Genomic DNA, 56,582 nt, shown 5'->3' with positions numbered 1-56,582 from the left:
CAGCTGCTGCGAGGCCGGGTCCTGCCAGTCCTGCAGGTCGGTGTCGGACTGCCAGCCGCCGCGGTTGGTCTTGACCACGCCGCTGGTGGTCTCGCGCCGGACGAGCACGACGTCGCGCAGGGCGAGGTTGAGCGCCTCGCTGCCCGGCCAGTCGAAATAGATGACGGGGGAGGGGAACAGCAGTTTCATTTCCGCCGCGTTGAGGTCGGCGGATTCTGGTTGGGATGGTTTCATGGCGATGTGGATGAGCTTGGACGATTCGTTGCCGGTCTGCGCCATGCCTGGATCGTCAGGTGGAGGTAAATATCAGATTTTAATGATATTAAAGGCGCATCCGCAGGATGCGGACAGCATAGGGGAGAAGCGCGGTGGGCTGCAAGCCATTGTTGACTCGCCATTGTGGTCTTGACGCCAAGTTGTTGATTTTGGCGATGTGGCTGCGAGCGGGCGTTTGCCCATCCAGGCGCCCCGGCTTGGTGGGGCTGCGTGCCGGTGGGCGCTAATCGCGGCCGTAGCCGCGATCCAGGCGCCAATCGGCGAGACTTACTGCTGCGGGCCGGCTTCCCGGTAGGTCTTCCGGGCGAGGCACAGGTCCTCCCAGGCGCGGGCCTTGTCCGGCTGGTTACGCAGCAGGTAGGCCGGGTGGTAGGTGATGACCAGCGGCACGCCATGGTAGGTGTGGACCTTGCCGCGCAGCGAGCCGATGCGTGCATCGCTCTTGAGCAGGCTTTGCGCGGCGAAGCGGCCGAGCGCGACGATGATTTTCGGCTGGATCAGCTCGATCTGGCGCAGCAGGAAAGGCTCGCACTGCTGCACCTCGTGGGGCGCCGGGTCCCGGTTTTGTGGCGGGCGGCATTTGAGCACATTGGCGATGAAGACATTGTCGCCGCGCTTGAGGCCGACGGCGTTCAACATATTGTCGAGCAGCTTGCCGGCCGGGCCGACGAATGGCTCTCCCTGCCTGTCCTCCTCGCCACCGGGGGCCTCGCCGACGATGAGCCAGTCGGCGCGGGCGTCGCCGACGCCGAACACGGTGTTGCGGCGGGTCTTGCACAGCGGGCATGCCTGGCAGCCGGCAACCTCGCCCTGCAACTGGTCCCAATCGAGGGTGTGGATGCGCTGGGTGCGGCCGTCCGCCGGGGGCGCGGGCTCGTCGGCCTGCTGCGGTGGCGGGGCTGAGGGCGGCGGGGCGTCGTCGAGCCAGGCTGGAGGTGCTGCCGGAGCGCGGCCAGGCGGTGCCGTTGGGCTGGAGACGGAAGGCGGCGCCGTGGTCTCGATCACGGCGGGGCTGGCCGATTCCGCCACGGGCGAGGCGTCTGCCGCCGTTTCAGTCATGCCGGTGCGCAAGCGCCACACCGGGCTCAGGCCGATTTCCCTGAGCAGCAGGTCGCGCCGGCTCATAGCGGCAGCTCCATCAGCACGGCGTGTTCGCGGCCACCGTGGACCGGATAGTAGTTCTTGCGCACGCCGCTGTTGTTGAAGCCGAGCGAATGGTAGAGCGTTTGTGCCACGAGGTTCGATTCACGCACTTCGAGCAGCATGATGCTGGCGCCGTGGGCGCGCGAGGTGTCGATGGCGAAGTCGAGCAGTTTTCGGCCCAGGCCCTTGCCCTGGCTCGATTTGGCGATGCTGATGTTGAGCAGGTGCGCCTCGTCGACGACCGGCATGATGATGCAGTAGCCGATCATCTCGTTTGCCGGGTTCCAGGCAGTCCAGCAGCTCTGCTCGCCGCGCAGCGAGTCGGCAAAGTTGCCGCGCGTCCACGGGTAGGGGTAGATCGCCTGTTCGATCGCCATCACGCGATCGAGGTCATCCTCGCTCATGCGGCGGAAGTCGAGCGTCATTTGCGCGGCTGCTCGTGAACGGTCAGCGCGACCTTGTCCCGCACATAGAGTAGCGTTGCGTCGCGTGCCGGCAGGCCGCGCCCAGCCTCGAATTCACGTGCGCCAAGCACCGCGATGGCGGCGGCCTCGGGGTGGCTGGCGGCGTTGCAGCTGGCCATCTGCCCCGCATAGCGCTCGGCCAGTGCGGGGAAGGCCGCGAAGCCGCTGCCGGTGCCGTGCCAGCCGTCTCCGGGCAGGGTGGGGGTGGCGTCAGGGTCGTACAGCCCTGGCTCGACGACGGTCCGCCAGCCTTGGTCCGCACGCTGGTAGGCGGCGAAATAGACCTGGTTCATGCGCGCATCGAGGCAGCTGATGACCCGCTCGTGGCCATCGCTTTCGGCCAGCGCAAGCAGGCTCGACACGCCGACGACGGGCAGCTCGTGTGCGAAGGCCAGGCCCTGCACGATACCGCAGCCGATGCGCAGGCCGGTGAAGGAGCCGGGGCCGTTGCCGAAGGCGATGCCGTCGAGATCGGCTAAGCCGATGCCGGCGGCGTCCAGCAGCTCGCGCAGCAAGGGCAGCGTCTGTTCGGAATGTTTCTGGCCCACCCGCAGGTCCCGGGTGGAGAGGTGTCCGTCAAGCCACAGGGCGAGGGACAAGAATTCGGTAGAGGTATCGAGGGCAAGCAGTTTCACCGCGCAATTGTACACCATGCGCCAGGGGCGGACGTAGCCGCAAGGGCGTGCGGCTGGCATTGCCGATGTCGATCACGTCGCATTCTCACATAGGTATTTTTGACATGCGGGTGCCGGCAAATAGGGCTACATTATGGCAGCCCCCTTGTTTTGCCCCTCAAGCCCGCCCCGGTTCTGCCATGATCCCTCAGCTACGTGCGTACTCCGCGCCACAGCTTGGTCGCGCAGCACGCTACAAGAATACTGGCCACGTTGTTCCCGACAGCACATCAGGCATGCTGCTGCTCGATGATGCGCAGCGGGTGATGGCGCGCGACGACGAGTTCTGCCGCCTGATGGGGCTCGCCGAGCATGAATTGCCGCTGACAACATCGCTGCCGCTGCTGGCCGAACGCAATTCGCTGCTGGCGGCGCTGGTCGAGGCCGTGGCGATGCTGCCGGTGGCGGGCGGTGCGCGCCGTGTCGGCGGCCTGACGATTGCCGTCAAGCCGATGCTCGACAATATGCGGCTGGTGTCGGTGGCGACCGATGCCGCCATCGAGCGCGAGATACCGCCGGCCAATGCCGTCGACGCCTGCATATCTGCCGCCGCCGTCGGGCCGTGGGAATTTGACCCGCATTCGTCGGCGATCCGCCGCCACGATCTGTGGTGGGACATGCTCGGCTACGAGCGCGACATGGGCTTCAGCTACGAATCCATGGTGCACCCGGACGATGCGAATCCGTGGCGCAATCGCCTGGTCGATTGCGTGCAGCGTGGCGAGTGCTTTGCCAGCGAGCTCCGCTTGCGTGCGGCCTGTGGCGGCTGGCGCTGGGTGTTGTCGCGCGGGCGCCGCCTGGTGCGGGATGGCAAGGTCTGCTGGGTCGGCGCCGATACCGACATCTCCGACCTCAAGGCCTGCTTTGCCCACCAGGGCCTGCTCGCGAGCGTGGTGGACGTGATCCCGCATGGCGTGATGATTTCCGATGCCGGCGGCCGCATCCAGTCGGTCAACGCGGCCTTCACCCAGATCACCGGCTATACGGCGGACGAGGCGGTCGACCGGCACATCGACATCCTCAACTCGGGCATTCATCACGCCGTGTTCTATCAGCATATCTGGTCCGCCGTGAGCCGGCGTGGCATGTGGGCGGGCGAGATCTGGAACCGCCGCAAGAACGGCGAGGTGTACCCGGAGTGGATGACGCTGATCTGCCTGCGCGACCGCCACGACGAGATCACCCATTATGCGACGGTGTTCGAAGACATCACCACGCGCAAGCGCGAAGAGGAGCGCATGGCGTGGCAGGCTTATCACGACCCGCTGACCGAGCTGCCCAACCGGCTGTTGTTTGGCGACCGCCTGGAGCAGACCATCGCCCAGGCGATGCGCACACGCGAGATGGTGGCCGTGCTGTTCGTCGACCTCGATGGTTTCAAGCCGGTCAACGACGAGAACGGCCACGATGTCGGCGATGCGCTGCTCAAGCTGTTCGCCCACCGGCTGACGGCCAGCGTGCGTACCGGTGACACCGTGGCGCGGCTTGCCGGCGACGAGTTCACGCTGATCGTGCCGCACATCACCAGCAAGGAAGACGTGGTACCGATTGCCCAGAAGGTGCTGACGGCGGCGGTGCAGCCTTTCCATATTGCAGGCAGCGAGATCCGTGTCGGCGCCAGCATCGGCATCAGCCTGTTCCCGCTGCACGGCGACGGTGCCCTGCAGCTGCTGAAGCGGGCTGATCAGGCCATGTACCGGGCCAAGCACGCCGGCCGCAGCAATTGGCAGTTTTTTGAATGACGCAATGACAAACGGCGGGAATCCCGCCGTTTGCCTTGTCGCTCAGTTGCGCTTGTCGTAACACTCGCGACATATCCAGTCGCGCAGCAGATACGTCTTCACCTGCTTGTAGGTCGTGCGGTTGCGGTAGATGATCTTCTTGCCGCACACCGAGCACTGGGTGCTTTCCCCGGTCGCCGTACAGTTCTGGCCGACCACCTTGTGGATGGCCTTGACGTCCATGCCATAGCTGTCGGCGAGCTGCTCGACCGAGAACTCGAAATTGGGCGGACTGCTGACCAGCCAGTATTTGCGGCACAAATCGGCAATGGCCGACTCGCGGCTGTGAATCCTGATGCGGATGTCCGCTCCGTTTGGCATTTCTTCCTCTCCTTCAAGTGATTGTTGTTGTTCGTCTTCCATTTTAGCACTCGCTTGCCGGAGTCAATAAAGATTTGAGTAGTGACTCTATTTTGCGTCGTTTTCCGGGTCGAATACAAGTATTACCGACTATAAGCGTGCTGCCCGCACGCAAATAATGACGGCATTGCTAGGGTTAACCCAGTCAGATAAATGCGAAATTCAGAATATAAGTAAAATCTTTTAAATTGTGATGGATCAGGCTTCGCGCAGGGCGTCGACGATTTTCATGCGCGCGGCGCGTGCCGCCGGCAGAAAGCCGCCGACGAGCCCCATGAACAGGGCAAACAGCAGCGACCTGAGCACGATCCCGGGGGTGAGCGTGAACGAGAATGCCAGTTCCGAGAAGGTCTGCCAGTTCATCGTGGAAATCGTCAGCAACTGCATGCCCGAGGCGCAGACGATGCCGATGACGCCGCCCAGGCCGGCCAGCGCCAGCGCTTCGATCAGGAAGGCCGCCAGCACGCTCGACCGGCCAAAGCCCAAGGCGCGCAACGTGCCGATCTCGCCGATGCGGTTGGAGACCGAGGCATACATCGTGATCATCGCGCCGATGATGGCGCCGAGCGAAAAGATGATCGACAGCGCCAGCCCAAGGTATTTGATGAACTTGGCCATCACCTCGGATTGATCGGCGTAGAACTGCGTCTCGCGCTTGGCCTCGACGGTGAGGCGCGGATCGCCCTCGATGGCGTTGACGAACGCCTCGAACTGCTGGCTGTCGGCGAGCTTGAACGTGAGCGCCGAGAACACCGGGCGGCGGAAGGCCTGCATCATCTGCTCGACATCGCCCCATATTTCGGAGTTGAAGCCGGTCTTGCCAGCATCGAACACCCCGACCACCCGCCACTCCCGCTGCCCGAAGCGTATCGTCTCGCCGATACCGCCGCCCTTGAAGCGCTCCGCGATGGCACGGCCGGCGACGATCTCGGCGCTGCCGGGCTTGAACATGCGCCCCGCGGCCAGCTTGACCTGGGGCCTGAGCGCCAGGCCGGTGAGCGAGGTGCCGCGGATCACCACGTTCGAGGGCTTGTCCGAATCGCGCTTGGGCAGCGTGATCAGCACCACCGACTCCTTCGACACCAGCTTGCGGCCATCGCCGCCATAGGCGATCTGCGGGCTCGATTCGATGATGCCGGCCTGCTTGCGGTCGATGGCGCTCTGCACCTCGGTTTGCGAGGACTTGCGGATGACCGTGACGTTATCCTCGCTGCCGGTCTGCACCAGGGTTTCCTTGAGGCCGGCTTCGAGCATCAGCACCGTGGCGTAGACGAACACCACCAGCGCCATGCCGCCGGCCGTGAGCGCCGTGGTGAGCTTGCGCGTCAGCAGGTTGCGGTAGATGTAGGGGAAAGGAATGCGCATGGGAGATCAGCCGATGTTGCGCAGCCCTTCGACGATCCTGACCCGGCTCGAGCGGATCGCCGGGATGACGGCGGCAGCAAGCCCCACCACCGCGGCGGACAACACCTGCAGCATGATCGTCTGCTGCGAGATGTTGAATATCGGGAACAGGTTGTCGAGCGCGCTGCCGAAAGCCCGCGCCACCGGGAATGTCAGCGCGATGCCGATGGCGCCGCCGATCGCCGCGAGCAGCATCGACTCGATGAAGATCAGCCTGCCCACCACGCCGGGGGCAAAGCCCAGCGCCTTGAGCGTGGCATATTCGGCGGTGCGTTCGCGCGCGGCCATGGCCATGGTGTTGGCCATCACCGCCATGATGATGAGGATCACCACATAGGCGACGATTTCGATCGCCACCACGATGGCCTCGGTCATCGCCACGAAGCCGAGCTGGAATGCCTTCTCGGTCTCGGTCAGCGTTTCGGCCAGCGAGTTGCGGAACTCGCGGTCGATGGTCTGCGACACCTGCGCCGCACCGGCCGGGTCGCTCAGGCCGATGATGAACACGCCGATGCGGTTGGCGCGGCCCGGGTAGAGCTGCTCCATGCGGTCATTGAGCAGTTGCCAGTGGAAAAAGAACACATTGGTGTCGGTGTTCTTGGTCTTGCCGTCGAAGATGGCGCGCACCACGAACTGATACGTGCCGGGGAAGATCGTCCCCTTGAGCGGCACCGTGTCGCCGACCTTCCAGCCATAACGGGTCGCCAGTTTGCGCCCCACGGCCGCGCCGCGCTTGTCGAGCAGGAAGGCCTTGTGCTCGGCCTCGTCGAACTGGTATTCGGGGTAGAGCGGCATGTAGCTCGCGGCGTCGACGGCAAATTGCGGGAAGAAATTGCGCTCATCGATGTACACGCCGCCGAACCAGTTTGCCCACGACAGCCCCTTGATGCCGTCCACCTGGCGGATTTTCTCCTTGTAGCTGATTGGCAGCGTGAACACCAGCGAGATCGAGTTGCGCGTTACCAGCCGCGATTCGGACGCCGCGTCGGCGCCGGCATACCAGGCATTGACGATGGTGCGCAGCAGGCCGAAGGCGAGAATCGCGATGACGATGCCGGTGATGGTCAGCGTGGCCCGCAGCCGGTGGCGGAAGCCGTTCTTGAGCGCCATCTTGAGGTAGAAATAGGGCATGGTCGCGTGCTGGGGGCGGCTAATGCACGTCGAGCGCCAACAGCTCGCCCTTTTCCAGGTGGCGGATGGCGTGGGCACGCTCGGCGGCGCGCTGGTCGTGGGTGACCATGATGATGGTCTTGCCGAGCTGGGTGTTGAGGCTGTCGAGCATGTCGAGGATTTCGCCGGCCGATTTGCGGTCGAGGTCGCCGGTGGGTTCGTCGGCGACGATCAGTGTGGGGTCGGTGACGATCGCGCGGGCGATCGCCACGCGCTGCTGCTGGCCGCCCGACAACTCGTTGGGGTAGTGCTTCATGCGGTCGGCGAGCCCGACCATGGCCAGCGCGGCCTCGGCGTGGCGGCGCCGCTCGCGGCTGCCGAGCCCGGTCAACATCAGCGGCAGCTCGACGTTTTCGAGCGCGGTGAGCACCGGCATCAGGTTGTAGAACTGGAAAATGAAACCGACGTTGGCCGCGCGCCAGGCGGCGAGCGCCGACTCGCCGAGCAGCGAGATGTCCTGCCCGCCGATCAGGATCTGGCCCGAGGTAGGCTTGTCGATGCCGGCGATCAGGTTGAGCAGCGTCGATTTGCCCGAGCCCGACGGCCCCATCAGGCCGAGGAAATCGCCCTCGGCGATGTCGAAGCTGATGTCGGTCAGCACCGGCACCTCCTGGCCGCCACGGACATAGCTTTTGGCGACATTCCTGAGCGAGACGGCGGCCGTCATCATTTCTGCTCGAGCTGGACTGTGGTGCCGTCCTTGAGTTTGTCGGTCGGGTTGTTGATCACCTTGTCGCCAACCTTGATGGCGCCGCGCAGCGTCTGCAGGTCGCCCAGCTTTTCGCCGAGCGTAATGTCGATGCGCCTGGCCTTGCCCTCGGCCATCAGCCACAGCACGGGCTTGCCGTCGACCCGGGCCACCGCGCTCGGCGCGACGGCGACCTTGGGCTGGCGCTCCTCGGGCTTCAGCTCGCGTTCGAGAAAGGCCACCTTGGCGCTCATCTCGGGCAGCACGCGCTCGTCCTTATCGACGAAGCGGATCTTGAACATGATCGTGGCCTTGGCCCGGTCGACCGATGGCACCTGGCTCGCCACCACGCCCTTGAGGCGCATGTCGGGCAGCGCGTCGAGCTGGATCTCGCAGGGCATGCCGATCTTCACCTTGCCCACGCTCGCCTCCGAGACATCGGCCTCGACCTCGAGCGTGCCCATGTCGGCCATCGTCACCACCGCGGCCTTGGCGTCGGCGCTCGACGAGAAGGGCGCCACCACGTCGCCGACGTTGGCGTTCTTGGTCAGCACCACGCCGTCGAAGGGGGCGCGGATCTCGGTGTTCTCGACCGCCACGCGCGTCGCCTGGGTGGCGGCCTGCGCGGCATTGATGGCCGAGCGCTGGGCCTCGACGGCCGCCTTGGCGCGATCGAGCCGCGCCTTGACCTGGTCGACCTCGGCGGTGGAGATAAAATTCTGTTTCTGCAGATCGAGCGAACGCTGCCAGGCGCGCGTGGCGTCCTGCAGCTCGGCCTGGGCCTGCAGCAGGTTGGCGCGGGCGACATCGACATTGGCCGCGGCCTGCGCGACATTGGCCTTGAGGTCGGCATTTTCGAGCCGCGCGATCAGCTCGCCGGCCTTGACCTTGCTGCCCTCGCGCACGCCGAGCCATTCGAGCCGGCCGGTGGCCTTGGAGGCGATCGATGCCTTGCGCTGCGCGACGACATAGCCGGTGGCGTTGATCACGGTCAGCGCCTGCGACGGGTAGGCATTCGTCACCGAGACGGTCTGCACGGTCTGCGGCCGTTGCGCGGCGGTGAGGACGAAGGCGCTGCCGGCCGCCACGGCCACGGCGAGGGCGGCCCATCTGCCGTAGCGGCGTTTTCTCTGCTGGGGGTGTGGGCTAGCGGTACGGTCGATCTTTAGGCTGGAGAGGTCGTTGTTCATGTGCCTGGCCTGGCGCGGATGCCGATGCGCCAGTATACCGGCGGGGCTCCGCATTGTCGTGCCCGGCGCCGCACCAGTGCTTGATCTACATTATATTTTCGATGGCGGGCGCGGGGTGAGGGTGGTGCTCGGCTGGCCGGATTTGGCCTCTGCCTAGGCGGCGCATGGGGCGTCTTTCCGCAGCGCCCTTCACGTCGGCAAATGGCTGCGCTGCATACTGGGCAGCCAGGCTGCGAGCCAGCACTGGCGTGCCGTTCCGGCCGGCTGGCAGGCCCGCCCGCACTGCCTTGCGGCTCAGCCCAGTACGCCGGCCTCGCCGAGCCGGGCGACATCGCTGCCGCTGTAGCCCAGCGCATGCAGGATGGCCTGCGTATCGCTGCCTACCGCGCCGCCGGCCTGCCGGTATTCGGCCTGCCAGCCGTCGATGCGGATCGGACAGGCCATCTGGCACTGGCTGCCACCCTCGGCGGTGGGCACGTCGACGACCCAGCCGCGCGCCATGGCCTGCGGCTGGCTTGCCGCCTGGCTGACGGCGAGCACTGGCTCGACACAGGCATCGCATTGCCGGAACACATCGAGCCAGTGTGCCAGCGGCTGTTGCCGGAAGGCCATGCGCAGCCGGGTTTTCAGGTTGGCCTGGATGGTCGGGTCCTGCGCCAGGCTCAGGCCGGCGATTTCCTGCGCATCGACGGCGGCGGCCAGCTGCGCCATGAACTGCGGCTCCAGGCTGCCGACCGACAGCCACTGGCCATCGGCCGTCTCGTAGTAATCGTAGAAACTGCCGCCGTTGAGCAGGCCCGCCTCCCAGCCCGGCTCGACGCCGCCGGCGAGCGCGGCCGCGCCGGACATCGCGTTCAGGCTGAAGGCGCAATCGGTCATGCTGATGTCGATATGGGCGCCTTCGCCGGTGGCCGCGCGCTGGGTGACGGCGGCGAGTATGCCGATCACCGCGTGCAGCGAGCCGCCCGCCACATCGGCCAGCTGCGGGCCCAGCGGCAAGGGGCCGCTACCCTGCCTGCCGGTGTAGCTGGCGAGGCCGGACAGCGCGAGATAGTTGATGTCGTGGCCGGCGCGGTCCCTGAGCGGGCCGGTCTGGCCGTAGCCGGTCACCGAGCAGTAGATCAGCCGCGGATTGATGGCCTTGAGCGCGGCAAAGCCCAGGCCCAGGCGATCCATCACGCCGGGGCGGAACTGCTCGATCACGATGTCGTAGTCGGCCACGAGCCGTTTGACGATGTCGAGCGCCTCGGGCTTTTTCAGGTCGAGCGCGAGCGAGCGCTTGTTGCGATTGAGGTAGCCGTGCGTCGTGGACTGGCCGTCGGCATAGGGCGGAAACAGGCGCGCGAGGTCGGGCCGCGTCGGCGACTCGATGCGGATCACGTCCGCGCCGAGGTCGGCAAGCAGCAGCGAGGCAAAGGGCCCGGGTAGCAGCGTGGTGAAGTCGAGAATCCTGAGGCTGGACAACGGTGCAGACATGGTGGCTCCGGTTGGGGCTGGCCGCGGCATCAGCCGGGGCGGTGGATGCGGGTCATTCCCACATCACGAGGTCGGGGTGTTCGATCAGCTTCTCGACGAGCGCCAGGTAGCGCTGCTCGACCACATGGCGCTTGAGCTTGAGCGTTGGCGTCAGCAGGCCGTTGTCGATAGTCCACGGCTCGCTGACGACCACCAGCTTGCCGACCTGCTCATGCTTCTCGAGCACCCGGTTAACGCGGTCGACGGTGGCGGCGAGGCTTGCCTGCAGCGCATCGCGCGCCGATTGCCGGGCCTGCTCGGACAGCACCGCCACGGCGATCGTGTGCGGCAGATCGCTGCCCATCAGGCAGATCTGCTCGATCGCCTGGTTTTCCAGCAGCTTGCCCTCGATATGCGTCGGCGAGACGAACTTGCCCTTGGCCGTCTTGAACTGCTCGCGCGCGCGGCCGGTGATGCGCACATAGCCGTCGCGGTTGATCTCGCCGAGATCGCCGGTACGGTAGAAGCCGTCGGGCGTGAGCACCTCGGCGGTCTTTTCAGGATCGCGGTAGTAGCCGTCCATCACCGCGGGGCAGCGCAGCAGCAGCTCGCCGTTGTCGGCGGTCTTCACCTCGAGGCCGGGCAGCGGCTTGCCCACATAGCCGATGCGGATGCCGTTGGGCGGGTTGATGACGCCGTAACAGAACAGCTCGGTCATCGCATAGCCTTCCTGGATGTTCACGCCGAGGCGTCGATACCACTGCTGCAGCGAAGGCGAGATGGCTGCCGCGCCGGAGATGATGATGCGCGCGCGCGACAGGCCGAGGCCGTGGCGGATCTTGCGCTTGATCAGGCCGGAGACGATCGGCAGCCGGAGCAGCAGGTCTAGCTTGCGTTGCGGCAACTTGGCCAGGATGCCTTGCTGGAACTTGGTCCACAGCCTTGGTACGGCAAAGAACAGGGTCGGCTGTACATGCTGCAGATCGGCGGCGAAGGTATCGAGCGATTCGGCGAAATACACCGGCACCCCGCCGTAGACGCTGATCATCTCCACCATGAAGCGTTCGGCCGCGTGCGACAGCGGCAGGTAGGAAAAGAAGCTGTCCTGAGGGTTCAGCTCGAAGGCCCGGCGGCCGGCGGCGGTGGCCGCCGCGATCTGGCGGTAGCGGTGAACCGCGCCCTTGGGGTGGCCGGTGGTACCCGAGGTGTAGATGAAGGTGGCCACGTCATCGAGCACGGGCGCGGTCTCCAGGGCCGCCGGCGGGTGGCGCGCCACCAGCTCGTCCCAGTCTTCGCCGCGCAGCTTGCCGGGGTAGGGGAAGGCGATGCGCGCGAGCGTCGCGGGCAGGGCGGCATCGACCTTGTCGGGCTCGTCGAGCTTGCCGACGAAGACGAGCTTGGCGTCGCAGTGTTCGAGCACATAGCCGATGCCTTCGGGCGACTGGTTCTGGAACAGCGGCACGCTGACGTAACCCGCCAGCATGATGGCGAAATCGGCCATGAACCAGTGCGCGCAGTTCTTCGACAGGATCGCGATGCGGCTGCCGGGGGCGTAGCCGCGCGCCTTCAGCGCGGTCGCCATGCGCCGTACTTCGTCGAGTGCCTGCGCCCAGCTCCAGCTGCGCCATTCGCGCTGGACGGGCTGGTGCAGGTAGATGTCGTTGGGGCGCGTGTGGGCCCAGTGGGCAAGCATGTCCACCGGGGTTTTCTGTTCCAGCGCTTGCATGGTCTCCTCCTTGTTGTTTTCGTGGTCGACGGAGCTGCCCTGCAAGCGGCTGTGGGCGCGGCGTTCAGCGTGGCTGCGCGCCGCGCGGCGATCAGTCCGCCAGGTTGGCGAACAGCGCCGTCGACAAATAGCGTTCGCCGAACGAGGGGATTACCACCACGATCAGCTTGCCTGCGTTCTCGGGGCGCTTGGCGACCTGCAACGCAGACCACACCGCGGCACCGGAACTGATGCCCACCAGCAGGCCCTCCTCGCGGGCCATGCGGCGGGCGAATTCAAATGCGTCGTCGTTCTTGACACGCACGATTTCGTCGTAGACGCCGGTATTCAGCACATCCGGGATGAAGCCGGCGCCGAGCCCCTGGATCGTGTGCGGCCCCTTAGGCGAGCCGGACAGCACGGCCGACGCATCGGGCTCGACCGCCACCACCTTGAACTCGGGCTTGCGTGCCTTGATCACCTCACCGACACCGGTGATGGTGCCGCCGGTGCCGATGCCCGCGACCAGGATGTCCACCTTGCCGTCGGTATCGTTCCAGATTTCCTCCGCCGTTGTCTTGCGGTGCACCTCGGGGTTGGCCGGGTTCTTGAACTGCTGCGGCATGAAATGGGTGGTCGGGTTGCTGGCGACGATCTCCTCCGCCTTGCGGATCGCGCCATTCATGCCGTCCGGGCCCGGTGTCAGCACCAGCTCGGCGCCATAGGCGCGCAGCAGCATGCGGCGTTCCTTCGACATCGTCTCGGGCATGGTCAGGATGCACTTGTAGCCCTTGGCCGCGCACACCATCGCCAGCGCGATGCCGGTGTTGCCCGAGGTCGGCTCGACGATCACCGTGTCCGCGTTGATCAGGCCGGCTTTTTCCGCCGCCTCGATCATCGCCGCGCCGATGCGGTCCTTCACGCTGTGCGCGGGGTTGAAGAACTCGAGCTTGGCAACGACGGTGGCAACGCAGCCTTCGGTAATGCGGTTGAGCTTGACGAGCGGGGTGTTGCCGATCAGGTCGGTCACATCATTGGCGATACGCATGGGGCTTCCTCTTCTTCGGTGGGTTGCGTGGATTCGATGCTGGGCGCGGCCGGCGCGCCCGTTTTAACCCACCAAGATTAGACGTTTTCACCTGGCTTGACGACAGCCCCGATAGAACCGTTCGCTACATGCATATGCCCGCACACGCGAGCCCCCGGCGCGGCATTGGCCGGCGTGGCCTGCGTGGTGACGGTGTGCCGCTGCCCTGGCCGGCACGCCCGGCGCCCCTTGCAGCCCGGCTGCGGGCCGCGCCAGGCTTGCCGTTCAGGCCAGGCCCTCGGCGCGGCCGATGATCTCCTTCATGATTTCCGAGGTGCCGGCGAAGATGCGCTGGATGCGCGCATTGGTGTACATGCGGCTGATCGGGTATTCGTCCATATAGCCCCAGCCGCCGTGCAGCTGCACGCACTGGTCGACTACGCGGCCGAGCATCTCGGTGGTCCACAGCTTGGCCTCGGCGGCGATGTCGTCGCCGAGCCGGCCGGCGTTGATGTCCATCACGCAGCGATCGACGAAGACCTGGCCGATGTCGATCTCGGTCTTCATCTCGGCCAGCTTGAAGCGGGTGTTCTGGAACTTGGCGATCTCGCGGCCGAAGGCCTTGCGGCCGAGCACGTATTCCTTGGTCAGGCCGTAGGCGGCGCGCGCGCCGGCGACGGCGGAGCAGGCCAGCGTCAGCCGCTCCTTGCCGAGCATCTGCATCAGGTAGTAGAAGCCGGCGCCGGGCTCGCCCAGCACATTGGCCTTGGGCACCTGCACGTCGTTGAAGAACAGCTCGGCGGTGTCCTGCGAGTGCATGCCCATCTTCTTCAGCCGGCGGCCGCGCTCGAAGCCCGGCATGCCGTCCTCGACGATCAGCAGCGTCATGCCGTGCGGATTGGCAGGGTCGGTCCTGGCGGCGACGATGCACAGGTCGCACAGGATGCCGTTCGAGATGAACACCTTGGAGCCGTTGAGCAGCCAGTGGTCACCACGGTCCTCGGCGCGGGTCTTCATGCCGGCCAGGTCGGAGCCGGCCTGCGGCTCGGTCATCGCGACGGCGAGGATCTTCTCGCCCGAGACGATGCCCGGCATCCAGCGGTCCTTCTGCTCGTCGTTGGCGAAGGCATCGAGGTAGGGCGCGCACAGCGAGGAATGCAGCGGGAACATCAGCCCGGCCTCGTTGATATAGGACAGCTCCTCGCAGATCACCTGGTCGTAGCGGAAGTCGCGGCAGCCCGCGCCACCGTACTTCTCGTCGGCGAACGGCACCAGGAAGCCCGCTTCGCCGGCGCGGCGCCAGGCATCGCGCGAGACGATGCCGTCGCGCTCCCATTGTTCCTGCTGCGGGATCACCTCGCGTTGCAGGAATTCGCGAAAGCTCTCGCGAAAGATGTTGTGTTCCTGTTCGAAATGCAGTCTTTCCATGGTCTTCTCCGTCCTTGGCGCCCATCTCTGCGGGCTCGTTAAGGTGGCCGGTTGCCGGCCGGCGGGTGTGGGGCCTGCTGGCGCAGGCGCTTGTCCGATGTTGTGGCGCCTAGCATAAAAATCCGCGCCGGCATGCTCAATGGCGGGAACGCTCAAGCGCGTTGACGCGTTTGGTCAGCCGGCGGCGGATGTATTTGGCAAGCCGGCCAGCGCTGGTTACGATGGCTGGCTATGGACGCACGCAAACATTCCATCCCGATCAACTTTGTTGTGGCCGCCCTGCGTGGCGTGCACGCCGCCGGCATCGACGCGCGGGCCATCCTCGAGCGCGCCAGCATCGCCCCCGAGCTGCTCGATGCCCCGTCGGCGCGGGTATCGACCGAGCAGTACACCGCGCTGGTGCAGGCCATCTGGTTCACGCTCAGCGACGAGTTCATGGGCTTTTGCCCGGCGCGGCCGTGCAAGCTCGGCACCTTTGCCATGATGTGCTACACGGTGATCCATTGCGGTACGCTGGAGCGCGCGCTCAAGCGCGGCACCCGCTTCTACGGCCTGCTCACCGATGCCTTCTCGGTCGAGTTCGAGCGCCACGAGCAATGCGCTACGCTGGTCTTCACCAACCATCAGCTCGACGACCCCGACCATTTCCTCACCGAGAGCTGGCTCGTGATCTGGCATGGCCTTGCCTGCTGGCTTGCCGGCCGGCGTATCCAGTTGATCGAGGCAACCTTCTCCTATGCCGAGCCGCCGCATGTCGATGAGTACCGGCGCATGTTCTACGCGCCGACCATGCGCTTTGGCGCTGCGCGGACCACGCTGAGCTTTCCCGCCAGTGCGCTCGACCTGCCCATCGTGCAGAACGAGGTCACGCTCAGGCAGTTTCTCAAGACCTCGCCCGCCGACCTGCTGGTGCGCCCCAAGAACGACGACAGCCTGACCGGGCAGATTCGGGCCATCCTGCGCAAGGCCTACGACTACCCCGAGTTCGAGCAGATCGCGCAGCGCCTCAACATGACGCCGCAGACCTTGCGCCGCCGGCTCAAGGACGAGGGCAGCTCCTACCAGCAGATCAAGGACAATCTGCGGCGCGACACCGCGATCTATTTCCTGTCGCGGCCTGAGCTGGGGCTCGATGAGATCGCGGCCCAGCTCGGCTTCTCCGAGCCGAGCGCGTTTCACCGCGCCTTCAAGAAATGGACCGGGGTGACACCCGGTGTATACCGGCAGGAAAGAATCAGCGGGTGAGGGAACCCGAATAGGTCTGTGCGTGTCAGGCTATTGATGATTCTATGTCGATAGCTATTGCTGCCCGCCGGTGAGCCTGCCGTCGCTGGGCACGGCAAGCTGTCGCCGGCGCCGACAGCGGTAATCGGGCCCGCCTGTTTTTCCCCGGCGGCGCCGTGAGTGCGCGACGGCTGCTTGCCGTTCGGCCTTTGCTACTAACACTGAATATTCCACCCATCGTCAACCCGCTTTCCGAGATCACCGGATGGAACACAATATCTCCCTCATCACCACGCTGGCCGCCGGCTTCGGCATCGCGCTGATCCTCGGTTTCCTGGCCGAGCGGATCAGGATGCCGGCGCTGGTCGGCTACCTGCTGGCCGGCATCATCATCGGGCCGGGTACGCCGGGCTTCGTGGCCGATGTGCATCTGGCCTCGCAGCTGTCGGAGATCGGCGTGATGCTGCTGATGTTCGGTGTCGGCCTGCATTTCTCGCTCGACGACCTGATGGCAGTCAAGCGCATCGCGGTGCCCGGGGCCGTCGTGCAGATGGGGCTCGCTACAGCGCTGGGCATGGGTATCGCATGGTGGTGGGGCTGGAGCTGGGGCAGCGGCCTGATCTTTGGCCTGTCCCTGTCCTGCGCCAGCACGGTCGTCCTACTCAAGGCGCTGGAGGCGCGCGGCGTGCTCGATAGCATGAACGGCCGCATCGCCGTGGGCTGGCTGGTGGTCGAAGACCTCGCCACGGTGCTGGTGCTGGTGCTGCTGCCGCCGCTGGCGGGTATCCTCGGCGGTTCGGTGGCTGCGCCGGCTGCCGGCGATACGCCGTTGTGGCTGGCCATCGGCAAGACCCTGCTACAGGTATCGGCCTTCATCGCACTGATGCTGGTGGTGGGCCGCCGCCTGCTGCCGTGGCTGCTGTGGCAGGTGTCGCGCACCGGCTCGCGCGAGCTGTTCACGCTGGCGGTGGTCGCCACCGCCATCGGCATCGCCTATGGCGCGGCCCAGCTGTTCAGCGTGTCGTTTGCGCTGGGTGCGTTCTTTGCCGGCATGGTGATGCGCGAGTCGGAGTTCAGCCATCGCGCTGCCGAAGAGTCGCTGCCCTTGCGCGATGCGTTTTCCGTACTGTTCTTCGTGTCGGTCGGCATGCTGTTCAAGCCGGCCATCCTGATGCAGCAGCCGGTGCATGTGCTCGGCGTGGTCGCCATCATCATCCTGGGCAAGTCGCTGGCCGCGCTGGCCATCGTGCTCGCCTTCCGCTATCCGCTCAACACGGCGTTGACGGTCTCGGCCAGCCTTGCGCAGATCGGCGAGTTCTCGTTCATCCTGGCGGGGCTCGGGCTCGCCCTGGGGTTGCTGCCGGCCGAGGGCATTAGCCTGGTGCTGGCCGGCGCGCTGATCTCGATCGCGCTGAACCCGCTCCTGTTCGCCGCCGTCGAGCCTTTGCGGCGCTGGATACTCCGCCGCTCCGCGCTGGCCCGCGGCCTGGAAGCGCGAGGCGACCCCTACGCCGAGCTGCCGATGAGCACCGGGCGCCAGTATCTGCAAGGGCAGGTGGTGCTGGTGGGCTACGGCCGGGTGGGCCGGCGCATCGCCAGCGAGCTTGCGGCGCGCGGCATCCCCTATGTGGTGGCGGAGCAAAACCGCGAGCTGGTCGAGCAACTGCGCAAGCAGGGGGTGCCGGCCGTGTCGGGCGATGCCGCCGAGCCCGCCGTGCTGATCCAGGCGCATATCGCCGAGGCCGCCATGCTGGTGATCGCCACGCCCGATCCGCTCAATGTGCGGCAGATGGCCGAGACGGCCCGCACGCTCAATCCCGCCATCGAAATCGTCCTGCGCACCCACAGCGAGGACGAATTGGTGATGCTGCGCAAGGCGGCGCTCGGCACCGTCTTCTTCGGCGAAGAAGAGCTGGCCAGGGGCATGTCGGGCCACGTTCTGGCGCGTTTTGCGCCGCAGGCCGGCGGGCACGATTGAATCTCGCGGCCCGGTGCTTGTGGCGCCAACCCCGGCGGCGATATGCTGACGATGGTTTGCTGCGTGTGACCAAGCGGCAAGCCATGCGATCGATAGATACGCTGTTGTGAAACCCTGAAGCGAGGCCTGGCCGCACTGGCTGCCCGCGCTCGACCGATAACGATAGACCTCGCCATGACCAAACTCGATGTTGCCATCCTGACCGATGCCCGTTTCGTCAAACCCAATCCCGACGATCCCTACAACTGCCAGATATTTCTCGAAGAGGCATGGCTCGCCCACTACCTGCGCCACCATGGCCTGACCGTGGCGCGCGTCGCCTGGGATGATCCCGATTTCGACTGGAGCCGCACGCGTGCCGCCGTCTTGCGCTCGACCTGGGACTATTTCGACCGCTATGCCGAGTTCGAGCCCTGGCTCAACCAGGTGGCCGGCCAGACCTTGCTGTTCAACCGCTTCGACCTGCTGCAATGGAACCTCGACAAGCACTACCTGCGCGACCTGGCCGAGCAGGGCGTCGACATCGTGCCGACCAAGTTCGTCGAGCAGGGCGAGCAGGCCGACCTGGCCCGTCTCATGCAGGATTTCATGTGGCGCGAGGCGGTGATCAAGCCCGCTGTGTCGGGTGCGGCGCGCCTCACGTTCCGGGTCACGCCGGAGAGCGCCGCCGAGCATCAGGCGATCTTCGACGACTGCCTGAAGAACGAGGCCATGATGGTGCAGCCCTTCGTGCCGGCCGTGCTCGAACAGGGCGAGCTGTCGCTCATCGTGATCGACGGCAAGTTCACCCACGCCATCCGCAAGACGCCGAAGGCCGGCGACTTCCGCGTGCAGGACGATCACGGCGGCGTGGTGCACCCGTATTTCCCGGCGGCCGACGAAATCACCTTTGCCGAGCGCGCGGTGGCCGCCTGCCCGGTGCTGCCGGCCTACGCGCGGGTCGACGTGGTGCGCGATCAGGGCAAGCTGCGCATCATGGAGCTGGAGCTGGTCGAGCCTGAGCTGTTCTTCCGCTTCAGCCCGCAGGCGGCTGACCGGCTGGCCCAGGCCATCGCCAAGCAACTTGGCTGATGGCCGATGCCATCTCGGCCCCGCTTGCCGGCCTGGTGCTGGGCGGGGCCTTCCTGCACGCAAGCTGGAACGCGCTGATCAAGGGCGGGCAGGACAAGCTGCTCGATACCCTGCTGGTGGCGCTCGGCGGCGCGCTGATCGGCCTGGTCTGCCTGCCTTTCCTGCCGTTGCCGGCGAGCGCCGCCTGGCCCTGGCTGGCGGGCTCGGTGTCGGTGCATTGCCTGTATTACTACCTGGTCGCGCAAAGTTACCGGCATGGCGACATGAGCCTCGTCTACCCGCTGATGCGCGGGAGCGCCCCGATGGTGACGGCGCTGTTGAGCGTCCTCGTGTTCGGCGAGCAGGTATCGCCGGGTGGCCAGCTTGGTGTCGGCCTGCTGAGCTTTGGCATCCTGCTGCTGGCTGGCGGCCACTGGCGCAGCGGGGCGGATCGGCGGGTATTGTGGTTCGGCTGCGGCAACGCGTTGGTGATCGTTGCTTACACCCTGTTTGATGGCCACGGCGCACGCGCCTCGGGCCATGCCCTGAGCTACACGCTCTGGCTGTTTGCGCTCGATGTGCTGCCGCTCCTGCTCTGGCTGGGCTGGCAGCGGGGCAGCCAGCTGTGGAGTGTGGTCTGGGCGGGGCGCCGCAGGCTGGCCGTGGGCGGGGCCTGCAGCGTCGGTTCCTACGCCATCGCGCTATGGGCGATGACGCAGGCGCCGATCGCGCTGGTCGCGGCGCTGCGGGAGACCTCGGTGATCTTCGGCCTGCTGCTGGGCGCCGTGCTGCTGCGCGAGCGCGTTACGCTGTGGCGAGGCCTGGCAACGGCGGTCGTCTGCCTCGGCGCATTGACGATCAGACTGGGCTGATCGCCGCCACGGCCCATTCACCCGGCGAAGCGTGCGCGCAGCGTGGCGTGATAGGGCCCTGCTTCCGGCGAGTTCTCCAGCGGCGCCCAGGCGGGCCGCTCATCCGGCGTCGGCACGGCATACGGGCCGGCTTTCGATTCGAAGAACACGCTCCCAGGTTCAAGCCCGATCAGGGTATGGATGGCGCCATGCGGCAGGTTGACCGCGACATTGTCGCCACCGGCCGCCAGCACGGCCTGCTGTGTGACATTGCCCGCCGCATCGAAGATCAGCACGCCCAGCCTGCCGCGCAGCACGACGATGGTCTCGTCCTTGCTCGGGCTCATATGGCAGTGGGGCGGGATGTAGGAGCCGGGTTCGATCGCGATGATCAGACGATGGCTGGCGTCGTCGTTGTCAGTATGGAAATTGCGGTTGAGGCGTTGCCGCGGCGTGGCGGCTGCATTGGCTGACAGCTGGTTCAGCATGTCCTGGTCGATCAGCAGGGCAGGGGTCATGGACGACATCGGTTACGAAACGGGCGTATAGCTTAGCGCGTTTCGGTGACGGGAACACGGCTGAAACAATCGGGACGTAGACTGCGCGGTGCGCGAAAAAGGCAAAAAAAAGCGCGGGATAGTTGGCCCGCGCTGCAATCTACAAAGGAGAAATAGAGGAGAAACTATCAAGAACTAAGCTGTGTGCTTGACGATTAGAATTATCTAATATGTTTATCGTCTTGTCAACAATTAATTTTGTGCAGGGCACAAAGCAATTGAAAACATGTCGAAAACGCTCAGCTAACTCCACACACGCAGGTATAATCCCCGACGCTCTCAATCTAGACAGGAATCACACCTTTCGCCATGCGTATTTTCCCCAGTTGGGGAATGCCGCATCGCACACACCTATGTGATTCGCTCTCCCCGAGGAAGTTCCATGTACCTGCCTGATCCGCGTCTGTTTGCCCGAGTTGCCCCGAATAATGTTTTCATCCGCCAGGTGATGCGTGTACTCACCGCCGGCGAGAGCGCCGAGCGTGCCTCTGCCAATGCCGAGCTGCAGCGCCTGCTGCGTGACGCGCTCGAGATGGGCGACGACGCCGGTCTGCAAGGGGCGCTCGCCCTCGCCCCCTCGCAGGAAGCTTATAAATACCTGTGGACCGAACTGCGTGAGGTGCTCGAGGCCGCGCCCGAGGCCGGGCAGCGTGCCGTCGTGTTCGCCATCCCGGTATTGATGGTCGCGGCGGCAAACAAGGGCCAGGTGCCGGTGTCAGGCAAGCTGACGGACGTCGATGCGCTTGTCGCCACGCTGAAACAGCATGGCGTGTTTGCCGATACGCCCGAGATCAGCCTGTCATCGCGCCTCGTCACCCTGCAAACCCTGCAGAGCTGGGCGCCGAGCCAGCTCTGGCGCTGGGCCGAGCATCTGCAGGATGCCGCGCGCGGCGTGCCGGTCGATCTGCCCGAAGGCGGTTTCGTGGCGTCGAGTGAGGCGGTCCACCTGCGTTTTCTCGTCGGCGTCGCGCTGCAGCATGCCGGCCAGCCCCTGCCGGTCAAGATGGGGGCCGATGCCGCCAAGTGGGGGATGGTGCTGTCGCAGCAGATCAACGAACAACTGAAGCAGGACGGCCTGTCGCTGCTGGCCATCCCGCGTGGGCCGCAGCCCTTGCTGCAGGCGATGCAGAGCGGCCGCTTTGCACGGCTGGAGGCCGGCTTGCAGCTGCTGGCTAGCGCCACCATTCGCAAGATCCGGCAGGCCGGTGAAGATCCGGTGGCCGTGATGTCCGCGCACGATAACCACGAACTGCGCTTCACCCTGTCCGCCCGCCAGAACAGCGAGCGCTGGGAAGGTTATGTGTGGCCGCTGCACCCGCTCGATTCGGTGGAATTGATCCGCGACAACGCGGAGGCGCTGCTACGCGAGTGCCGCGTCGACGATATCCGCGTCGTCGAGGAGGTTCAACCCGATATGCAGGATGGCTTGCCGCTGTTCCTTAAGGCGCACAACACCCCGCCGAACGCCTGACCGGCCTGCCGGAACAGAAAACCCGTCCAGCTGGACGGGTTTTTTCATTCTCATTGCTGGCTCAAGGCGCGAATGCCGTCGCAATGGCTGCGCTATCGACGTGAATCTAGCGGCCGGCCATGCACCCATCGAGTTCGCTTGCCCAGCCGCTCAGGAATGATGCGCCAGGCCGCCCTGGCCGCAGCGCGCCGTCCCCGACTCGACGACTGCCTTGGCCTCGACGATCGGCGTGGGCATCATGGCCGTGCTCCCGACTGCCCGCCTTCAGTCGCGTCGCGCTCGGCAAAGACCTCCTTGGCCGCGAACAAGCCGTTCAGTGCGGCCGGAAAGCCCGCATAGACGGCCATCTGCATCAGGATCTCGACGATTTCCTGCCGGCTCAGGCCGACGTTCAGTGCCGCGTGCAGATGCACTTTCAGTTGTGGCGTGGCGTTGCCCATCGCCGTCAGTGCGGCTACCGTCGCAATCTCGCGCTCGCGCAGCCCGAGCGCAGGGCGGCTGTAGATGTCCCCGAATGGAAACTCGATCAGATAGGTCGCAAAATCCGGCGCAATATCGGCCAGGGCCGCGATGACGCGCTCACCGGCCTCACCGTCGATGGCGGACAGTGCCGCAAGGCCGCGTTGATAACGTGACGACTCCATATGGGCTACTCCTTTTGTTAGTTAACAAAAATTTAATAAGCAAAATAATTGTGGCGAGATTATTTTTCGAACGAGTGGCGACGGCCATTTGTCAGCGCGGGGCGGTGGGCAGCAGCTTCAACAGCAGAGCCGAGAGTTGCGCCCGCTCCTCGGCCGACAGCGGGTTGAGCAGGCTGCCTACCTGCTCGTAGTGGTGAGGCAGCGTGGTGTCCAGCAGTACTGCGCCGCTGGGAGTCAGTTGCACGATGTACGCGCGCCGGTCGCTTGCGTCGTTGTGCCGGGCGACCAGCAAATCGCGTTCCATGCGGTCGATGATGCCCGTCATCGTGGGGTTGGAGACGCCCGCGCTGGCCGCCAGCTGCGTCAGCACAAGCCCGGCCGGGTTGCGTTTCAGCAGGATCAGCACCCAGAACTTGGTTTGCGATAAGCCGTGCTGCGCCAGCAGTGCCTCGAAGTCGGCCATCAGCTCCGACGACACGCGCATCAGGCTGAGCCAGGTTTCCAGCGCCGAAATGTCGAGGCTGGGAAAGCGCGCGGCAAACTGCAGCAAGGTCGCATGGCTGGGGAGGTCTTTCAACTCGAACATGAGATCAGTCAATTGATAAACTGGTTAAAATTTAGCTTGCTAAATAATTATTGTCAAACCACGTATGGTTTTGCGTGCAAATTGTTGCTTGCGTGGGCCCAGCCGAGACAGGCTGAACGCCGCGGCCATCGGGTCGCCTGTCTTTGTCATGCTTGCCGCCGACCGGTCGGCGTGGCGATTTAAAATAGTCCCGACGCTATATTGATGGTCAGTGCCAGCACGGTCGTATTGAAAAAGAACGCAAGGACGCAGTGCACGAGCCCTGTTCGTCGCATGGCTGTCGATTCGAAGCTCACATCCGCGGTTTGACCGGATGTTCCTATGACACAAGCAAAGTACAGGAAGTCGCCATAATCAGGCTCCGTGTCGCCAGGGAACGCCAAGCCGCCGGACTTGCCACGAGACCGCGCAGCATAGAAATCGTGGGCATAGTGCAGGGCAAACATGACGTGGGTGAAGGCCCATGACGATACGATCGTCAATGCAGCCAGCCCAATGTGCGCATAGCGCAGCGGACCATGCATGTCCTTCGCCACCGCCAGCTCAGCAATGATGGCGCCGAGTGACATGATGGCCGCCAATACCACGAGCATGAGCACCATGATTCGCCCCTCGTCCTGCATCAGCGCTCGATGTCGCATCTTCTCGTGGCTCGACCAGAACATCATGTGAGCGGCAAGTATCAGATACAGGGTTGCGCCTGCATTCCATGCAATGATCAGGCGGGTGATCGAATGCATGGCGAGCCAATGCGGCAAGCCGAATGCCACGAGCGCGCCACATGCGGCGGACAAGAACAGGCGCGGCCTCGCGGCGAGCTGCCGGAGCAGGTAGGGGTAGGACGCATGTGGTGTGTTGTTATTTGTCGTCATGCCGAATCCTGAGGGCGTTTACGCGATGAGGCGACATCCGCATGCGGAGACGGCCGGGAAGCAAACGTAACACGATTCGATTCCTGCCGGGGTGTAACGCCTGTATGGGCTCTGTCTGAGGTTGCTTGACGCCGCCCGGCTGGCCTGTGGCGTCCAACGATCGCCATTTTGTGGTGCACCGTGCGCCGTCGGCACGCAAGGGCCGCAAGCCTGGCCACTCAACGACGTGCGGGAAATCCTGGTGCGTGAGCGTTATCGAGGGGATATTGCCTGGATGAGGCGAAGAAGATGCACCAGAGCGGAGTCCAGCGCGGTATTCCTGGCGATCCGATCAATTGAATAAGCTGTTATGTAAGGCACCCTGCAGGGCAGGAAAGCGCTTGGCTGTCTGCGGCTGAGGCGACTCAGCGCAACACTGGTGGCGCAAAAACGGAAGGAGGAGACTGTTACGGTATGATTTCGCTGAAATTTTCCAGCTACTGGATGGCGGAAGAAACTTCCGATGAGCCACACATAAAACGATGTAAGCGTGGCGTCCCCACGGGGATTCGAACCCCGGTTATCGCCGTGAAAGGGCGGTGTCCTAGGCCTCTAGACGATGGGGACTGAGGCAAATTGCTAAATCCAGTTATTTTTTGTGTTGGCTAAACACATAACTGAACTTGAAGTCTGGTGGAGGTAAGCGGGATCGAACCGCTGACCTCTTGCATGCCATGCAAGCGCTCTCCCAGCTGAGCTATACCCCCGAGACAGGCTGCGCATTCTAGAGACCCATTCCTGGTTTGTAAAGGGGTAAGTCAAAAATTTTTGAATTCAACTGCGGCAGGGGTGAGAAAGGGGCCTGATATAATGTGTGGCGAATTTGTCTGACGAGGGGCGCCGCCCCGGAAAATCATTTTGGATTATCGACTGTACTGTGAAGAGAAGGTGGCCCCACCTGGCTCCACCTGGTATTACGCATTGCGCCGCGTGGCGCCGGCCCAGCGGGACGCGCTGACGGCACTGCAGGCGCTGGCGGTGGAGCTGGAGGCCGGGGTGGATGAATGCTCCGAACCCACTGTTGCCAAGGCCAAGCTCGCTTGGTGGCGCGCGGAGATCGAGCGCCTGTATCAGGGCGCGCCGCAGCATCCGGTGCTGCAGGCGCTGCTGCCAGCTACGCAGGCCTATCGCCTGCCGCGCGAGGAGTTGCTCGAATTAGTCGGTGGCGCGGAGATGAATGTGGTGCATGCCCGCTACAATGATCTGGCGGGCTTGCGGCTCTATGCCGAGCGCACCGGCGGAACGCTGGCCAGGCTGCGCGCACGCGTGCTCGGTGAAACCAGCGAGCCGGCCCTGAAGCAGGCCGAGGCGCTTGGCGTAGCGCTGACGCTGGCTGGCACGGTCACCGAGGCGGGGGCGCATGTGCGCAAGGGGGTGATCTACTGGCCCGTGTCCGAGTTGCAGCAGTTCAACGTGCCGGCCGCTGTGGTGAGTGGCCTGCGTGATACGCCGGAACTCGCGGCGCTGATTCGGCACCAGCTGGGGCGGGCGCAGCAAGCGCTGCATGAGTGGATGAAGGGGCTGTCGCCCGAGCAGCGCCGGCGCCAGCGCGTTCATCTGATCGTGGCCCGCATCACGTTGGCAACGCTGAACGAGATCGCGCGCGCCGGTGCGGCTTCGGTATTGAATCAGCGGCTATCGCTCACGCCATTGCGCAAGCTCTGGATCGCGATGACGGCCCGCTGATAAACTCGTTCTCAGGAAAGGGGCGGCACAGCGCCGCCGGCAAACGACTATGGATTTTCGTACTTATCAAGCTGCACCCGATCTGCTCAAGGACCGCGTGATTCTGGTCACCGGCGCCGGCCAGGGCATCGGCCGCGAAGCCGCGCTGGCATTTGCCCGCCACGGGGCGACGGTGGTGTTGCTCGGCCGTGGCGTGAAGAAGCTCGAGGCGGTTTACGACGAGATCGAGGCTGCGGGCTACCCCCAGCCGGCGGCTGTGCCGATCGACCTGGAGCGCGCGGTGGAGGCTGATTTCGTCAACGTGGCGGTGCAGATCGAGAAGCAGCTCGGGCGCCTGGACGGCATCCTGCACAATGCGTCGAGCTTCATCGGCCTGTTCCCGCTGGAGCAGGAGCCATTCGAATACTGGATTTCGCATTTTCGCGCCAATGCGGCGGCGCCCGCAGCGATCAACCGCGCTTGCCTGCCGTTGCTGCGCGCCAGTGCGGATTCCTCCATCGTGATGGTGGGCGAGACCCATGGCGCCAAGCCGAGCCCCTATTGGGGGAGCTTCTCGGTATCGCGCGCCGCAGCCATGTTCTATGCGCAGATCGCCGCCAACGAGTGGGATCAGAGCCCGCAGCTGCGCATCAACACCGTGATCCCCGGGCCGATTCACAGCCCGCAGCGCACCAAGACCCACCCCGGCGAAGCGGCGGATCTGCTGCCCGAGCCGGCGGATCTGCTGCCGGTCTATCTCTATCTGCTGGGGCCGGACAGCAAGGGCGTCAGTGGCCAGGTGTTCGATTGCGCCGAGTGGTTGGCCAAACCCTAATGCCCGAGGGCCGGTGAATGACATCGCTGTTCAAGAAGGTTGCGCTCGTCGCACGCCATGGCAAGAGCGAGATCGTAACGTCCTTGCTGCACCTTGCCGGTTTTCTCGATAGCAACGGCCTGACGGTGCTGATCGACGATCAGAGCTTGAGCGAGGCGCAGGCAGGCCAATACCAGCGCATCGAGCGCGACAAGATCGGCCGCCTGGCCGACCTGGTGATCGTGCTCGGCGGCGACGGCACCCTGTTGTCGGTCGCCAGGCTGGTGGCGCCTTACCGTATTCCGCTGGTGGGCGTGAACCAGGGGCGGCTCGGTTTCATGACGGACATCCCGCTGCACGAGATGGAGCAATCGATCGGCAGCATCCTGCAGGGCGAATTCGTGCCGGAAGAGCGCATCCTGCTGGAGGCGCAGGTGATCCGTGGCGACAAGGAGCTGTGCAAGTCGCTCGCGTTCAACGACGTGGTGTTCAGCCGCGGCGCAACTGGCAGCATGATCGAGTTCGAAATCTTCATCGACGACCAGTTCGTCTACAGCCAGCGCTCGGATGGCCTGATCGTCAGCACGCCGACCGGCTCGACCGCCTATTCGCTGTCCTCGGGCGGGCCGATTCTGCATCCGACCCTGCCAGCCATCGCGCTGGTGCCGATCTGCCCGCAATCGCTGTCCAATCGACCGATTGCCGTCAACGACAGCTGCGTCGTCGAGTTCATGCTGACGCGGGGCCAGGACACCCGGCTGCATTTCGACAACCAGAGCCATCTCGAACTGCACGAGCTCGACCGCGTCATCATCCGGCGCTACCGCAATTCGCTGCGTATCCTGCATCCCGTGGGCTACAGCTACTACGACATGCTCCGGCACAAGCTGCACTGGGGCGAGAAACTCATCTGACCCGACCAACCCATGCTGCTTACCCTACGCATCCGTGATTTCGTCATCGTCGACCGCCTCGAACTCGACTTCAAACCAGGCTTTACCGTGTTGAGCGGCGAGACTGGTGCCGGCAAATCCATCCTGATCGATGCGTTGAGCCTGGTGTTGGGCGAGCGTGCCGAGGCGGGCGTCGTGCGGGCCGGGGCCGAGCGCGCCGAGATCGAGGCCGAGTTTGACCTGGCCGGGCTGCCGCAGGCCGGTGCCTGGCTGCAGGCGCAGGAGCTCGATGGTGACGACGGCTTGCTGCTGGTGCGCCGGGCGATCGACGTCAACGGCCGTTCGCGCGGCTTCATCAACGGGCGTTCTGCCACCTTGCAGCAGTTGAAGGAACTCGGTGAGTGGCTGATCGACATCCATGGCCAGCACGCCCACCAATCCTTGCTCAAGGCCGATGCGCAGCGGGCGCTGCTCGATGCCTATGCCGGCAAGCTGGAGCTGGCCACCAGCGTGCGCGCGGCCTACCTTGACTGGCAAGGCGCACGCCGGGCCCGCATAGAGGCGGAACAGCATGCCGCCGCATTCGCGGCCGAGCGCGAGCAGCTGCAATGGCAGGTGAAGGAGCTCGCCGCGCTCGAGTTCACGGAGGCCGCCTGGCGCGAGCTGCAGACAGAGCACTCGCGGCTCGCCAATGCGGTGAGCCTGCTGGAAGGCGCTGAATATGGCCTCGAACTGATCTCCGAGCGCGAGCCGAGCTGTATCGGCATCGTCGGGGGCGTGTTGTCCCGCCTGCAAGGGCTGCTCGAATACGACGCCACGCTCAAGGAAACCGTCGATCTGCTCGAATCGGCCGAGGTGCAATTGCGCGAGGCCGCCTACGGCCTGCGCCACTATGCACAACGAGCGGACCTCGACCCGCAGCGCCTGGCCGAGATCGAAGCGCGGCTCGATGCCGTCCATGGCATGGCACGCAAGTACCGTGTCACGCCCGAGCGTTTGCCCGAGCTGCTCGCCAGCAGGAGCCAGCGCCTGTCCGAGCTTGGCGGCGAAGGCGGCGAGGCTGGGCTCGCCCAGCGCGAGGCCGAGACCCGTCTGGCCTATGAAGCGCTGGCGCAACGCCTGAGCGAGGCACGCCGGGCGTCGGCGCGTGACCTTGGCGACAAGGTCACGCAGGAGATGCAGCTGCTGGCCATGTCGGGTGGCCGTTTCGAGATCGCGCTCACGCCGCTGGCCGAGGGCGCCGCCTACGGCATGGAGCAGGTCGAGTTCCTCGTCGGCGCCAATGCCGGCATGGCGCCGCGCCCCTTGGCCAAGGTGGCGTCAGGCGGCGAGTTGTCGCGTATCAGCCTGGCCTTGCAGGTGGTGGCATCGCGCGTGGCATCGGTGCCGGTACTGGTGTTCGACGAGGTCGATGTCGGCATCGGTGGCCGCGTGGCGGAAATCGTCGGCAAGCTGCTGAAGCGGCTCGGCGAGCGCTACCAGGTGTTGTGCATCACGCACCTGCCGCAGGTGGCGGCTCGCGGCGACCAGCAATGGCAGGTAGCCAAGCGAACCGAGAATGGGCTGACGGTTTCCACGATTGCCGAACTCGATGCCCAGCAGCGTGTCTCAGAGATAGCGCGCATGCTTGGCGGCGTCGATATCACGGAAACCACGCTGCGCCATGCGGCGGAGATGTTGACGGGTTAGCCGTCGGCTGGTGGGGGCAGCGTGCCAGGTAAAAATATATTTTATACGATTGACATTTTGGTTAGAGCGATTATTCTATCTTCATAATTTGCTTCTATTCTGTTGCTCGTCTATTTCGCTGCCGCTGCCGAACGCCATGCCTGCCGATACCCCACCGGATTCCCCGCAAAACCCACTCGACGCATATGTCGCACTGCTCAAGTCCAAGGGCGCGCCGACCAAGGAAGTGAACCTGCGTAAGCATTTCCTGCGTCACCTGGTATCGGTGCTGCAGGGTAAGCCGCTGGACGGCGATGTCTACCGCGAGGTGGTCGACAAGGTTGCGCGCAAGTTTCCCGATGACGACTTGTCGCAGCAGACGTTCAAAACGGCTGCGCGCGAGTTCTACAATTTCTGGATCGGTGACGTGAAGTCGCTGGCCAAGCTCAACTCGGCCAATCTGTTCGATCCCGAGCCTATCTACATCAAGATCAACGGCAACCTGACCGATCTGCTCGGCCAGATGGATGCCGACCGCGAGTGGCAATGTGCCGATGCGCCGTCGATCGAGCGTTACCTGGCCCAGCTTTACGCCGGCGGGCTGGCACAGGCTGCAATCGACGTGCGCGAGCGTCTGTTGACGCTGCTGATGTATGTCTCGCGCCAACACGGGGCCTCGCCCAAGGTCTACCGCGCGGCCGTGGATGCGCTGCTGCCGCTGTTCACCACCCCCGAAGGGCAGCAGGTGTTCGTGTCGCTCGCGCGTGAATTCTATTATTTCTGGATTCAGGACCCGGCAGCCCAGGTGGCTGGCGCCGTGCCCGGCGATATGGACGGCAACCGCCAGCTGGTGTTCTGAGCGGCAGCCTGCGGTGAACGCGCCTGGATCGGGCGCCGGCCGGCATCGAAGGCCCACGTGCCGTGCCGCGCTAAACCAGAAAGGGTTCGATCAGGCTGGCCAGGGCAAGCGGCTGGTCGTGATGCAGCATGTGGCCTGCGTCCGTGATCGTCTCCAGGCGGAAATCACGGAAACAGGCGGTGCGCTCTGCCATCGCGCCGCCATCTTCCTTGAGCCAGCTTGCCAGCCAGTCGTCGTCACCCTGTATCCACAGCGTGGGGGCCGTCACTTCTCGCCAGATTGCCTTGGCTTCTTCCAACCGGTAGAGCACCGGGTTCACCATCTTGTGCAGTGGGTCGGCCGTGTAGCGCACCAGCCCGGGACTGGCCTCGGCCGCCATGTAGCAGGCCAGGAAATCGGCCTTGCCCTGGCTCAGGCGCTTGTTGTTGCGCATCAGGCGCGTGGCAATCACCTCGAAGCCGGCGTGCTCACCGAAGCCGGGTTGCTCGCGCAGCTCACCCAGCCACTTGCGCAGGCGCCCCACGGCTTGCCCGGGCTCGGTCGCGGGCAGGCCGAAACCTTCCACACTGACGAGGCGGCGTACCCGCTCCGGGCAGATGCCTGCATACAGGCAGGCGACGATGCCACCCATGCTGTGGCCGAGCAGGTTGGCGGGTGCGACCGGGCTGTAGTGCGCAAGCAGTGCGTCGAGGTCGGCCAGGTAATCGGGAAACCAGTAGCTGTCGCCATTCCATTGGCTCTGGCCAAAGCCGCGCCAGTCGGGGGCGATGACATGCCAGTCTTGCCGCAGCTGGTCGACCATGAACTGGAACGACATGCCGCAGTCCATCCAGCCATGCAGCAGCACGAGCAGCGGGGCGCTGGCGTCCCCCCAATGCCAGACCTGGTAACGCCGCCGACGAAGCTCGATCGATTCGCCGCGGGCGTGGCGTAGCGGCGCGTACATCAAACGGCGACGATCTCGTCCAGGGCGATGTCGACGATCAGGTCGTTCGACAGCTGTTCGAGATCCGACTTCAGCGCTGCGGCGTCGAGATCGGGTGTTGCCTGCAGCTCGGCCTGGGCATGGAACAGCGGCTCGGCCGACATCGGTGCGCTCGAGGTGAAGGTCGACAGCTTCTCGACGTTGACCGAATGCTTGGCGAGCACCTGCGACACCTCGCGCACGATGCCGATGCGGTCGTGGCCGACGAGATTCAGCGTGAGGCGGCGGTTGTAGCGGCGTGGCGGCGTGTCGATCGAGGTCTCGGCGATCACCTTGAGTTGCGACAGGTTGCCGAGCGCGGCCTTGAGCGCATCGGCCTGTGCCGAGGGCACGCTGACCTTGAGGATACCGGCGAATTTGCCGGCCAGGTGCGACATCGACGATTCGAGCCAGTTGCCCTGATGGCGGCTGATCGTCGTGGACAGCTGCTCGACCAGGCCGGGCTTGTCATCGCCGATGACGGTCAGCACGAGAAAGACGGACATGATGTTTCTCCAGTGAACGGTATGCAGAGCCGGGTGGGCCGTGCGGACTGGCCGCAGTGGCGCCGGCGTCGGGCGAGTGGCACGGTTGGCTCGCCGTTGTCATGGACTATTGTGCACGAAACAAAACGGGGCCGCTCGGCCCCGTTTCGTTTTATTGCTGGTACTCGTCCATTGGCACGCAGGCGCAGAACAGGTTACGGTCGCCGTAGACATCGTCGATGCGGTTCACCGACGGCCAGAACTTGTTGTCGCGTACCCACGGCAGCGGGAACACGGCCGTTTCCTGGCTGTAGGGGCGGCTCCACTCGCTGCCGATCACGTCCGACTGGGTGTGCGGCGCATGCTTGAGCGGGTTGCTGTCGGCTGGCCATTCATTGGCCTCGATCCTGGCGATTTCACCGCGGATGCTGACCAGCGCCTCGATGAAGCGGTCGAGCTCGGCCTTTGATTCCGACTCGGTCGGCTCGATCATGATCGTGCCGGCCACCGGGAAGGACATCGTCGGTGCGTGGAAGCCGTAGTCCATCAGGCGCTTGGCGATATCAACCTCGCTGATGCCGCAGGCTGCCTTGATCGGGCGGATGTCGATGATGCACTCGTGCGCCACGCGGCCTTGGCTGCCGGTGTAGAGCACCGGGTAGTGCGGCGCCAGCTTGGCGGCGATGTAGTTCGCGTTGAGTAGTGCTACCTGGGTGGCCATCTTCAGGCCCTTGGCGCCCATCATCGCGATGTACATGTAGGAGATCGGCAGGATCGACGCCGAGCCGAACGGTGCGGCCGATACCGCGCCCTGGCCCTGGTTCGAGCCGTTGATCGGCTGTACCGCGTGGTTGCTCGCGAACGGTGCCAGATGCGCCTTCAGGCCGATCGGGCCCATACCCGGGCCGCCGCCGCCGTGCGGGATGCAGAAGGTCTTGTGTAGGTTCATGTGCGATACGTCGGCGCCGATCAGCGCCGGTTGGGTCAGTCCGACCTGGGCGTTGAGGTTGGCGCCGTCCATGTAGACCTGGCCGCCGTGGCTGTGCACGATGTCGCAGATTTGCTTGATGGCTTCTTCGAACACACCGTGCGTCGACGGGTAGGTGATCATCAGGCAGCTCAGCTGTTTCGAGTGCAGCTCGGCCTTGGCCTTGAGATCCCCCACATCGACGTTGCCGCTGTCGTCGCAGTTCACCACCACGACTTCGAGGTTGATCATCTGCGCCGTTGCCGGGTTGGTGCCGTGTGCCGATTTCGGGATCAGGCAGATGTTACGGTGGCCCTCGCCGCGTGCCTGGTGGTAGCGCTGAATGGCCGCCAAGCCCGCGTATTCGCCCTGTGCGCCCGAGTTCGGCTGCATGCAGATCGCATCGAAACCGGTCACTGCGCGCAGGTAGGCGTCGAGGCCGTTGATCATCTCGAGGTAGCCCTGGGCCTGGTCGAGCGGCGCGAACGGGTGGATGTCGCCGAATTCGGGCCAGGTGATCGGGATCATCTCGCTGGTAGCGTTGAGCTTCATCGTGCACGAGCCGAGCGAGATCATCGAGTGGTTCAGCGCCAGGTCCTTGTTCTCGAGGCGCTTGATGTAGCGCAGCATCTCGTGCTCGGTGTGGTAGCGGTTGAACACCGGGTGCGTCAGGTAGGCCGATTCGCGCTTGAGCGACAGCGGGATGCCGCTGGTGTCGGCCAGCAGGCCGTCGATCGTGTCGACCGAGTGGCCGTTGGCGCCAAACGCCTGCCACAGCGCTTCGATATCGGCGCGCGAGGATTTTTCGTCGAACGCGACGCCAAGGACGGTCGGGCTCACGCGGCGCAGGTTGTAGCCGGCTGCCAGCGCTGCCTGGTAGACGTCGTCGGCGTGGCTGCCGAGCTCGACATGCAGGGTGTCGAAGAACTGCCCGTTCAGCACGTTGAGGCGAGTCTGCTTCAGGCCCTCGGCGAAGATCGCCGCCAGGCGGTGGATGCGGCTCGCAATGCGCTTCAAGCCAAGCGGGCCGTGATAGACGGCGTAGAACGATGCGATGTTGGCCAGCAACACCTGCGAGGTGCAGATATTGGAGTTGGCCTTCTCTCGGCGGATGTGCTGTTCGCGGGTCTGCAGCGCCATGCGCAGCGCCTTCTTGCCGCGGGCATCGACTGACACGCCGATGATGCGGCCCGGTACGGAGCGCTTGTGCTCGTCACGCGTCGCGAAGAAGGCTGCATGCGGGCCGCCGAAGCCCATCGGCACGCCGAAGCGCTGGGCCGAGCCCAGGGCGATGTCGGCACCCAGTTCACCGGGTGATTTCAGCAGCAGCAGCGCCATCAGGTCGGTGGCGACGGCCGTTACCGCGCCCTTGGCCTTCAGTTGCGCGATCAGGCCGCTCAGGTCGGCCAGCTCGCCGCGTACATTGGGGTATTGCAGCAGGGCGCCGAAGACGTCGTGCTGCGAGGCTTCCTCGGCATTGCCGAATACCAGCTCGAAGCCGAAGAACCCGGCGCGGGTCTTCACCACGTCGATGGTCTGCGGGAAGCAGGCGCTGTCGACGAAGAAGGCGTTGCTGGCCGACTTCGACACGCGGCGCGCCATCGCCATCGCCTCGGCGGCGGCGGTTGCCTCATCGAGCAGCGAGGCGTTGGCCAGCTCCATGCCGGTCAGGTCGATCACCATCTGCTGGTAGTTCAGCAGCGCTTCCAGGCGGCCCTGTGCGATCTCGGCCTGATAGGGCGTGTAGGCGGTGTACCAGCCGGGGTTTTCCAGCACGTTGCGCAGGATGACCTTGGGCGTGATCACGTCGTAGTAGCCCATGCCGATCATCGAGCGTTTGATCTGGTTCTTGCCGGCGACAGCCTTGAGCGCGGACAGCGCGTCGTGTTCGGTCTGCGGCGCAGCGATGGCAAGCTCGTGGCCGAGGCGGATCGAGGCCGGCACGGTCTGCGCGACCAGGTCGTCGAGATCCTTGGCGCCGATATCGGCCAGCATGGCGGCGAGGTCGGCGTCTTCGGAGCCGATGTGGCGGCCGATGAATTCTTCGTGGTGTTCGAGTTGAGTGAGCGTCATGGGGAATCCTAAATCGCTTGGCCGGCAGCATGGCCACGAGCAGAAATGGCATCAGCCCCGCGTGCTGGGGCTGATGCCTTTTTGATACGAGGTATTACGCGCCGATCAGTGCGGCATAGCCGGCGGCGTCGAGGCAGCCGTCGAGGTCGGCGGCATTTGTCGGCTTCATGCGGAAGAACCAGGCCTCGCCGTACGGGTCGCTGTTGGCGAGCTCGGGGCTGCCTTCCAGCGCGCTGTTGACAGCCACGATTTCGCCGGCGATCGGGCAGTAGACATCCGATGCCGCCTTGACCGATTCGACCACGCCGGCTTCGGCATTCTTGTCCAGCACCTTGCCCACGGCCGGCAGCTCGACGAAGACCACGTCGCCCAGCAGCTCCTGGGCGTGGTCGGTAATGCCGACGGTAACGGTGCCGTCTGCCTCCAGGCGCAGCCATTCGTGGGTGTCGACGTATTTCAGCTCAGCGGGGATGTTGCTCATTGTGGGTTCCTTATATCCAGTAGTAGGGGCGGGCAGAGAGGCCCGGCATGATGGGTTATTCGAATACTTTCTTGCCGTTGCGCACGAACGGCATCTTGACCACGCGCACCTCGGTCAGCGTGCCGCGGATCTCGACCTGTGCCGTCGCGCCGGTCGCCGCCGGGACGCGCGCGATGGCGATCGAGGTTTTCAGCGATGGGGAGTAGGTGCCGCTGGTGGTGATGCCTTCACCGCCGCCGGCCACGACCTTCATGCCGTCGCGCATCACGCCACGGCCTTCGAGCACCAGGCCGACCTGCTTCATCTTCACGCCGGCGGCCTTCTGCGCCTCCAGCGCCTTGCGGCCGGTGAAGTCGCGGCTTGCCGGCTCCCAGACGAGGGTCCAGCCCATGCCGGCTTCGAGCGGGGAGATCGATTCGTCCATCTCATGGCCGTAGAGATTCATGCCGGCTTCGAGGCGCAGCGTGTCGCGCGCGCCCAGGCCCGCCGGGGCGACGCCAGCGGCGAGCAGCGCCTGCCAGAATGTCGCTACCTCGGTGGCCGGCACCATGATCTCGAGGCCGTCTTCACCGGTGTAGCCGGTGCGGGCGATGAACCAGCTGCCGGACGGCAGGCCCTGGAATACCTTGAGCGAGCGGATCAGCTCGGCCTTGTCGGCAAATGCCTGGCAGGACTTGGCGATCGCGTTGGGGCCTTGCACGGCGACCATGGCGAGCTCGGCGCGCTCGGTCAGCTTGACGTCGAAACCGGCGGTCTGCTTTTCCATCCAGGCCAGGTCCTTGTCGCGTGTGGCGGCGTTGACGACGACGCGGTAGCCCCAGTCGGTGAGGTAGACGATCAGGTCGTCGATCACGCCGCCTTGCTCGTTGAGCATGCCGGAGTACAGTGCCTTGCCGAGGTAGCCGAGCTTGGCGACATCATTGGCGATCAAGCGCTGCAGATAGGCCTGGGCGCCCGCGCCGGTGACGTCGACCACGGTCATGTGCGAGACGTCGAACATGCCGGCATCGGTGCGGACGATGTCGTGTTCCTTGAGTTGGGAGCCGTAATGAATCGGCATCTCCCAGCCTGCGAAATCGACCATCTTGGCGCCACAGTCGACGTGGCTTTGGAATAGCGGGGTGCGTTGCGGAGCGTTGCTCATGCGGATGAGTCCTTTGACGTGCCGGGGGCAATACCCCTTAAATGTAGACTCACCCCTCTGTCCTGCAACCTGAGATTTTCCGGCCGGATTTGGCCGTTAGCCCCTTCGGTGGGCGCGCCAGGCGCCGCTCTCCAGAGTAGACGGGACGCCGTATATACGTAGGCGGCCCTGACGGCATGCAGTCCTGTTGCCTGAGCGATTCCGGGTGAAATTGCGCCTTCGGCGGCGGGCGTGGGCCTGTTGCCGGCCTCCCGCGCTCTCCTGCATGACTGCGCGGATTATCGCCGAGCATGCGTTCGAAGGCAATGAGCAGGCGCTGCCGGGGCGGTGTTTTAGGGTAAGATGCGGCGTCTTCCTTGCTTACCGATGCCATGCTCGATCGCCTGCTCAGCGTCTCCGAAACAAACCACCGCTTTGCCACATTCGTGATCGCGGCGCTGTGCTACCTGCTGACGGTCCATGGCGGCCTGATCGTCCCGCTGTTCACCGGCCTGCTCACGTTCTGGCTGGTGCTGTCGCTGTCGCAGCGGCTGTTGCGCCATGTGGGGACATTTGGCCGTGCCAAGTGGCTGGCGGTCGCGGTCATCGCCATCCTGGTCGTGGCGCTGCTGACCGGGGCGGTCATGGGCGTGGTGTTCTTCCTCAAGCCGCATGGCGCGCTCGAGGCCATCATGTCGCAGATGGCGGATGCGGTCGAATCGACGCGTACCTGGTTGCCGGCCGGGCTGCTCGAATATCTGCCGCCGCGCAGCGAGTTGCTGACCGAGGCGGGCAAATGGCTGCGCACCCACGCGGCAACGGTCGGCACGATAGGCCTGGGGGCGTTGAAGACCTTCGGTTATGCCCTGGTGGGCATGCTGCTCGGTGCCATGATCGCGTTCGCCGACATGCTCGAGATGACCTCACTCGGGCCGATCACCAACCGTCTGATGGTGCAGGTGAGCGCCTTGCGCATGGCGTTTGCGCGCGTGGTGGCGGCCCAGGTGAAGATTTCGGCGATCAACACCGTGTTCACCAGCATCTACCTGGCGGTGGCGCTGCCGCTGCTCGACGTGCACCTGCCCTTCGTCAAGACCATGATCGTGGTGACCTTCATCTGCGGCCTGCTGCCGGTGATCGGCAACCTGATCTCGAACGCGGTGATTTTCCTGCTCAGCCTGCACCATTCGTTCGGCGCGGCCATCGGGGCGCTGGGCTACCTGATCGTGATCCACAAGTTCGAGTACTTCCTCAACGCGCGCATCGTTGGCGGCGAGATCAAGGCCAAGGCGTGGGAAATCCTGCTGGTGATGCTGCTGATGGAGCGCGTGTTCGGGCCTGTCGGCGTCGTCGCGGCGCCGGTGTTCTATGCCTGGTTCAAGGACGAGTGGAAACGCTGGGACCAGCCGGCTCAGGCCGCGTCCTGATAACCCCACAAGAGGCTCGGATTGAGCCGCACCAGGACTTTTTCCTGCGGCACCTGCGAGACGATCTGGTGCTCCTGCTTGCTGGTCTCGCGCCGTAGCGGCTGTGCGTAGGGGATGCCCTGCGGGTTGACGAGGGCCGCCACCGTCGGCGTATTGGCCAGCTTGCCGCGCTTGAGCACGATGCCGAGCTCGCCCGAGCCGAGTTTGACCAGCGTGCCGGGTGGAAAGATGCCGACTTCCTTGATCAGTACGCTGATCAGCTCGCGCTCGAACGGCTGGGCCGATTCGAGCATCATCTTCAATGCCTTGTTGGGCGCCAGTGCGCGCCGCGTGGCGCGTTCCGAGAGCTTGGCGGAGAACACGTCGGCGGTGTGGATCAACAGCGCGGCCGGCGCGACATCGGTCAGCGCGCCTGGGTAGCCACGGCCGTCCGGCGTTTCATGGTGGGCGAGCACGGCATCGAGCCAGGCGCGGTTGTTGACGCCGGCCGCCTGCAGTAGCGCGACCGAGCGTGCCGGATGACTGTGAATGTCCCGGCGCTGTTCTTCCGTCAGCGGTGACTTCTGCACGCACAAGCGGGCCTGCAGTTCGAGGATGCTGACGTTCATCGTCAGCGCGGCGACAGTGGCGGTGCGGCGCTCGGCGGCATCCCAATTGAGGCGGCGGCCGAGCATTTCGACGAGGATGGCGCTTTCCAGCGAGTGCCGTATCGGGTATTCCTGAGCATCCTGGATGGTCAGGCAGGCGAGACCGGCATCGGGGTCCTTGTCGCACAGCGTCTGCAGCAGGCTGACAATGCCGAGCAGGGCGTCGCTGTAGTCGACGCCTTCCGTTTGTACGGCGATTTCCTTCAACAGCCTGGCGAGCTGCCGCTCGAGGTTGTTCCACAGCCAGAACGGGTTGATCGGGCCGGCGGCGGCGGGCTTGTCGTCGAGATGTTGCGGGTCGGCGAACACGCCGCGTTCGAGCAGGGTATCGCGCTGCTTCTCGCTGCAGATCACCTGCCCCTTGCGCAACAGCAGATTGCGCTGCTCGTCGTATACATCGAACTCCAGCGGGGTGCCGACATCGATCTGGTCCTGTCGCAAACGGCGCAGTGCATGGTTCATGATGCCACCCTCTGAGGGTTACGTTCAGATAATATATTATTACGAATGTTAGAATATTTGCACTATCGTATTTGATTGTTTTTTGTAATCAAATGAAATTCATTGATTGGTTTGATGCTGCTTTTCCGATTCCAGCAGCTTGCTGAAGGTATTCAGCCGGTTCAGCACGATCAGTGCCCGCCACATGGCATTGGCCTGCTGACGGTGTGCCTGGTAGTAGGCGGGAGAGAAGCCCAGGTGGAAGTTGATCTGCACAACGGGGAGAGGCAGCTGCTCGATAGCCTTGTTGCCGGGGAATGTGACGGTGAGGGAGGTGTCGATCACTTCCCGCGGGGCCAGTATCAGGTCCAGGCGACCTGCCAGCAGCTTCAGCAGCAGTTGTGACGGCGTATCGCTATTCTCGTCGTAGTCGAGGTGCTGGGCATCCAGCAGCCCTTTCAGGATCAGGCTTGAACGGTTGATGCCGATGTGCGGCGAGCCGGTGAAACGACGTCCGTCCCAGCCGAAATTTGTCGTGCGCACGCGAAACGCAAACACCGCCAGCGTGGCGACTTGCGCTTGCGGATCGGGCCTGCCGTTGGGCGCGAGCGGTAGGGCAAACAGCCGTTGGGCGATGGGCGTGTCGGCAACCAGCAAGCCTGATAATCTGCCTTGCTGCACCATTTGCTGGCAGCGCTTGGTGGGCAGTGCCTGCATGTCGATGTCCGATCCAGCCAGGCTCGCGGCCCGCCTGAGTAGTTCGACGGCGGCGCCGTTGCGCATCCCGTTATATGCCACGGGCCATGCTTCCCAGTCGGGCGCGCAGAGCCTGAGCGGCTGCGCCGGGGCCGGCTGGGCGCCTAGCAAAAGCATCAGGCACAGCAGCGCTTGTAGCAGGTTGTGTAGGCGACGGGATAGACGCTGCGCGAGCGGGGTCATGCTGCATTTATTTGAATGAGAGTATTTCCAGTATAAGCGCCCGGTAGCCAGCCGTTGCCGGGCGACGTTTTGGCCTCTCGGGAGCAAGGCCGGCTGCGGTACAATGCGCGGATGACTGCCCCTGACTTCATCCACCTCCGCGTCCATTCCGAATACTCGATCACCGACGGCATTGTCCGCATCGACGAAGCCGTCGATCGCGCCAAGGCTGACCAGATGCCGGCACTCGGCATTTCGGACCTGTCCAATATGTTCGGCATGGTCAAGTTCTACAAGGCTTGCCGCGGCGCGGGCATCAAGCCCGTGGCAGGGGTCGATGTGTGGATCGAGAACGAGGTCGACCGCGACAAGCCGAGCCGCGTGCTGCTGATCTGCAAGAACCGCGCTGGCTACGGCCGTCTGTGCGAGCTGCTGACGCTGGCGTTCCGTACCAATCAGTATCGCGAGCGCGCCGAGATCAAGCGCGAATGGCTCGCGGCTGGCGACAACTCGGACGTGATCGCCTTGTCCGGCGCGCATCTCGGCGATGTGGGCCAGTCGCTGCTGGCCGGCAATGAGGCCCAGGCACGCGCGCATGCGCAGTGGTGGGCGGCGCAGTTCCCCGATGCCTATTACCTCGAGTTGCAGCGCATCAACCTGCCCGGCGTCGAGCAATGCGTGCAGGGCAGCCTGCATCTCGCCACCGAGCTCGACCTGCCGGTGGTGGCGACGCATCCGATCCAGTTCATGGAGCGCGACGACTTCAAGGCGCACGAGGCGCGCGTGTGCATCGCCGAAGGCTATGTGCTGGCCGACAAGCGCCGGCCCAAGCTGTATAGCGACGAGCAGTATTTCAAGTCGCGCGAGGAGATGGTCGCGCTGTTCGCCGACATTCCCGAGGCGCTCGAAAATACCGTCGAGATCGCCAAGCGCTGCAACCTGACGGTGCAGCTCGGCAAGAACTTCCTGCCGCTGTTCCCGACGCCGGATGGCATGTCGCTCGACGACTACCTCGTGCAGCGCGCCAAGGAGGGCCTCGAGCTCCGCATGCAGGAGCTGTACCCGGACGAGGCATTGCGCGCCGAGAAGATGCCGATCTACGTCGATCGCCTCAAGTTCGAGACCGATACCATTGTCCAGATGGGCTTCCCGGGCTACTTCCTGATCGTTGCGGACTTCATCAACTGGGCCAAGCACAACGGCTGCCCGGTCGGCCCAGGCCGGGGCTCGGGCGCCGGCTCGCTGGTGGCGTACTCGCTCGGCATCACCGACATCGACCCGCTGGCCTACGCACTGCTGTTCGAACGCTTTTTGAACCCGGAGCGGGTATCGATGCCCGACTTCGACATCGACTTCTGCCAGGACAACCGCTGGCGTGTCATCGAGTACGTGCGCGAGCACTACGGCGTCGATGCGGTGTCGCAGATCGCCACCTTCGGCACCATGGCGGCGAAGGCGGTGGTGCGTGACGTCGGCCGCGTGCTGGACCTGTCCTACGGCTTTGTCGACGGCATCTCGAAGCTGATCCCGGCCGCGCCGGGCAAGCAGTACTCGCTCGACGATGCGGTGGAGATGGAGCCGCAGCTGAAGGAGCGGCTCGAAAACGAAGAAGAAATCCAGGAGTTGTGGGAGCTCGCCAAGAAGCTCGAAGGCATGACGCGCAACGTCGGCATGCACGCCGGCGGCGTGCTGATCGCGCCGGGCAAGCTCACCGACTTCTGTCCGCTGTACCAGGCCTACGGTGACGATGCGAGCCCGGTGTCGCAGTTCGACAAGGACGACGTGGAGCAGGTCGGGCTGGTGAAATTCGACTTCCTGGGCCTGCGCAACCTGACGATCATCGACCTCGCGGTGCGCTACATCAAGAAGCTCGACCCGAGCTTCACCACCGACCTGAACCTGCTGAGCTTCGACGACCCGGCCGCCTACAAGGTGCTCAAGGATGCGAACACCACCGCCGTGTTCCAGCTTGAATCGCAGGGCATGAAGAAGCTGCTGGAAAAGCTCAAGCCCGACCGCTTCGAAGACATCATCGCGGTGCTGGCGCTGTATCGCCCCGGCCCGCTCGGCTCGGGCATGGTGGACGACTTCATCCTGCGCAAGGCCGGCAAGCAGGCGATCGACTATTTCCACCCGGACCTGACCAAGTGCCTGGAGCCGACCTACGGCGTGATCGTATACCAGGAACAGGTGATGCAGATCTCGCAGATCATCGGCGGCTACACGCTCGGTGGCGCCGACATGCTGCGACGGGCGATGGGCAAGAAGAAGCCCGAGGAGATGGCCAAGCACCGCGCCACGATTGCCGACGGCGCGAAGGAGAAGGGCTACGATCCGGCGCTGGCCGAACAGCTGTTCGACCTGATGACCAAGTTTGCCGAGTACGGCTTCAACAAGTCGCACACGGCGGCCTACGCGGTGGTGGCCTACCAGACAGCCTGGCTCAAGGCGCACCACACGGCTGCCTTCATGGCCGCGACGATGTCGTCCGAACTGGACAACACCGACCAGTTGCGCGTGTTCTACGAAGACTGCCGTGACAGAAAGAACAATCTCGTCATCCTGGCGCCCGATGTCAACGAGAGCTTCTACCGCTTCGTGCCCGTGTCGCGCCGCGAGATCCGCTATGCGCTGGGGGCGATCAAGGGCACCGGCGAGCAGGCGGTCGACCATATCGTCGCGGTGCGCGAGGCGGGCGGCCCGTTCGAGGACCTGTTCGATTTCTGCAAGCGCACCGACAAGCGGCTCGTCAACAAGCGCGTGATCGAGGCGCTGATCCGTGGTGGTGCCTTCGACAGCGTCGACGACCACCGCGCCAAGCTCATGGCCAATGTGCAGCTGGCGATGGACCAGGCCGAGCAGATCAACAGCAACGCCAACCAGGGCGGGCTGTTCGACATGCTCGAAGACGATGCGCCGGGCGTCGAGATGGTCGATTGCGCACGCTGGGACACGATCAAGCGGCTGCAGGAAGAAAAGCTGGCGATTGGCTACTACCTGTCCGGCCACCCGTTCGACGGCTATGCGCCCGAGGTGAGGACCTTCGTCAAGCAGAAGCTCAGCTCGCTGGCGCCGTCGAAGGAGCTGCAGACGCTGGCCGGCGTGGTGCTCGAGGTGCGCGTCAAGCAGACGCAGCGCGGCCGCATGGCCTTCGTGAAGCTCGATGACGGCACCGGCCAGGTCGAGGCCTCGGTATTCGGCGAACTGTTCGACCAGTGCCGTGGCAAGATCAAGGAAGACGCGCTGGTGGTCGTCAAGGCCAGCGTGCGCCACGACGACTATACCGGCGGCGTGCGTGTCGTCGCCGATGCGCTGTATGACCTGGCCGAATCGCGCAGCCAGTTCGCGCGGCGCCTGGCGCTGCGCATGAACGGGCTATCCGACTCGGCCAAGCTGCGCTCGCTGCTTGAGCCGTACAAGAATGGCGCCTGCCCGGTGGCGGTCGATTACCACAACGGCGAGGCGCGCTGCGAGCTGCTGCTGGGCGAGGCCTGGCGCATCACCCTGCACGATGACCTGCTGGCTGGCCTGAAGGGTTGGCTCGGCGAACCGAACGTCGCCATCCGCTATGGCTGAGGCAAGGCGCATCGCCAGCGTCGAGGCGGCACGCGGAGTGGCGGCTGCCTATGTGGTGCTGTCGCATGTGCTGCAGGTGCTCGGCTACCATGCCGGCAAACCGGGTACGCCCGTGCTGGCGGTGCTGTTTGGCGGCTATGCGCACAATGCGGTGCTGTTCTTCTTCCTGCTGTCGGGCTTCAGCATCCACTATGCCAGCGCCACGCGGCCGCTCGGCGACTGGGCCGGGGTGCGCCATTATTTCTACCTGCGGCTGCGGCGGCTGTACCCGATCCTGCTGATCGGCTTCGCGCTCGCCCTGTCCCTGCTGGCAATCGGCGTGTGGCTCGGCCTCCCGGGCTATGCGGATATGCTGGCGAGCATCCATCCATCGCAATTGCTGCTGAATGTGTTGCTGGTGGCCGATCTCAACTACCAGTGCGGGCGCTGGGCGGCGGTGCTGCCCAATTTCGGCACGGCCTGGTCACTCTCCTACGAGCTGGCGTACTACGCGCTCTATCCGCTGTTCTGGCGTGTTGCCCAGCGCTATTCGACACAGGCCGCCGTGGGTGCAGGCGCGGCGCTCAGCGTGCTGGCGCTGGCGATGGGGCCGATTGCCTGCGATCACGTGTGGAATGTGTTGTCGCTGTATTTCCTGTGGTGCCTCGGGGCCTGGGTGGCCGACATGCGGCGGCGCGATGCGCGCGTGGCGATACCGCGCCAGCTGTTGTGGATCGCCATCTCCGGCCTGCTGGTGCTGGTGCCCGCGATCGGCAGCACGCGCTTCGCCATCGCTACCGATCTCGGCTGGGGCATCATGTTCGCCCTGATCCTGCTGTTGCCGCTGAGCCGCCCGGCCAACTGGCCGGTGGGGCTGCGCGGCCTTGCCGCGCTGGCCGCCATCCTGCCGACGCTGGTGGCGTTGAGCGCTACCCTGCTGCAGCTGTGGGGGCCCAAGTCGGCTGCCGGTATCGTGCAGATGGCCGTGTTTGCCTTGGCCGGGGCGTTGCTGGTGGTGCGCAACTACCATCCCCTGCTGGGCCGGCTGACCCAGATCGGCATCCGGCTCACGGTGCCGGTTGGCATGATTTCCTACGCGCTGTACCTGGTGCATTACCCCATCCTGCATTTCGCCAATTCGCTGGCGCCGGTGCATACGCCGACGGGGATCGCCCCCTGGCTGGCCGTGGCGCTGCTGCTGACGCTGGTGTTCTCCTACTGGCTTGAACGCCGCTTCCAGCCCTTTGCCGCTCACCGGCTCGATGCCTGGTGCGCGGCCTGGCTGCCGGCGCGGGTGCGCGATGCCTGAGGTCTTGCCCGCCACCGACTGGGCCGCCGAGCGCTGGCAGGCGCTCTGGCGCAGGATGGCGTCTGGCTACGACGGCAGCGCCGACTATTTCACGCTGCGCCGCGCCTACGACGAACCGCACCGCGCCTACCATACCTTTGCCCATATCGCCGCCTGCCTGCGCTGGTACGACGCAGCGGTCGAGGCAGGGGCCGCGGCGCGAAACGACCTGCTGGAGCTGGCGATCTGGTTCCACGATGCAATCTACGACCCGCATCGCAGCGACAACGAGGCGCGCAGTGCGCGCTGGTGGCAGAAGCTGGCTAACAAGGCGGGCGTGGCGGCAGGCGAGGTCGCCCAAGTGGCAGACTGGATCATGCTGACCCGCCATGTCGATACCCCGGTCGACCCTCTGGCGGTACTGCTGATCGATATCGACCTGGCCATACTCGGCAGCGACGCTGATGTGTTCGCCGAGTTCGAGCGGCAGGTCCGGCAGGAATATCGCTGGGTGCCAGGGCTGATCTACCGCCGCAAGCGGCGCGAGGTGCTGGCATCCTTCCTCGCCAGGCCGCGGGTCTACGGCACCGACTATTTCGAGGCGCGGCTCGGCCGGCAGGCCATGCTCAACCTGGCACAGGCCATCGCCGCGCTGGGCGGCTGACGCCGGGACGTGAGCGGGCAGACTGCGCCAGTGCTCAGCGGCAGCAGCGTTTGCCGCGGCTGGCTGCCGCCGGCTTGGTTTCCTGTTCCGGCCCCGGGTCGGGCAGCGGCTGGCGCACCCCGCCCAGGTACTGGTCCACCCAGTACTGGGCGTTGGTATCGATGTCGAAATAGGTGGGGTCGAGCAGCCAGTTGTAGACCAGGCCGTCGAAGAAGGCGAACAGGCCGATGGCGGCGCGGCGGGGGTCGAGATCGGCTGGCAGCTCGCCTGCGGCAACCGAATCGGTGAACTCCTGCGTGACCTGCTCGACGCACTCGTTGCGGCTTTGCAGATGACGTTCCTTGACTGCAGAGAGTTCGTCTACATACTCACATTTGTGGAAGACGATAATCAGCATCGAGCGAAAGCGCGCGTCGTGCGCCGTCTGCCGCAGCGCTTCGGCCGCACGCAGGCGGATGCGCTGCAGCGGGCTGCTGGTCGATTCGGTGTAGGCCTCGAGCAGTTCTTCCATCGGCATCGTTGCCCGGTCGCACATTGCATCGAGCAGGTCGGCTTTGTTCTTGAAATGCCAGTAGATGGCGCCGCGTGTCAGGCCGGCGGCGGCTGCCACATCGGCAAGCGAGGTATGAGCCACGCCCTTTTCGCTGAAAACCTGTTCGGCCGCATCGAGCAGCTGGCAGCGGGTTTCCTGGGCTTCTTCCTTGGTGCGTCTGGCCACGACGGCGGTACTCCAAAATAACAAGATCACGGGATGCCCACGGCGATCGAAAAATGGCATCCCCAAAATATATGTTCTAAGTTTAGCAAAAATTCCACTTACAAACATTCTTGTATGTATGTTACGATAATTGCAAACGAAATTAGTTCCCCACTTCAGCCCAATAACACGTAGCAAACTGGAGAGCATGAATGCGCGTTTCAACGACAAAAATCGCCACAAGCGTATCGCTGGCCCTGGTGGTGCTGGCCGGTTGTTCCAAAGAACAGCCGGGTGGCCACATGGGCGGCATGCCCCCGCCCGAAGTGGCGGTGGTGAAAGTCACCCCGCAAAACCTGCCCGTTGTCTTCGAATATGTCGGCCAGACCGCCGGCTCGAAGGAAGTCGAGGTGCGCGGTCGTGTCACCGGCATTCTGGAAAAGCGCCTGTATGAAGAGGGTGCTGCCGTCAAGGCTGGCCAGCCGCTGTTCCTGATCGACCCGAAGCCGTTCGAAGCGCAGGCCGCTGCCGCCGAGGCCGATGTCGCTAGCGCCGAGGCCAAGCTCGCCCAGGCGCGGCGCGAAGCCACGCGGCTCAAGCCGCTGATCGAGCAGAAGGCGGTCAGCCAGAAGGAATACGACGATGCGGTATCGACCGAACAGTTGTCGGCTGCCGCGCTCAAGTCGGCGCAGGCCAGGTTGACGGAAGCCCGCTTGAACCTCGGTTACACACACGTCAACGCGCCGGTAGCGGGGATCACCAGCAAGGCGCAGAAGTCCGAAGGCAGCCTGGTGCAGGCCGGCGGCGACAGCCTGCTGACCACACTGGTCCAGGTTGATCCGATCTACGTCAACTTCAGCATCTCGGAAGACGACCAGCTCAGGCTCGACCACGATGCGGCCGACGGCAAGGTCAAACTACCCGATGGTGGCAAGTTCAAGGTCAATGTGCGCCTGGCCGACGGCTCGATGGCCGCGCAGGCAGGCAGGCTCAATTTCCGCGATGCCCACGTCAATACCTCGACCGGCACCTATGATGCGCGCGCCGAGCTGCCGAACGCGAATGGCAAACTCGCAGCGGGCCAGTTCGTGCGCGTACTGCTGTCCGGCGGCGAGCGCCCCAACGCGCTGGCCGTACCGCAGCGCGCGGTGATCGAGAGCGGCCAGGGCAAGCTCGTGTTCCTGGTCGGCAAGGGCAAGGACGGTGCGCCGATCGCGCAGCCGCAGCCGGTCGAAGTCGGCGAGTGGGTGGACATGGGCAAGGATCGCGGCTGGATCATCCGCAGCGGCCTGAAGGGCGGCGAGGAAGTGATCGTCGACGGCCTGCCCAAGCTGCGCCCCGGTGCGCCGGTGAAGCCGGTGCCGCTCGGTGCCGCCCCGGCTGCCGCGCCTGCCGCACAACCCAAGGCTTGATGAGAGAGCGAGGCTAATCCATGTTTTCCCGCTTTTTCATCGACCGCCCGATCTTCGCGGCGGTCATCTCGATCTTCATCATGCTTGCTGGCCTGGCCGCGATGCGTGTGCTGCCGATCGCGCAATATCCCGAGATCGCACCGCCGGTGGTGACCGTGCGCGCCGTCTATCCGGGCGCCTCTGCCGAGGTGCTGGAGCAGACTGTCGCCGCACCGCTGGAGAACCAGATCAACGGTGTCGAGCACATGCAGTACATGAGCTCGACTTCGGCCAGCAATGGTGTGGTCGAAATCCAGGTCACCTTCGAGATCGGCACCAACGTCGACCAGGCGGCACTCAACGTCAACAACCGGGTGAAGCAGGCCGAAGCCCGCCTGCCGCAGGAAGTGCGGCGCCAGGGCGTATCGGTGGAGAAGGGCAGTTCGGCCTTCCTGCAGGTACTGGCGTTCTATAGCCCCGACGCGCGCTACAGCGACCTGTACATCTCGAACTATGTCACGCAGAACGTGCTCGACCAGGTCAAGCGTATCCCCGGCACCACCAATGTGCAGATCTTCGGTGCCAAGGACTACGCGATGCGCATCTGGCTCAAGCCGGACCGCCTGACCCAGCTCAAGATGACGACGGGCGAGGTGATCAACGCGATCAACCAGCAGAACGCCCAGTTCGCGCCAGGCAAGATCGGCCAGTCGCCCAACGACAAGGATCAGGAGCTGGTCTACACGATCACCGCCAAGGGGCGCCTTGCCGATGTGAAGGAGTTCGAGAACATCATCGTGCGCGCCAACAACGGCGGTTCGATGGTCAAGCTCAAGGATGTGGCGCGGGTCGAGCTCGGCTCGAAGGATAACGACTTCATCGGTCGCTACAACGGTAAGCCGGCAACGCTGCTGGGGATTTTCCTGCAGCCGGGCGCCAACGCGCTCGACGTGGCGGACGAAGTGAACCGTACCATGACGCAGATCGCGGAGCGTTTCCCGCAGGGCATGACCTATGCGACACCGTACGACACCACGCGCTTTGTCGAGGTCTCGATCCACGAGGTGCTGAAGACGCTGGGCGAGGCCATGGTGCTGGTATTCCTCGTGGTCTACCTGTTCCTGCAGAACTGGCGCGCCACGCTGATCCCGACCATCGCCGTGCCGGTATCGCTGATCGGCACCTTTGCCGGCATGTTGCTGCTCGGCTACTCGATCAACACGCTGACGCTGTTCGGCATGGTGCTGGCGATCGGTATCGTGGTCGATGACGCGATCGTCGTGCTCGAAAACGTCGAGCGCATCATGCACGAGGAGCACGTCTCGGCCCACGCCGCCGCCGTCAAGGCGATGCGCGAGGTGACCGGGCCGGTGATCGCCATCGTGCTGACGCTGACCGCTGTGTTCGTGCCGATCGCCTTCCTGGGCGGCCTGACCGGCGAGCTGTACCGCCAGTTCGCAATCACCATCTCGATCGCCGTGTGCATCTCGGGCGTGGTGGCGCTGACCCTGACGCCGTCGCTGTGCGTGCTGATCCTCAAGCGCGAGCACAAGCAGCCGGGCCGCTTCTTCACCTGGTTCAACGACTGGTTCCACCGCGTCACCGGCCGCTATGTGAATGGCGTGCATTTCATGCTCAAGCGCTCGGTGCTCGGCGTGCTGCTGTTCGCAGGCATGGTGGCGATCACTGCCGGGCTGTGGAAGCACACCCCGGGCTCGCTGGTGCCGGAAGAAGACCAGGGCTACTACATCGGTGCGGTCTACCTGCCCGATGGCGCGACGCTGCAGCGTACCGACAAGGTGGTACAGCAGGTGATCGGCGCGATCCAGTCGAACGAAGCCAATGCCCACGTGATCTCGTTTGCGGGCATGGACTTCCTCGGCGGTGGCTTCCGCAACTCGGCGGCGACGCTCTTCGTCACGCAGAAGCCGTGGGACCAGCGCAAGGTCAAGGCCAGCGAGCTGGTGGGCGAGCTGTTCATGAAGACCGCGGGCATCAAGGAGGCGCTGGTGCTGGCCTTCAACCCGCCGGCGATCTTCGGCCTCGGCAACGCGGGTGGCTTCGAGTTCTACATCCAGAACCGCGGTGATGGCGGTGCCAAGCGCCTGAACGAAGTCACGCAGCAGTTCATGGAGCGTGCCAACAAGGACCCGATGCTGGCCGGCGTGAATACGCTGTGGCGCGCCTCGACCCCGCAGCTCTATGTGGACGTGGACCGCGAGAAGGCCGCATCGCTCGGCGTGCCGGTGGACGAGGTGTTCAACACCCTGTCGGCGACACTCGGCAACTACTACGTCAACGACTTCAACAAGTTCGGCCGCACCTGGCAGGTGATCATGGCTGCCGATAGCCGCTATCGCATGAAGCCCGAGGACATCGGCGCGATGTATGTGAAATCGAGCACCGGCAAGATGATCCCGCTGTCGGCCTTCACCAAGGTGCAGTACTCGTCCGGCCCGGAAACGCTGGATCGCTTCAACAACCTGCCATCGGTCAAGTTGATGGGGCAGGGCGCACCGGGCGTGAGCTCGGGGCAGGCCATCGCCCGCGTCGAGCAGATCGCCAAGGAAGTGCTGCCGCCTGACTTCAGCTACGACTGGGGTGGTGCATCCTTCCAGGAGAAGCGTTCGAGCGGCACCTCGGGGCTGGCGATCGGCATGGCGGCGGTGATGGTGTTCCTGATCCTCGCGGCGCAATACGAGAAGTGGTCGCTGCCGTTCTCGGTGATGCTGGCGCTGCCGTTCGGCACCTTTGGCGCACTGGTGGCGGTATGGCTGCGCGGCTTCAACAACGACGTCTACTTCCAGATCGGCCTGGTCACGCTGCTGGGCTTGGCCGCGAAGAACGCGATCCTGATCATCGAGTTCGCCGTGCTCAAGAAGAACGAAGGGCTGTCGACCGTCGATGCGGCGCTGGAAGCGGCACGGCTGCGTTTCCGCCCGATCCTGATGACCTCGCTCGCCTTCATCCTCGGCGTGCTGCCGCTGGCCATCTCGACCGGCGCCGGCGCTGCCTCGCGGCAATCGGTCGGCACGGGCGTGGTCGGCGGCATGATCGCAGCGACTTTCCTGGCTGTTTTCTTCGTCCCGCTGTTCTTCAAGCTCATCACCAATCTGCGTATGGGCAAGGGCAAGGAAGAAGACGTGATTCCGGTCGAACGCACGACCACGGAGGAACCCAATGCGTAATCTGATTGCAATCGCAGTGGCGGGCGCGCTGCTCGCCGGCTGCGCCAGCGGCCCGGACTACAAGCGTCCCGCGCTGGAGCTGCCGGTGGCCAGCACGGCCGACAGCCGGCAGGACCTGTCGCGCTGGTGGCAGGACTACAACGACCCGACGCTCAATGCGCTGGTCGACACCGCGCTGGCCAACAACCAGGACCTGCGTGCCGCCGGTGCCCGGGTCGACGAGGCGCGCGCCTTGCTCGACTCGGCGCGGGTCGATTACCTGCCCGATGTCGGCATCGGCGCGTCGTCGAGCCGCACGCGGCCCAGCCACAAGACGGCGAGCTACGTGCCCGGCACGCCAGATCGCATCACTCAGCATCAGGCCACGCTCAATGTGTCGTACGAGCTCGACCTGTGGGGCAAGGTGCGCCGCGCCAACGAGGCTGCCGCGGCCCAGCTCGCGGCCAGCCGCGAGGCCCGCCATGCCGCGCAGTCGGCGATTGCGGCGCAGGTCGCGCAGACCTATTTCCAGCTGCGCGGCCTCGACCACAAGGTCGATGTGGCGAACAAGACGCTGGCTACCCGCGACGAGTCGGTCAAGCTGCAAGAACGCCGCTTTAAGGCCGGCGTGATCTCGTCGCTCGATCTGGCCCAGTCGAAGAGCGAGCGCGAGGCGATCGCCGCTGCGCTGCCGGCCCTGAAGGCCGCGCAGAGCCAGGCGGAGCGCGCGCTGGCGGTGCTCGTCGGGCGTTCGCCGCGTGACGTGGCGGCGGCCAGGATTGCCCGCCCGGCATCGAGCGTGGCCTTGCCCAATCCGCCGGCGGTGCCGACCGGCCTGCCTGCCAACCTGCTCGAACAGCGCCCCGACCTGCGCGAGGCTGAGGCCAACCTGCAGGCGGCCAGTGCCCAGATCGGCGTGGCCCGGGCGCAGTACTACCCGTCGATCAGCCTGACCGGCGCCTGGGGCTCGGCGAGCGAAGCGCTCGGCGACTTGTTCTCCGGCCCGGCATTGATGTGGAATGCGGCCGCATCGCTGGCCCAGCCGCTGGTCGGGCTGAAGCGCATCGATGCCCAGGTCGGCGCTGCCGAGGCACGCTCGCGTCAGGCCGAGGCGGCCTATGCGAAGGCGGTGCAGCAGGCCTTCAAGGAAACGCTCGATGCCCTGAACAGCATGAGCGCCGCCCGCGACAGCGCCAATGCGCAGCAACGCCGCATCGATGCGCTCGAACAGTCGCTCAAGCTCAGCGAGCTGCGCTACAAGGCTGGCCAGTCGGGCTATCTCGAACTGCTCGACGCGCAGCGCAACCTGTACTCGACCACGCAGGACCAGCTAGATGCGCAGGTATCGCAGCTGACTTCGAGTGTCGACGTGTTCCGCGCCCTTGGCGGTGGCTGGAGCAGCGCTGAGCCGACTCAGGCGAAACAGTAGTTCCTGTCTGGCATCGTCCAGGCATCCCGTCCTGCCCGGCCTCGCGCCGGGCTTTTTTTGTGCCTGCGCGGCGGCTAGAGATAGCCCGCCACGCGCTCGCACACCCGGTCGAAATAGTCGCCCGTACCATCGATGCGCGACAGCAGGATCGCGCCTTCGAAGTCGGCGACCGTCTGCCGCGCCAGCTGCCGCGCCTCGGCCTCGGGCCAGCGGGTGGCAAACAGGTGTGCCAGCGCGGCGGCCCAGTCGTCGATGAAGTGGCGGATGGGGGGCATCAGTTCCGGCACGGCATAGGTGGCGTCGATGGCGATCACGCCCATCAGGCAGCCGACGGCGTCACCCATGAACAGCTTTTTCGCCTTGTGGTTCATCCGCTGCAGCCGATCCTGCGGCGTGGCACCGTCGTCGTAGGCGATCGCGAACAGCGCCTCGTTGACGACCGCGTGGGTGCGCTGCAGCACGTCGCGCGCCAGCGCTTCCTTGTTCGGGTAGTGGTGGTAGAACGAGGCCTTGGTCAGCTCGCAGGCGCTGGCCAGCATGTCCATCGAGGTGCCGTGATAGCCGTAGCGCTTGAACGTGGCGGCGCAACGTTGCAGCAGCTCGTCGCGGGAGATTTTCTGCGGGCGCATGTCGGGTATCCGGTGCTGGTTTGGATAGCCCATTCTAGATCAATCGTTTAGCGGCCTCAATTTCAAACCTACCAAACGTTCGTTTTATTTGACTTACCAAACGTTTGGTAAGAAACTGTGTCGACCAAGACATGCCTCATGAGCGGGCTGTGGGGCAGGGCGGTGATGCGGTTTACGCCAGCGCCGCAGTCCCGCGACGGATCGTGAGCGTTTTCAACGTACAGGAGATCAGGGATGAATCAGGCAAACAGCGGCCCGGGCCGTGTCAGCCGCGAACAGCGTGGCAATCTGTTGCTGCTGGGGCTCGATCGGGCCGGCAAGCGCAACGTCTTCGACAGTGCGATGATCGCCGACCTGGCGCAGGCGCTCGGCGAATACGAGACGCGCGACGAGTTGCGCTGCGCGGTACTGTTCGCACACGGCGAACATTTCACGGCTGGCCTCGATCTGCTGGAACTGACGCCCAAACTGGCTGGCGGCGGGCTGCAGTATGAGCCCGGCAGCATCGACCCGTGGGGCGTCAACAAGCCGCGCCGCAGCAAGCCTGTGGTGGTGGCGGTGCAGGGCATGTGCTGGACCGCCGGCATCGAGCTGATGCTGAACGCCGATATCGCGATCGCCGCCGACAACGCCCGCTTTGCGCACCTGGAAGTACTGCGCGGCATTCCGGCCTCGGGCGGCTCGACGGTGCGTTTTCCGCAGGCTGCCGGCTGGATCGACGCGATGCGCTATCTGCTGACCGGCGACGAGTTCGGCGCGGCAGAAGCTTTGCGCATGCGGCTGGTGAACGAGGTGGCGGCGCCGGAGCAGGTGCTGCCGCGCGCCATCGAGCTGGCCCAGCGCGTGGCGCGGGCTGCGCCGCTGGCGATCAAGGCCACGCTGCAGTCGGCTTTCCTCGCGCGCGATGCCGGCGACGATGCGGCCCTGGCCACGCTGACGCCGACCTTGCTTGCGCTGATCCGCAGCGAGGACGTCGGCGAGGGTGTCATGGCCATGCTGCAAAAGCGCGAGCCGGTGTTCAAGGGATGTTGAGGCCACAGATGGAAGACGCGAGCAAGATCATGGGCGAGGCGCTCACGCTGGTCGCCGCCGACGGTTACCGGCTCGCCGCCACGCGCTATCCGGCGGCCGGTGGCGAGGCCCGTGCCCACCTGCTGCTGGCGGGCGCCACCGGCGTGCCGCAGGGGTTTTACCGGCGCTTTGCCGAATATGCCAGCCAGCGCGGCTTCTGCGTACTGACGCTGGATTACCGCGGTGTCGGCCTGTCTCGGCCGGCGTCGTTGCGCGGCTTCGAGATGTCCTACCTCGACTGGGGGCGGCTCGATCTGGCGGCCGCGGTCGAGGCGCACCAAAGCGATCGCGTGCCGCTGTACCTGGTCGGCCACTCGTTTGGCGGGCATGCCCTAGGCCTCTTGCCGAATCACCGGCTGATCAGCGCCTGCTGCAGCTTTGGCAGCGGCGCCGGCTGGGCGGGCTGGATGCCCTGGCTCGATGGCATCAAGGTGCGCCTGCTGTGGAACCTGATCCTGCCGCCGCTGGTGGCCTGGAAAGGTTATATGCCGTGGCGTCTGCTCGGCATGGGCGAGGACTTGCCGCTCAGCGTCTACCGCGACTGGAAAAGATGGTGCCGCTACCCGCACTATTTCTTCGACGACCCGGAGATGGCTGATATGCGCCGCCAATACGCCGAGGTGCGGCTGCCGCTGTTGTCGGTAACGGCGCTGGACGACCCCTGGGCACCACCGCGTTCGCGCGATGCCTTTGCCAGCGGCTACCGCAACGCGCAACTGAGCGTGCGCGATATCGCGCCGCCGCCAGCGGGCGAGCCGATCGGGCACATGGGCTATTTTCGCGCCGCCTGCCGCCCGCTGTGGGACGAGACGCTGGACTGGCTGGTGCATCGCGGCCAGCGTGCCTGAGCTGGCGTGGTGGCCGGGAACCCCCGTGGCAAGCCGTGCGCCGTCAGGCTGCACGGTTCATGATCACGGTTGTATGGCTCGCTCCGGGCCGGCGCCGGGCCGGATGCGGGCTCGCACGCGTGAAACACCTTTCGCGCCCCGCCCGTGCGGCCATCGGCGGTGGAAAAGCCGGCGCTGTACTATGCTGGTAGCGTAGCCGCAGCCGGCAAGCGGGTTCTCCATTTCGGTCTTCCGCGGCACTTTCCCATTTTCGCGCCGACCCGGCCCGAGCGGCTGGCGCAGAAACCGGAGTGGCAATGCTGGATCAGACCGTCGTGGGGGCGCCCCCGGCCATGGACAAGGTCGGGCGCTATGAGGTGCGCGAGTTGATCGGTGCGGGCGCCATGGCCAAGGTATACAAGGCCTACGACCCGGAGATCGACCGCACGCTCGCGATCAAGCTGCTGCTGCCCGAGCTGTCGCGCAGCGAGGATTACCGCGTGCGCTTCCTGCGCGAGGCGCGAGGCGCGGGCATCCTGTCGCACAACAACATCGTCACCGTGTTCGACGTCGGCGAGGCCGACAACCAGCCCTATATCGCGATGGAGCTGATCGAGGGGCCGACGCTCGCCGACCTGCTCAAAAAGAAGGAGCCGATCCCGGTCAGGACGGTGGTCGAGATCGGCATCCAGCTTGCCAAGGCGCTCGATTATGCGCACAAGAAGGGCATCGTCCACCGCGACGTGAAGCCGGCCAACATCATGCAGGTCAAGGATTCGACGCTGATCAAGGTGGCCGACTTCGGCATCTGCCGCATCGAGGGCGGCGACGCCACGCAGGCTACGCGCGTCGGTGACGTGATCGGCACGCCCAACTACATGTCGCCGGAGCAGGTCACGGCACAGCCCGTCGATGCGCGTTCCGACCTGTTCTCCGCCGGGGTGGTGCTGTACGAGCTGCTGACAGGCGTGCTGCCGTTCGACGGCGATACGCTGGTCAGCGTCGCGCTCAAGATCGTCAAGAACGAGCCGGTGCCGCTCGACAAGCTGCGGCCGGACCTGCCGCTGAGCCTGCGGCGCGTGGTAGACCGGGCGCTCAAGAAGCAGCCCGACAAGCGCTTCCAGTCCGGCGAGGAGATGGCGCAGGCGCTGATCGCCGTCGCGCGCGAGATGGCCGAGGCCGGCCACACCCGCGAGCATGGCCGCAAGATTCCGATGCGCGTGCGCTGGGCGCTGATCATGGCGGCCATCGTGGCAGTCACCATGACCCTGGCTGGCGCCTACATCCACAAGCGGCAGAGCGAAGCCATGCTCGACCAGGCGATGGATTACGGCGGCTCGCTGGCCAAGTTCATGGCGACGCAGACGGCGGTGCCGATGCTGTCTGAGGAATGGGCGCAGATCGACGTGTTCATCCAGGACACGGTGAGCCGGCAGGAATTCGCCTATCTGCAGGTCGTCGATTACCAGAAGACCATCCGCGGCAGCAGCCTGCCCGGCCAGGTGGGCCGGCCTTATGCGCCGCCGAACGGCATCCCCGTCGTCTCGCGCGATCCCGGCATCAAGGTGCAGAGCTTCGCTCAGCCGAGCGACTTGCGCGAGGTGCTCGATTTCGAGACGCCGGTGCTGTTCCAGGGCCGCTCGATCGGCAGCGTGCATCTCGGCCTGTTCCAGTCGCCGCTCACGCATGTCGCCAACCTTACGCTGGCGCTGCTCGGCATGTTGATCCTGGTGACCAGCATCGCCGTGGCGGCGGGCAGCTACTTTCTCGCCCAACGTCTGGCCGAGCCCATGCGCGTGCTGCGGAATTCGCTCGGCGAGCTGGCCAAGGGCCGCTACGACTACCGCATCGCCGAGTCGCGCAGTGATGAGTTCGGCGAGCTGTACCAGGCCTTCGACGATACCGCAGTCGCCCTGCAGGAACGCCATGAGCCGCCCCCAGCGCCCGAGCCCGCCGAAGCCTGATCGCCGCTGGGCGGGCGTGCTGCTGGCACTGCTGCTCGGCGCTTGCGGCTCGCCCGCGCCGCAGCCGGCCAAGCCCGCCGTCAAGCAGGTCGGCCCGGTGCTGGCGCAGGACCGCGATTTCGTGCTGATGCAGGCGCAGCAAGGGGATGAGCTCGGCGCACTGGCCGAGCGCTACTACGGCGATGCCCGGCGTGGCTGGCAGATCGCCGAGTTCAATCAGCTCAGCAGGCTGCAGCCCGGCCAGGTGATCGCCATCCCACTGCGGCCGCGCAACGCGATCGGCGTGTATGCCGACGGCTACCAGACCGTGCCGGTGCTGTGCTACCACCGTTTCGGCAACACTCGCGGCAAGCTCGTGGTCAGCCCGGCGGCGTTCGAGGGGCAGATGGCGTTCTTGGCCCGCAATGGCTATCAGGTCATCACCATGGCGCAGCTGCA

48 protein-coding genes, 2 tRNA genes and 2 riboswitches (2 of these 52 cut by a window edge) are annotated in these 56,582 nt (G+C 65.0%); of the genes, 22 read left to right on the top strand and 28 right to left on the bottom strand.

What is annotated here, in order from left to right:
- The 4 genes from ABWL39_RS04320 to tsaB all read right to left on the bottom strand — a co-directional run.
- A protein-coding gene (locus tag ABWL39_RS04320; RefSeq protein WP_367787440.1) for a TIGR02466 family protein crosses the window boundary here: on the bottom strand, positions 1–279 show its start. The gene continues 666 nt to the left of window position 1, outside the view; only the first 279 of its 945 coding nucleotides appear in the window; its start codon is at positions 277–279; the stop codon falls past the left edge of the window.
- A gap of 264 nt (positions 280–543) precedes the next feature.
- Complete coding sequence (locus tag ABWL39_RS04315; RefSeq protein ID WP_367787439.1) at positions 544–1,401, bottom strand: uracil-DNA glycosylase family protein; 858 nt, start codon at positions 1,399–1,401, stop codon at positions 544–546.
- A complete protein-coding gene (rimI, locus tag ABWL39_RS04310; protein ID WP_367787438.1) occupies positions 1,398–1,844 on the bottom strand; it encodes a ribosomal protein S18-alanine N-acetyltransferase in 447 nt (148 codons plus the stop codon). The genes ABWL39_RS04315 and rimI overlap by 4 nt, the downstream gene beginning before the upstream one ends.
- Positions 1,841–2,578, bottom strand: a complete 738-nt coding sequence (gene tsaB, locus ABWL39_RS04305) for a tRNA (adenosine(37)-N6)-threonylcarbamoyltransferase complex dimerization subunit type 1 TsaB (protein ID WP_367787436.1) — start codon at positions 2,576–2,578, stop codon at positions 1,841–1,843. Before tsaB ends, rimI begins: the two co-directional genes overlap by 4 nt.
- Before the next feature lie 119 nt (positions 2,579–2,697).
- Between tsaB and ABWL39_RS04300 the strand changes: the two genes are divergently transcribed.
- A complete protein-coding gene (locus ABWL39_RS04300) occupies positions 2,698–4,299 on the top strand; it encodes a diguanylate cyclase (protein WP_367787435.1) in 1,602 nt (533 codons plus the stop codon).
- Positions 4,300–4,341: 42 nt separating this feature from the next.
- Here the strand turns inward: ABWL39_RS04300 and ABWL39_RS04295 are convergent, their stop codons facing one another.
- The 9 genes from ABWL39_RS04295 to ABWL39_RS04255 form a co-directional block, all read right to left on the bottom strand.
- Positions 4,342–4,659 carry a hypothetical protein gene (locus ABWL39_RS04295; protein ID WP_367787433.1) on the bottom strand — a complete coding sequence of 106 codons (318 nt, stop codon included), beginning with the start codon at positions 4,657–4,659 and terminating at the stop codon, positions 4,342–4,344.
- Between the two features lie 237 nt (positions 4,660–4,896).
- Positions 4,897–6,063, bottom strand: a complete 1,167-nt coding sequence (locus ABWL39_RS04290) for an ABC transporter permease (protein ID WP_367787431.1) — start codon at positions 6,061–6,063, stop codon at positions 4,897–4,899.
- Positions 6,064–6,069: 6 nt separating this feature from the next.
- Positions 6,070–7,233: an ABC transporter permease gene (locus ABWL39_RS04285; protein WP_367787430.1), complete on the bottom strand. Its 1,164-nt coding sequence runs from the start codon at positions 7,231–7,233 to the stop codon at positions 6,070–6,072.
- Positions 7,234–7,252: 19 nt separating this feature from the next.
- Positions 7,253–7,939, bottom strand: a complete 687-nt coding sequence (locus tag ABWL39_RS04280) for an ABC transporter ATP-binding protein (RefSeq protein ID WP_367787612.1) — start codon at positions 7,937–7,939, stop codon at positions 7,253–7,255.
- Positions 7,939–9,150, bottom strand: a complete 1,212-nt coding sequence (locus tag ABWL39_RS04275) for an efflux RND transporter periplasmic adaptor subunit (protein WP_367787429.1) — start codon at positions 9,148–9,150, stop codon at positions 7,939–7,941. Before ABWL39_RS04275 ends, ABWL39_RS04280 begins: the two co-directional genes overlap by 1 nt.
- Before the next feature lie 294 nt (positions 9,151–9,444).
- Positions 9,445–10,626: a CaiB/BaiF CoA transferase family protein gene (locus tag ABWL39_RS04270; protein ID WP_367787428.1), complete on the bottom strand. Its 1,182-nt coding sequence runs from the start codon at positions 10,624–10,626 to the stop codon at positions 9,445–9,447.
- 52 nt (positions 10,627–10,678) lie between these two features.
- A complete protein-coding gene (locus tag ABWL39_RS04265) occupies positions 10,679–12,331 on the bottom strand; it encodes an AMP-binding protein (protein WP_367787426.1) in 1,653 nt (550 codons plus the stop codon).
- Positions 12,332–12,422: 91 nt separating this feature from the next.
- A complete protein-coding gene (cysK, locus tag ABWL39_RS04260; RefSeq protein ID WP_367787424.1) occupies positions 12,423–13,358 on the bottom strand; it encodes a cysteine synthase A in 936 nt (311 codons plus the stop codon).
- Positions 13,359–13,622: 264 nt separating this feature from the next.
- On the bottom strand, positions 13,623–14,765 hold the full coding sequence (locus ABWL39_RS04255; protein ID WP_367787422.1) for an acyl-CoA dehydrogenase family protein: 1,143 nt from the start codon (positions 14,763–14,765) through the stop codon (positions 13,623–13,625).
- A 231-nt stretch (positions 14,766–14,996) separates the two neighbouring features.
- On the opposite strand from ABWL39_RS04255, the gene ABWL39_RS04250 reads away from it, so the two are divergent.
- The 4 genes from ABWL39_RS04250 (at position 14,997) to ABWL39_RS04235 (ending at position 19,889) form a co-directional block, all read left to right on the top strand.
- Positions 14,997–16,010 (top strand): AraC family transcriptional regulator, encoded by a 1,014-nt coding sequence (locus ABWL39_RS04250; RefSeq protein ID WP_367787420.1) that lies wholly within the window; start codon positions 14,997–14,999, stop codon positions 16,008–16,010.
- Between the two features lie 244 nt (positions 16,011–16,254).
- A complete protein-coding gene (gene ybaL, locus ABWL39_RS04245; protein ID WP_367787418.1) occupies positions 16,255–17,967 on the top strand; it encodes a YbaL family putative K(+) efflux transporter in 1,713 nt (570 codons plus the stop codon).
- Positions 17,968–18,141: 174 nt separating this feature from the next.
- Positions 18,142–19,038: a RimK family alpha-L-glutamate ligase gene (locus ABWL39_RS04240; protein ID WP_367787417.1), complete on the top strand. Its 897-nt coding sequence runs from the start codon at positions 18,142–18,144 to the stop codon at positions 19,036–19,038.
- Entirely contained in the window at positions 19,038–19,889 is an 852-nt protein-coding gene (locus ABWL39_RS04235) for an EamA family transporter (protein ID WP_367787415.1), read from the top strand. Before ABWL39_RS04240 ends, ABWL39_RS04235 begins: the two co-directional genes overlap by 1 nt.
- 17 nt (positions 19,890–19,906) lie before the next feature.
- Here the strand turns inward: ABWL39_RS04235 and ABWL39_RS04230 are convergent, their stop codons facing one another.
- Positions 19,907–20,386, bottom strand: coding sequence for a WbuC family cupin fold metalloprotein (locus tag ABWL39_RS04230; RefSeq protein ID WP_367787414.1), 480 nt, complete (start codon positions 20,384–20,386; stop codon positions 19,907–19,909).
- A gap of 421 nt (positions 20,387–20,807) precedes the next feature.
- Between ABWL39_RS04230 and ABWL39_RS04225 the strand changes: the two genes are divergently transcribed.
- The gene (locus ABWL39_RS04225) at positions 20,808–21,896 is read left to right on the top strand and encodes a hypothetical protein (RefSeq protein WP_367787413.1); all 1,089 of its coding nucleotides are present in this window, start codon (positions 20,808–20,810) and stop codon (positions 21,894–21,896) included.
- 236 nt (positions 21,897–22,132) lie between these two features.
- Here ABWL39_RS04225 and ABWL39_RS04220 read toward each other — a convergent pair whose 3' ends face one another.
- From ABWL39_RS04220 to ABWL39_RS04200, 5 genes are all read right to left on the bottom strand, one after another.
- Positions 22,133–22,540, bottom strand: coding sequence for a carboxymuconolactone decarboxylase family protein (locus ABWL39_RS04220; protein ID WP_367787411.1), 408 nt, complete (start codon positions 22,538–22,540; stop codon positions 22,133–22,135).
- A gap of 91 nt (positions 22,541–22,631) precedes the next feature.
- Positions 22,632–23,126 (bottom strand): MarR family winged helix-turn-helix transcriptional regulator, encoded by a 495-nt coding sequence (locus ABWL39_RS04215; RefSeq protein WP_367787409.1) that lies wholly within the window; start codon positions 23,124–23,126, stop codon positions 22,632–22,634.
- A gap of 179 nt (positions 23,127–23,305) precedes the next feature.
- Positions 23,306–23,998, bottom strand: a complete 693-nt coding sequence (locus ABWL39_RS04210) for a DUF1345 domain-containing protein (protein ID WP_367787407.1) — start codon at positions 23,996–23,998, stop codon at positions 23,306–23,308.
- A gap of 530 nt (positions 23,999–24,528) precedes the next feature.
- A tRNA-Glu gene (locus ABWL39_RS04205) sits at positions 24,529–24,604 on the bottom strand.
- Positions 24,605–24,668: 64 nt separating this feature from the next.
- Positions 24,669–24,744: transfer RNA gene (locus ABWL39_RS04200), tRNA-Ala, on the bottom strand.
- 151 nt (positions 24,745–24,895) lie between these two features.
- Here ABWL39_RS04200 and ABWL39_RS04195 point away from each other — a divergent pair.
- From ABWL39_RS04195 to ABWL39_RS04175, 5 genes are all read left to right on the top strand, one after another.
- A complete protein-coding gene (locus ABWL39_RS04195) occupies positions 24,896–25,723 on the top strand; it encodes a squalene/phytoene synthase family protein (protein ID WP_367787405.1) in 828 nt (275 codons plus the stop codon).
- A 49-nt stretch (positions 25,724–25,772) separates the two neighbouring features.
- Positions 25,773–26,537, top strand: a complete 765-nt coding sequence (locus ABWL39_RS04190; RefSeq protein ID WP_367787403.1) for an SDR family NAD(P)-dependent oxidoreductase — start codon at positions 25,773–25,775, stop codon at positions 26,535–26,537.
- Positions 26,538–26,554: 17 nt separating this feature from the next.
- A complete protein-coding gene (locus ABWL39_RS04185) occupies positions 26,555–27,430 on the top strand; it encodes an NAD kinase (RefSeq protein WP_367787402.1) in 876 nt (291 codons plus the stop codon).
- 12 nt (positions 27,431–27,442) lie between these two features.
- A complete protein-coding gene (gene recN, locus ABWL39_RS04180) occupies positions 27,443–29,098 on the top strand; it encodes a DNA repair protein RecN (RefSeq protein WP_367787400.1) in 1,656 nt (551 codons plus the stop codon).
- A 136-nt stretch (positions 29,099–29,234) separates the two neighbouring features.
- On the top strand, positions 29,235–29,936 hold the full coding sequence (locus ABWL39_RS04175) for a hypothetical protein (protein WP_367787398.1): 702 nt from the start codon (positions 29,235–29,237) through the stop codon (positions 29,934–29,936).
- Positions 29,937–30,006: 70 nt separating this feature from the next.
- Here the strand turns inward: ABWL39_RS04175 and ABWL39_RS04170 are convergent, their stop codons facing one another.
- From ABWL39_RS04170 to gcvT, 5 genes are all read right to left on the bottom strand, one after another.
- Positions 30,007–30,882, bottom strand: coding sequence for an alpha/beta fold hydrolase (locus tag ABWL39_RS04170; protein WP_367787396.1), 876 nt, complete (start codon positions 30,880–30,882; stop codon positions 30,007–30,009).
- Positions 30,882–31,406, bottom strand: coding sequence for a glycine cleavage system protein R (locus tag ABWL39_RS04165; protein WP_367787395.1), 525 nt, complete (start codon positions 31,404–31,406; stop codon positions 30,882–30,884). Before ABWL39_RS04165 ends, ABWL39_RS04170 begins: the two co-directional genes overlap by 1 nt.
- 151 nt (positions 31,407–31,557) lie before the next feature.
- Positions 31,558–34,425 carry an aminomethyl-transferring glycine dehydrogenase gene (gene gcvP / locus ABWL39_RS04160; protein WP_367787393.1) on the bottom strand — a complete coding sequence of 956 codons (2,868 nt, stop codon included), beginning with the start codon at positions 34,423–34,425 and terminating at the stop codon, positions 31,558–31,560.
- A 94-nt stretch (positions 34,426–34,519) separates the two neighbouring features.
- Positions 34,520–34,906: a glycine cleavage system protein GcvH gene (gene gcvH, locus ABWL39_RS04155; protein ID WP_367787391.1), complete on the bottom strand. Its 387-nt coding sequence runs from the start codon at positions 34,904–34,906 to the stop codon at positions 34,520–34,522.
- Positions 34,907–34,961: 55 nt separating this feature from the next.
- On the bottom strand, positions 34,962–36,050 hold the full coding sequence (gene gcvT, locus ABWL39_RS04150; protein ID WP_367787389.1) for a glycine cleavage system aminomethyltransferase GcvT: 1,089 nt from the start codon (positions 36,048–36,050) through the stop codon (positions 34,962–34,964).
- A 47-nt stretch (positions 36,051–36,097) separates the two neighbouring features.
- Positions 36,098–36,195, bottom strand: a riboswitch (glycine riboswitch).
- Between the two features lie 24 nt (positions 36,196–36,219).
- Positions 36,220–36,324: riboswitch (glycine riboswitch) on the bottom strand.
- Between the two features lie 82 nt (positions 36,325–36,406).
- On the opposite strand from gcvT, the gene ABWL39_RS04145 reads away from it, so the two are divergent.
- On the top strand, positions 36,407–37,456 hold the full coding sequence (locus ABWL39_RS04145; RefSeq protein ID WP_367787388.1) for an AI-2E family transporter: 1,050 nt from the start codon (positions 36,407–36,409) through the stop codon (positions 37,454–37,456).
- Here ABWL39_RS04145 and ABWL39_RS04140 read toward each other — a convergent pair.
- Entirely contained in the window at positions 37,441–38,565 is a 1,125-nt protein-coding gene (locus ABWL39_RS04140; RefSeq protein ID WP_367787386.1) for an HD-GYP domain-containing protein, read from the bottom strand. The two genes, ABWL39_RS04145 and ABWL39_RS04140, sit on opposite strands and share 16 nt — an antisense overlap.
- Before the next feature lie 99 nt (positions 38,566–38,664).
- A complete protein-coding gene (locus ABWL39_RS04135; RefSeq protein ID WP_367787384.1) occupies positions 38,665–39,483 on the bottom strand; it encodes a hypothetical protein in 819 nt (272 codons plus the stop codon).
- Positions 39,484–39,594: 111 nt separating this feature from the next.
- On the opposite strand from ABWL39_RS04135, the gene dnaE reads away from it, so the two are divergent.
- From dnaE to ABWL39_RS04120, 3 genes are read left to right on the top strand one after another with little or no spacing between them, the layout of a single operon-like run.
- Positions 39,595–43,038 (top strand): DNA polymerase III subunit alpha, encoded by a 3,444-nt coding sequence (gene dnaE / locus ABWL39_RS04130; protein WP_367787383.1) that lies wholly within the window; start codon positions 39,595–39,597, stop codon positions 43,036–43,038.
- Positions 43,031–44,326, top strand: a complete 1,296-nt coding sequence (locus tag ABWL39_RS04125; RefSeq protein WP_367787381.1) for an acyltransferase family protein — start codon at positions 43,031–43,033, stop codon at positions 44,324–44,326. The genes dnaE and ABWL39_RS04125 overlap by 8 nt, the downstream gene beginning before the upstream one ends.
- Positions 44,319–44,969 carry an N-methyl-D-aspartate receptor NMDAR2C subunit gene (locus tag ABWL39_RS04120; protein WP_367787379.1) on the top strand — a complete coding sequence of 217 codons (651 nt, stop codon included), beginning with the start codon at positions 44,319–44,321 and terminating at the stop codon, positions 44,967–44,969. Before ABWL39_RS04125 ends, ABWL39_RS04120 begins: the two co-directional genes overlap by 8 nt.
- A gap of 34 nt (positions 44,970–45,003) precedes the next feature.
- On the opposite strand, the gene ABWL39_RS04115 is transcribed toward ABWL39_RS04120, so the two are convergent.
- Complete coding sequence (locus tag ABWL39_RS04115) at positions 45,004–45,687, bottom strand: TetR family transcriptional regulator (protein ID WP_367787377.1); 684 nt, start codon at positions 45,685–45,687, stop codon at positions 45,004–45,006.
- A 191-nt stretch (positions 45,688–45,878) separates the two neighbouring features.
- On the opposite strand from ABWL39_RS04115, the gene ABWL39_RS04110 reads away from it, so the two are divergent.
- From ABWL39_RS04110 to ABWL39_RS04100, 3 genes are read left to right on the top strand one after another with little or no spacing between them, the layout of a single operon-like run.
- Positions 45,879–47,078 carry an efflux RND transporter periplasmic adaptor subunit gene (locus ABWL39_RS04110; protein WP_367787376.1) on the top strand — a complete coding sequence of 400 codons (1,200 nt, stop codon included), beginning with the start codon at positions 45,879–45,881 and terminating at the stop codon, positions 47,076–47,078.
- A gap of 20 nt (positions 47,079–47,098) precedes the next feature.
- Positions 47,099–50,245 carry an efflux RND transporter permease subunit gene (locus tag ABWL39_RS04105; protein ID WP_367787374.1) on the top strand — a complete coding sequence of 1,049 codons (3,147 nt, stop codon included), beginning with the start codon at positions 47,099–47,101 and terminating at the stop codon, positions 50,243–50,245.
- A complete protein-coding gene (locus tag ABWL39_RS04100; RefSeq protein WP_367787372.1) occupies positions 50,238–51,653 on the top strand; it encodes an efflux transporter outer membrane subunit in 1,416 nt (471 codons plus the stop codon). The genes ABWL39_RS04105 and ABWL39_RS04100 overlap by 8 nt, the downstream gene beginning before the upstream one ends.
- Before the next feature lie 74 nt (positions 51,654–51,727).
- On the opposite strand, the gene ABWL39_RS04095 is transcribed toward ABWL39_RS04100, so the two are convergent.
- Positions 51,728–52,282 carry a TetR/AcrR family transcriptional regulator gene (locus ABWL39_RS04095; RefSeq protein WP_367787370.1) on the bottom strand — a complete coding sequence of 185 codons (555 nt, stop codon included), beginning with the start codon at positions 52,280–52,282 and terminating at the stop codon, positions 51,728–51,730.
- A gap of 234 nt (positions 52,283–52,516) precedes the next feature.
- Here ABWL39_RS04095 and ABWL39_RS04090 point away from each other — a divergent pair, with 234 nt between their 5' ends.
- From ABWL39_RS04090 to ABWL39_RS04075, 4 genes are all read left to right on the top strand, one after another.
- Positions 52,517–53,314 carry a crotonase/enoyl-CoA hydratase family protein gene (locus tag ABWL39_RS04090; protein WP_367787368.1) on the top strand — a complete coding sequence of 266 codons (798 nt, stop codon included), beginning with the start codon at positions 52,517–52,519 and terminating at the stop codon, positions 53,312–53,314.
- A gap of 8 nt (positions 53,315–53,322) precedes the next feature.
- Positions 53,323–54,201: an alpha/beta fold hydrolase gene (locus tag ABWL39_RS04085; protein ID WP_367787367.1), complete on the top strand. Its 879-nt coding sequence runs from the start codon at positions 53,323–53,325 to the stop codon at positions 54,199–54,201.
- 296 nt (positions 54,202–54,497) lie between these two features.
- Positions 54,498–56,144: a protein kinase gene (locus ABWL39_RS04080; protein WP_367787366.1), complete on the top strand. Its 1,647-nt coding sequence runs from the start codon at positions 54,498–54,500 to the stop codon at positions 56,142–56,144.
- Positions 56,107–56,582, top strand: partial view of a polysaccharide deacetylase family protein gene (locus ABWL39_RS04075; RefSeq protein WP_367787365.1) — the 5' portion only. The gene runs 574 nt beyond the window's last position; the window shows 476 of its 1,050 coding nt (coding positions 1–476); it begins with the start codon at positions 56,107–56,109; its stop codon lies off the right edge, out of view. The genes ABWL39_RS04080 and ABWL39_RS04075 overlap by 38 nt, the downstream gene beginning before the upstream one ends.

The organism is Chitinivorax sp. PXF-14 (assembly GCF_040812015.1).
Taxonomy (GTDB): domain Bacteria; phylum Pseudomonadota; class Gammaproteobacteria; order Burkholderiales; family SCOH01; genus JBFNXJ01.
The sequence above is the reverse complement of the archived record's forward strand: the minus strand, read 5'-3'. Positions and strand labels throughout refer to the sequence as shown.

Coding starts and splice junctions, on each gene's coding strand:
- ABWL39_RS04315 (WP_367787439.1), bottom strand. CDS start 1,401: ATGAGCCGGCGCGACCTGCTGCTCAGGGAAATCGGCCTGAGCCCGGTG.
- rimI (WP_367787438.1), bottom strand. CDS start 1,844: ATGACGCTCGACTTCCGCCGCATGAGCGAGGATGACCTCGATCGCGTG.
- tsaB (WP_367787436.1), bottom strand. CDS start 2,578: ATGCCAGCCGCACGCCCTTGCGGCTACGTCCGCCCCTGGCGCATGGTG.
- ABWL39_RS04300 (WP_367787435.1), top strand. CDS start 2,698: ATGATCCCTCAGCTACGTGCGTACTCCGCGCCACAGCTTGGTCGCGCA.
- ABWL39_RS04295 (WP_367787433.1), bottom strand. CDS start 4,659: ATGCCAAACGGAGCGGACATCCGCATCAGGATTCACAGCCGCGAGTCG.
- ABWL39_RS04290 (WP_367787431.1), bottom strand. CDS start 6,063: ATGCGCATTCCTTTCCCCTACATCTACCGCAACCTGCTGACGCGCAAG.
- ABWL39_RS04285 (WP_367787430.1), bottom strand. CDS start 7,233: ATGCCCTATTTCTACCTCAAGATGGCGCTCAAGAACGGCTTCCGCCAC.
- ABWL39_RS04280 (WP_367787612.1), bottom strand. CDS start 7,939: ATGACGGCCGCCGTCTCGCTCAGGAATGTCGCCAAAAGCTATGTCCGT.
- ABWL39_RS04275 (WP_367787429.1), bottom strand. CDS start 9,150: ATGAACAACGACCTCTCCAGCCTAAAGATCGACCGTACCGCTAGCCCA.
- ABWL39_RS04270 (WP_367787428.1), bottom strand. CDS start 10,626: ATGTCTGCACCGTTGTCCAGCCTCAGGATTCTCGACTTCACCACGCTG.
- ABWL39_RS04265 (WP_367787426.1), bottom strand. CDS start 12,331: ATGCAAGCGCTGGAACAGAAAACCCCGGTGGACATGCTTGCCCACTGG.
- cysK (WP_367787424.1), bottom strand. CDS start 13,358: ATGCGTATCGCCAATGATGTGACCGACCTGATCGGCAACACCCCGCTC.
- ABWL39_RS04255 (WP_367787422.1), bottom strand. CDS start 14,765: ATGGAAAGACTGCATTTCGAACAGGAACACAACATCTTTCGCGAGAGC.
- ABWL39_RS04250 (WP_367787420.1), top strand. CDS start 14,997: ATGGACGCACGCAAACATTCCATCCCGATCAACTTTGTTGTGGCCGCC.
- ybaL (WP_367787418.1), top strand. CDS start 16,255: ATGGAACACAATATCTCCCTCATCACCACGCTGGCCGCCGGCTTCGGC.
- ABWL39_RS04240 (WP_367787417.1), top strand. CDS start 18,142: ATGACCAAACTCGATGTTGCCATCCTGACCGATGCCCGTTTCGTCAAA.
- ABWL39_RS04235 (WP_367787415.1), top strand. CDS start 19,038: ATGGCCGATGCCATCTCGGCCCCGCTTGCCGGCCTGGTGCTGGGCGGG.
- ABWL39_RS04230 (WP_367787414.1), bottom strand. CDS start 20,386: ATGACCCCTGCCCTGCTGATCGACCAGGACATGCTGAACCAGCTGTCA.
- ABWL39_RS04225 (WP_367787413.1), top strand. CDS start 20,808: ATGTACCTGCCTGATCCGCGTCTGTTTGCCCGAGTTGCCCCGAATAAT.
- ABWL39_RS04220 (WP_367787411.1), bottom strand. CDS start 22,540: ATGGAGTCGTCACGTTATCAACGCGGCCTTGCGGCACTGTCCGCCATC.
- ABWL39_RS04215 (WP_367787409.1), bottom strand. CDS start 23,126: ATGTTCGAGTTGAAAGACCTCCCCAGCCATGCGACCTTGCTGCAGTTT.
- ABWL39_RS04210 (WP_367787407.1), bottom strand. CDS start 23,998: ATGACGACAAATAACAACACACCACATGCGTCCTACCCCTACCTGCTC.
- ABWL39_RS04190 (WP_367787403.1), top strand. CDS start 25,773: ATGGATTTTCGTACTTATCAAGCTGCACCCGATCTGCTCAAGGACCGC.
- ABWL39_RS04185 (WP_367787402.1), top strand. CDS start 26,555: ATGACATCGCTGTTCAAGAAGGTTGCGCTCGTCGCACGCCATGGCAAG.
- recN (WP_367787400.1), top strand. CDS start 27,443: ATGCTGCTTACCCTACGCATCCGTGATTTCGTCATCGTCGACCGCCTC.
- ABWL39_RS04175 (WP_367787398.1), top strand. CDS start 29,235: ATGCCTGCCGATACCCCACCGGATTCCCCGCAAAACCCACTCGACGCA.
- ABWL39_RS04170 (WP_367787396.1), bottom strand. CDS start 30,882: ATGTACGCGCCGCTACGCCACGCCCGCGGCGAATCGATCGAGCTTCGT.
- ABWL39_RS04165 (WP_367787395.1), bottom strand. CDS start 31,406: ATGTCCGTCTTTCTCGTGCTGACCGTCATCGGCGATGACAAGCCCGGC.
- gcvP (WP_367787393.1), bottom strand. CDS start 34,425: ATGACGCTCACTCAACTCGAACACCACGAAGAATTCATCGGCCGCCAC.
- gcvH (WP_367787391.1), bottom strand. CDS start 34,906: ATGAGCAACATCCCCGCTGAGCTGAAATACGTCGACACCCACGAATGG.
- gcvT (WP_367787389.1), bottom strand. CDS start 36,050: ATGAGCAACGCTCCGCAACGCACCCCGCTATTCCAAAGCCACGTCGAC.
- ABWL39_RS04140 (WP_367787386.1), bottom strand. CDS start 38,565: ATGAACCATGCACTGCGCCGTTTGCGACAGGACCAGATCGATGTCGGC.
- ABWL39_RS04135 (WP_367787384.1), bottom strand. CDS start 39,483: ATGACCCCGCTCGCGCAGCGTCTATCCCGTCGCCTACACAACCTGCTA.
- dnaE (WP_367787383.1), top strand. CDS start 39,595: ATGACTGCCCCTGACTTCATCCACCTCCGCGTCCATTCCGAATACTCG.
- ABWL39_RS04125 (WP_367787381.1), top strand. CDS start 43,031: ATGGCTGAGGCAAGGCGCATCGCCAGCGTCGAGGCGGCACGCGGAGTG.
- ABWL39_RS04120 (WP_367787379.1), top strand. CDS start 44,319: ATGCCTGAGGTCTTGCCCGCCACCGACTGGGCCGCCGAGCGCTGGCAG.
- ABWL39_RS04110 (WP_367787376.1), top strand. CDS start 45,879: ATGCGCGTTTCAACGACAAAAATCGCCACAAGCGTATCGCTGGCCCTG.
- ABWL39_RS04105 (WP_367787374.1), top strand. CDS start 47,099: ATGTTTTCCCGCTTTTTCATCGACCGCCCGATCTTCGCGGCGGTCATC.
- ABWL39_RS04100 (WP_367787372.1), top strand. CDS start 50,238: ATGCGTAATCTGATTGCAATCGCAGTGGCGGGCGCGCTGCTCGCCGGC.
- ABWL39_RS04095 (WP_367787370.1), bottom strand. CDS start 52,282: ATGCGCCCGCAGAAAATCTCCCGCGACGAGCTGCTGCAACGTTGCGCC.
- ABWL39_RS04090 (WP_367787368.1), top strand. CDS start 52,517: ATGAATCAGGCAAACAGCGGCCCGGGCCGTGTCAGCCGCGAACAGCGT.
- ABWL39_RS04085 (WP_367787367.1), top strand. CDS start 53,323: ATGGAAGACGCGAGCAAGATCATGGGCGAGGCGCTCACGCTGGTCGCC.
- ABWL39_RS04080 (WP_367787366.1), top strand. CDS start 54,498: ATGCTGGATCAGACCGTCGTGGGGGCGCCCCCGGCCATGGACAAGGTC.